50 protein-coding genes and 2 pseudogenes (1 of these 52 cut by a window edge) are annotated in these 57,550 nt (G+C 72.3%); 32 read left to right on the forward strand and 20 right to left on the reverse strand.

What is annotated here, in order from left to right; all coding sequences use genetic code 11:
• Positions 1-184 precede the first annotated feature (184 nt).
• Positions 185-1,231, forward strand: coding sequence for a DNA polymerase III subunit delta (gene holA, locus LEP48_RS16160; protein ID WP_225566608.1), 1,047 nt, complete (start codon positions 185-187; stop codon positions 1,229-1,231).
• Positions 1,232-1,346: 115 nt separating this feature from the next.
• Here the strand turns inward: holA and rpsT are convergent, their stop codons facing one another.
• The 3 genes from rpsT to LEP48_RS16175 form a co-directional block, all read right to left on the reverse strand.
• Positions 1,347-1,607 (reverse strand): 30S ribosomal protein S20, encoded by a 261-nt coding sequence (rpsT, locus tag LEP48_RS16165; protein WP_225566609.1) that lies wholly within the window; start codon positions 1,605-1,607, stop codon positions 1,347-1,349.
• A gap of 306 nt (positions 1,608-1,913) precedes the next feature.
• The gene (locus LEP48_RS16170; protein WP_225566610.1) at positions 1,914-2,522 is read right to left on the reverse strand and encodes a type II toxin-antitoxin system PemK/MazF family toxin; all 609 of its coding nucleotides are present in this window, start codon (positions 2,520-2,522) and stop codon (positions 1,914-1,916) included.
• A gap of 99 nt (positions 2,523-2,621) precedes the next feature.
• A complete protein-coding gene (locus LEP48_RS16175) occupies positions 2,622-3,428 on the reverse strand; it encodes a maleylpyruvate isomerase family mycothiol-dependent enzyme (protein ID WP_225566611.1) in 807 nt (268 codons plus the stop codon).
• A gap of 75 nt (positions 3,429-3,503) precedes the next feature.
• On the opposite strand from LEP48_RS16175, the gene lepA reads away from it, so the two are divergent.
• Both lepA and hemW read left to right on the forward strand, forming a co-directional pair.
• Positions 3,504-5,378, forward strand: a complete 1,875-nt coding sequence (gene lepA / locus LEP48_RS16180; RefSeq protein WP_304608348.1) for a translation elongation factor 4 — start codon at positions 3,504-3,506, stop codon at positions 5,376-5,378.
• On the forward strand, positions 5,378-6,679 hold the full coding sequence (gene hemW, locus LEP48_RS16185; protein WP_225566612.1) for a radical SAM family heme chaperone HemW: 1,302 nt from the start codon (positions 5,378-5,380) through the stop codon (positions 6,677-6,679). The genes lepA and hemW overlap by 1 nt, the downstream gene beginning before the upstream one ends.
• An 83-nt stretch (positions 6,680-6,762) precedes the next feature.
• Here hemW and LEP48_RS16190 read toward each other — a convergent pair whose 3' ends face one another.
• On the reverse strand, positions 6,763-7,281 hold the full coding sequence (locus tag LEP48_RS16190) for a DUF4870 domain-containing protein (protein WP_225566613.1): 519 nt from the start codon (positions 7,279-7,281) through the stop codon (positions 6,763-6,765).
• A 137-nt stretch (positions 7,282-7,418) separates the two neighbouring features.
• Here LEP48_RS16190 and LEP48_RS16195 point away from each other — a divergent pair, with 137 nt between their 5' ends.
• Together LEP48_RS16195 and LEP48_RS16200 are read left to right on the forward strand one after the other, a co-directional pair.
• Positions 7,419-8,264, forward strand: a complete 846-nt coding sequence (locus LEP48_RS16195) for a DUF2189 domain-containing protein (RefSeq protein ID WP_225566614.1) — start codon at positions 7,419-7,421, stop codon at positions 8,262-8,264.
• A gap of 32 nt (positions 8,265-8,296) precedes the next feature.
• Complete coding sequence (locus tag LEP48_RS16200) at positions 8,297-8,812, forward strand: DUF4282 domain-containing protein (RefSeq protein ID WP_225566615.1); 516 nt, start codon at positions 8,297-8,299, stop codon at positions 8,810-8,812.
• 32 nt (positions 8,813-8,844) lie between these two features.
• On the opposite strand, the gene LEP48_RS16205 is transcribed toward LEP48_RS16200, so the two are convergent.
• Both LEP48_RS16205 and LEP48_RS16210 read right to left on the reverse strand, forming a co-directional pair.
• Positions 8,845-9,708: a DUF3097 domain-containing protein gene (locus tag LEP48_RS16205; protein WP_225566616.1), complete on the reverse strand. Its 864-nt coding sequence runs from the start codon at positions 9,706-9,708 to the stop codon at positions 8,845-8,847.
• Positions 9,709-9,882: 174 nt separating this feature from the next.
• Positions 9,883-10,071 carry a hypothetical protein gene (locus tag LEP48_RS16210; RefSeq protein WP_225566617.1) on the reverse strand — a complete coding sequence of 63 codons (189 nt, stop codon included), beginning with the start codon at positions 10,069-10,071 and terminating at the stop codon, positions 9,883-9,885.
• A 245-nt stretch (positions 10,072-10,316) separates the two neighbouring features.
• On the opposite strand from LEP48_RS16210, the gene hrcA reads away from it, so the two are divergent.
• From hrcA to leuA, 11 genes are all read left to right on the forward strand, one after another.
• Positions 10,317-11,465 carry a heat-inducible transcriptional repressor HrcA gene (hrcA, locus tag LEP48_RS16215; RefSeq protein WP_225566618.1) on the forward strand — a complete coding sequence of 383 codons (1,149 nt, stop codon included), beginning with the start codon at positions 10,317-10,319 and terminating at the stop codon, positions 11,463-11,465.
• Positions 11,466-11,539: 74 nt separating this feature from the next.
• Positions 11,540-12,664 carry a molecular chaperone DnaJ gene (dnaJ, locus tag LEP48_RS16220; protein ID WP_225566619.1) on the forward strand — a complete coding sequence of 375 codons (1,125 nt, stop codon included), beginning with the start codon at positions 11,540-11,542 and terminating at the stop codon, positions 12,662-12,664.
• Between the two features lies 1 nt (position 12,665).
• A complete protein-coding gene (locus tag LEP48_RS16225; RefSeq protein WP_225566620.1) occupies positions 12,666-13,424 on the forward strand; it encodes a 16S rRNA (uracil(1498)-N(3))-methyltransferase in 759 nt (252 codons plus the stop codon).
• A gap of 20 nt (positions 13,425-13,444) precedes the next feature.
• Positions 13,445-13,807 carry a histidine triad nucleotide-binding protein gene (locus tag LEP48_RS16230; protein ID WP_225566621.1) on the forward strand — a complete coding sequence of 121 codons (363 nt, stop codon included), beginning with the start codon at positions 13,445-13,447 and terminating at the stop codon, positions 13,805-13,807.
• A 115-nt stretch (positions 13,808-13,922) separates the two neighbouring features.
• On the forward strand, positions 13,923-14,981 hold the full coding sequence (locus tag LEP48_RS16235) for a PhoH family protein (RefSeq protein WP_225566622.1): 1,059 nt from the start codon (positions 13,923-13,925) through the stop codon (positions 14,979-14,981).
• 7 nt (positions 14,982-14,988) lie between these two features.
• A complete protein-coding gene (gene ybeY / locus LEP48_RS16240) occupies positions 14,989-15,441 on the forward strand; it encodes an rRNA maturation RNase YbeY (protein ID WP_225566623.1) in 453 nt (150 codons plus the stop codon).
• An 8-nt stretch (positions 15,442-15,449) separates the two neighbouring features.
• Positions 15,450-16,790: a hemolysin family protein gene (locus tag LEP48_RS16245; protein WP_225566624.1), complete on the forward strand. Its 1,341-nt coding sequence runs from the start codon at positions 15,450-15,452 to the stop codon at positions 16,788-16,790.
• Positions 16,787-17,773, forward strand: coding sequence for a GTPase Era (era, locus tag LEP48_RS16250; RefSeq protein WP_225566625.1), 987 nt, complete (start codon positions 16,787-16,789; stop codon positions 17,771-17,773). Before LEP48_RS16245 ends, era begins: the two co-directional genes overlap by 4 nt.
• A 73-nt stretch (positions 17,774-17,846) precedes the next feature.
• Complete coding sequence (locus tag LEP48_RS16255) at positions 17,847-19,457, forward strand: alpha/beta hydrolase family protein (protein WP_225566626.1); 1,611 nt, start codon at positions 17,847-17,849, stop codon at positions 19,455-19,457.
• A 146-nt stretch (positions 19,458-19,603) separates the two neighbouring features.
• Positions 19,604-21,376: a DUF7937 domain-containing protein gene (locus LEP48_RS16260; RefSeq protein WP_225566627.1), complete on the forward strand. Its 1,773-nt coding sequence runs from the start codon at positions 19,604-19,606 to the stop codon at positions 21,374-21,376.
• A gap of 229 nt (positions 21,377-21,605) precedes the next feature.
• Positions 21,606-23,378, forward strand: coding sequence for a 2-isopropylmalate synthase (gene leuA / locus LEP48_RS16265; RefSeq protein WP_225566628.1), 1,773 nt, complete (start codon positions 21,606-21,608; stop codon positions 23,376-23,378).
• Positions 23,379-23,411: 33 nt separating this feature from the next.
• On the opposite strand, the gene LEP48_RS16270 is transcribed toward leuA, so the two are convergent.
• Entirely contained in the window at positions 23,412-24,017 is a 606-nt protein-coding gene (locus tag LEP48_RS16270; RefSeq protein WP_225566629.1) for a prepilin peptidase, read from the reverse strand.
• A 4-nt stretch (positions 24,018-24,021) separates the two neighbouring features.
• Entirely contained in the window at positions 24,022-25,659 is a 1,638-nt protein-coding gene (locus LEP48_RS16275; protein ID WP_225566630.1) for a serine/threonine-protein kinase, read from the reverse strand.
• A 109-nt stretch (positions 25,660-25,768) separates the two neighbouring features.
• On the opposite strand from LEP48_RS16275, the gene recO reads away from it, so the two are divergent.
• The 3 genes from recO to LEP48_RS16290 all read left to right on the forward strand — a co-directional run bounded on the left by recO (position 25,769) and on the right by LEP48_RS16290 (position 28,802).
• Positions 25,769-26,503 carry a DNA repair protein RecO gene (recO, locus tag LEP48_RS16280; protein ID WP_225566631.1) on the forward strand — a complete coding sequence of 245 codons (735 nt, stop codon included), beginning with the start codon at positions 25,769-25,771 and terminating at the stop codon, positions 26,501-26,503.
• On the forward strand, positions 26,503-27,306 hold the full coding sequence (locus tag LEP48_RS16285; RefSeq protein WP_225566632.1) for an isoprenyl transferase: 804 nt from the start codon (positions 26,503-26,505) through the stop codon (positions 27,304-27,306). Before recO ends, LEP48_RS16285 begins: the two co-directional genes overlap by 1 nt.
• A gap of 134 nt (positions 27,307-27,440) precedes the next feature.
• Positions 27,441-28,802: an enterochelin esterase domain-containing protein gene (locus LEP48_RS16290; protein WP_225566633.1), complete on the forward strand. Its 1,362-nt coding sequence runs from the start codon at positions 27,441-27,443 to the stop codon at positions 28,800-28,802.
• A gap of 10 nt (positions 28,803-28,812) precedes the next feature.
• Here the strand turns inward: LEP48_RS16290 and LEP48_RS16295 are convergent, their stop codons facing one another.
• The 6 genes from LEP48_RS16295 to LEP48_RS16320 are packed head-to-tail and all read right to left on the reverse strand — an operon-like array spanning position 28,813 to position 33,422.
• The gene (locus LEP48_RS16295; protein WP_225566634.1) at positions 28,813-29,634 is read right to left on the reverse strand and encodes an ABC transporter ATP-binding protein; all 822 of its coding nucleotides are present in this window, start codon (positions 29,632-29,634) and stop codon (positions 28,813-28,815) included.
• Positions 29,635-29,675: 41 nt separating this feature from the next.
• A complete protein-coding gene (locus tag LEP48_RS16300) occupies positions 29,676-30,227 on the reverse strand; it encodes a DedA family protein (protein WP_225566635.1) in 552 nt (183 codons plus the stop codon).
• A gap of 51 nt (positions 30,228-30,278) precedes the next feature.
• Positions 30,279-30,653 carry a Fur family transcriptional regulator gene (locus LEP48_RS16305; RefSeq protein ID WP_225566680.1) on the reverse strand — a complete coding sequence of 125 codons (375 nt, stop codon included), beginning with the start codon at positions 30,651-30,653 and terminating at the stop codon, positions 30,279-30,281.
• Positions 30,654-30,682: 29 nt separating this feature from the next.
• Positions 30,683-31,588 carry a metal ABC transporter permease gene (locus LEP48_RS16310; RefSeq protein WP_225566681.1) on the reverse strand — a complete coding sequence of 302 codons (906 nt, stop codon included), beginning with the start codon at positions 31,586-31,588 and terminating at the stop codon, positions 30,683-30,685.
• A gap of 14 nt (positions 31,589-31,602) precedes the next feature.
• Entirely contained in the window at positions 31,603-32,460 is an 858-nt protein-coding gene (locus tag LEP48_RS16315) for a metal ABC transporter ATP-binding protein (RefSeq protein WP_225566636.1), read from the reverse strand.
• Positions 32,457-33,422, reverse strand: coding sequence for a metal ABC transporter solute-binding protein, Zn/Mn family (locus LEP48_RS16320; RefSeq protein WP_225566637.1), 966 nt, complete (start codon positions 33,420-33,422; stop codon positions 32,457-32,459). The genes LEP48_RS16315 and LEP48_RS16320 overlap by 4 nt, the downstream gene beginning before the upstream one ends.
• Before the next feature lie 329 nt (positions 33,423-33,751).
• Here LEP48_RS16320 and LEP48_RS18630 point away from each other — a divergent pair, with 329 nt between their 5' ends.
• From LEP48_RS18630 to LEP48_RS16345, 3 genes are all read left to right on the forward strand, one after another.
• Positions 33,752-36,544 carry a LamG domain-containing protein gene (locus LEP48_RS18630; protein WP_308010048.1) on the forward strand — a complete coding sequence of 931 codons (2,793 nt, stop codon included), beginning with the start codon at positions 33,752-33,754 and terminating at the stop codon, positions 36,542-36,544.
• A 101-nt stretch (positions 36,545-36,645) separates the two neighbouring features.
• Positions 36,646-43,425, forward strand: coding sequence for a polymorphic toxin-type HINT domain-containing protein (locus tag LEP48_RS16340; RefSeq protein ID WP_225566639.1), 6,780 nt, complete (start codon positions 36,646-36,648; stop codon positions 43,423-43,425).
• Positions 43,422-43,898, forward strand: coding sequence for a hypothetical protein (locus tag LEP48_RS16345; RefSeq protein WP_225566640.1), 477 nt, complete (start codon positions 43,422-43,424; stop codon positions 43,896-43,898). The genes LEP48_RS16340 and LEP48_RS16345 overlap by 4 nt, the downstream gene beginning before the upstream one ends.
• Before the next feature lie 35 nt (positions 43,899-43,933).
• Here the strand turns inward: LEP48_RS16345 and LEP48_RS18955 are convergent.
• Positions 43,934-44,957, reverse strand: a pseudogene (locus LEP48_RS18955) (IS30 family transposase).
• A gap of 117 nt (positions 44,958-45,074) precedes the next feature.
• Between LEP48_RS18955 and LEP48_RS16360 the strand changes: the two are divergent.
• The 3 genes from LEP48_RS16360 to LEP48_RS16370 are packed head-to-tail and all read left to right on the forward strand — an operon-like array spanning position 45,075 to position 46,700.
• Entirely contained in the window at positions 45,075-45,272 is a 198-nt protein-coding gene (locus tag LEP48_RS16360; RefSeq protein WP_225566642.1) for a hypothetical protein, read from the forward strand.
• Positions 45,273-45,318: 46 nt separating this feature from the next.
• Positions 45,319-46,305, forward strand: coding sequence for a polymorphic toxin-type HINT domain-containing protein (locus LEP48_RS16365; RefSeq protein ID WP_225566643.1), 987 nt, complete (start codon positions 45,319-45,321; stop codon positions 46,303-46,305).
• Between the two features lie 5 nt (positions 46,306-46,310).
• Positions 46,311-46,700 carry a hypothetical protein gene (locus LEP48_RS16370; RefSeq protein ID WP_225566644.1) on the forward strand — a complete coding sequence of 130 codons (390 nt, stop codon included), beginning with the start codon at positions 46,311-46,313 and terminating at the stop codon, positions 46,698-46,700.
• A 101-nt stretch (positions 46,701-46,801) separates the two neighbouring features.
• On the opposite strand, the gene LEP48_RS16375 is transcribed toward LEP48_RS16370, so the two are convergent.
• A complete protein-coding gene (locus LEP48_RS16375; RefSeq protein WP_225566645.1) occupies positions 46,802-47,065 on the reverse strand; it encodes a hypothetical protein in 264 nt (87 codons plus the stop codon).
• Between the two features lie 60 nt (positions 47,066-47,125).
• On the opposite strand from LEP48_RS16375, the gene LEP48_RS16380 reads away from it, so the two are divergent.
• Both LEP48_RS16380 and LEP48_RS16385 read left to right on the forward strand, forming a co-directional pair.
• On the forward strand, positions 47,126-47,434 hold the full coding sequence (locus LEP48_RS16380) for an integrase core domain-containing protein (protein WP_422723849.1): 309 nt from the start codon (positions 47,126-47,128) through the stop codon (positions 47,432-47,434).
• A 43-nt stretch (positions 47,435-47,477) separates the two neighbouring features.
• A pseudogene (locus LEP48_RS16385) lies at positions 47,478-47,690 on the forward strand (ISAs1-like element ISMul1 family transposase); the annotation flags it as partial.
• Between the two features lie 145 nt (positions 47,691-47,835).
• Here LEP48_RS16385 and LEP48_RS16390 read toward each other — a convergent pair.
• Positions 47,836-49,089: an RNA polymerase sigma factor gene (locus LEP48_RS16390; RefSeq protein ID WP_225566646.1), complete on the reverse strand. Its 1,254-nt coding sequence runs from the start codon at positions 49,087-49,089 to the stop codon at positions 47,836-47,838.
• A gap of 16 nt (positions 49,090-49,105) precedes the next feature.
• Complete coding sequence (locus LEP48_RS16395) at positions 49,106-49,492, reverse strand: YciI family protein (RefSeq protein ID WP_225566647.1); 387 nt, start codon at positions 49,490-49,492, stop codon at positions 49,106-49,108.
• Positions 49,493-49,688: 196 nt separating this feature from the next.
• Between LEP48_RS16395 and LEP48_RS16400 the strand changes: the two genes are divergently transcribed.
• Positions 49,689-51,074 (forward strand): glycine--tRNA ligase, encoded by a 1,386-nt coding sequence (locus LEP48_RS16400; RefSeq protein WP_225566648.1) that lies wholly within the window; start codon positions 49,689-49,691, stop codon positions 51,072-51,074.
• 119 nt (positions 51,075-51,193) lie between these two features.
• On the opposite strand, the gene LEP48_RS16405 is transcribed toward LEP48_RS16400, so the two are convergent.
• Positions 51,194-51,343, reverse strand: coding sequence for a hypothetical protein (locus LEP48_RS16405; RefSeq protein WP_225566649.1), 150 nt, complete (start codon positions 51,341-51,343; stop codon positions 51,194-51,196).
• Between the two features lie 115 nt (positions 51,344-51,458).
• A complete protein-coding gene (locus LEP48_RS16410) occupies positions 51,459-52,409 on the reverse strand; it encodes a LysR substrate-binding domain-containing protein (protein WP_225566650.1) in 951 nt (316 codons plus the stop codon).
• A gap of 134 nt (positions 52,410-52,543) precedes the next feature.
• Between LEP48_RS16410 and LEP48_RS16415 the strand changes: the two genes are divergently transcribed.
• From LEP48_RS16415 to dusB, 4 genes are all read left to right on the forward strand, one after another.
• Positions 52,544-53,755: an NAD(P)/FAD-dependent oxidoreductase gene (locus tag LEP48_RS16415; protein WP_225566651.1), complete on the forward strand. Its 1,212-nt coding sequence runs from the start codon at positions 52,544-52,546 to the stop codon at positions 53,753-53,755.
• A gap of 28 nt (positions 53,756-53,783) precedes the next feature.
• Positions 53,784-55,142, forward strand: a complete 1,359-nt coding sequence (gene hglS, locus LEP48_RS16420; protein ID WP_225566652.1) for a 2-oxoadipate dioxygenase/decarboxylase — start codon at positions 53,784-53,786, stop codon at positions 55,140-55,142.
• Complete coding sequence (amaB, locus tag LEP48_RS16425; RefSeq protein ID WP_225566653.1) at positions 55,139-56,698, forward strand: L-piperidine-6-carboxylate dehydrogenase; 1,560 nt, start codon at positions 55,139-55,141, stop codon at positions 56,696-56,698. The genes hglS and amaB overlap by 4 nt, the downstream gene beginning before the upstream one ends.
• 137 nt (positions 56,699-56,835) lie before the next feature.
• A protein-coding gene (gene dusB / locus LEP48_RS16430) for a tRNA dihydrouridine synthase DusB (RefSeq protein WP_225566654.1) crosses the window boundary here: on the forward strand, positions 56,836-57,550 show its 5' portion. 506 nt of this gene lie beyond the right edge of the window; only the first 715 of its 1,221 coding nucleotides appear in the window; it begins with the start codon at positions 56,836-56,838; its stop codon lies off the right edge, out of view.

Genomic DNA, 57,550 nt, shown 5'->3' on the forward strand with positions numbered 1-57,550 from the left:
CCCCCCCCCCCCGCCCCCCCCCGGGGGGGGGGGGGGGGGGGGGGGCCCCCCCCCCCCCGCCGCACGAACCTGAGGAGTCTCGGGATCCCACGGGACCACGCTCTCGTTCACCGCCACCCGCGGCACGGAGCCGGCGACGAGCGCCCCGCTCCGGAGCGTGGGTGGTTCGTGGCACCCTTGGCGGGTGCCTCCCGCCGCCCCCTCCCGCTCCGCGCGCACGTCCCGGTCCGCCGCGTCGTCACGCTCCGGCAAGCCGTCCGCGAACAGCCGTCCGTGGCACGAGCCCACCCTCGCGCCGGTGCTGCTCGTGCGCGGTCCGGAGGGGCTGCTGGCAGAGCGCGCCGTCGACGGCGTCGTCCGCCTGGCGCGTGAGCGCGACCCGGAGACCGAGAAGACGGAGCTCGACGGATCCCTCTACGCGGGCGGGCAGCTCGCCGTCGCCGCGAGCCCGTCCCTGTTCGGCGAGCCGAGCGTCGTGGTGGTGCGCGCGGCCGAGGCCGCGACCGAGGACCTCGTGGCCGACGTGGTCGCGTACGTCGCCGCGCCCGACCCGGAGACCGTCGTCGTGGTGGTGCACGGTGGCGGGCAGCGGGGCAAGAAGATGCTCGACGCGATCCTGGCCAGCGGCGCTCCGGTGCTCGAGTGCGACGCGATCAGCAAGGACGCGGACAAGGTGCAGTTCGTCGGGGCCGAGTTCCGGGCGGCCCGGCGCCGTGCCGACGCGGACGCGGTCCGGTCCCTCGTCGACGCGCTGGGTACCGACCTGCGCGAGCTCGCGTCGGCGTGCGCGCAGCTCGTCGCCGACACCTCGGGCACGATCAGCACGGCCGTCGTCGACCGCTACTACGGCGGCCGGGTCGAGGCCACGGGCTTCAAGGTCGCGGACGCCGCGGTGGCCGGCGACGCCGGGGGAGCGGTGGCGCTCCTGCGGCACGCGCTGGCCACGGGCGCCGACCCGGTGCCGATCGTCGCCGCGCTGGCGCTGCGGCTGCGCACCCTCGCGCGGGTCGCGGCCATCCGCGGCGGGAGCGTGACCGCCCGCCAGCTCGGGCTGCAGGACTGGCAGGTGCGCAACGCCCAGCGGGACCTGTCGCGCTGGACCCCGGAGGGGCTCGCCGAGGCGATCACCGCCGTCGCGCAGGCAGATGCCGACGTCAAGGGCGGCGGGCGCGACCCGGTCTACGCCGTCGAGCGGGCCGTCCTGACCATCGCGGCGTCCCGGCGCCGATAGGTCGCACCCGAGGGGCCCGGCCCGGGTCGTGGGGACGGAACGCGCGACGCCCCTCCACGCAGGGCGTGGAGGGGCGTCGTTCCCTCGGCAGACGGATCTACCTCGGTGGGAAAGCTCAGAGCGCGTCGATGGCCTTGGCCAGCGCGGACTTGCGGTTGGCAGCCTGGTTGGTGTGGATGACACCCTTCGAGACGGCCTTGTCGAGCTTGCGCGAAGCGGCCTGCAGCGCGGTGGTCGCGGCCTCCTTGTCGCTCGCGGCGACGGCCTCGCGCACCTTGCGCACGTAGGTCTTCAGCTCCGACTTGACGGACTTGTTGCGAAGGCGGGCCTTCTCGTTCGTCTTGTTGCGCTTGATCTGGGACTTGATGTTTGCCACGTGTGGACTTCCTGGTGTGTTCGCCTGCCGGCGAGCGGATAGGTCGTAGAGGGCGGTCGCAGATCCGGGACTGGGGTGGGGAACCCGTGGTGAGGAACTGCGACGGTGCCCGCCGACCTGGGCGGACACGCAAACATCAACGATAGCAGAGCGACCCTCGCGGCCGAGATCCCCGACGACGGCCCACCGTGTGAGATGCGTGACCGCCCCGCGCGCTAGATCCTGGGGTCCGTCGTCCCGGACAGGTGCCGCCCACGGTGCACGGCTCGTGACCTGCGCCGGGACCCCGCGACCGCACGGGACCCGTCAGCGGAGGGACCTCGCCTTGACCATCGCCGCGGCGACGCGGTCGAACGTCCGACGGTCCATGACGGCGCCCTCGCGCCGGACCTTCGCGGGGTCGACGCGGATCACCCGGTTGATGCGCACCTCGCTCGCCCGGCCGCGGGAGTCCCACGGCCCGGTGCCGATGTCCATCCAGAGGCGGCCGTACCGGGCCTCCTGCGCGGCGTCCTGGTCGTGGTCCTTGCTGGTGAGCTGCAGGGCGAGCAGCCAGGGGCCGTCGTGCCCGACGAGCAGCACCGGACGGTCCTTGCCCTGGGAGTGGTCCTCCTCGTACGGCACCCAGGTCCACACGATCTCGCCGGGGTCCGGGTCGCCGTCGAGCCGCGGCGCGTACGCCGGCGTGACCGTGCCGCGGAAGTCACCCGGGTAGGTGGCGGAGGTTGCGGGCCTCGTCGTGCGGGCCGTGGGCGCGGGCCGCCGGGTCGGCTGGGGGGCGGGCTTCGTCGTGCCGCGCGTCGCCGGCGCCTGCGGTGTCCCGGGGGTGGAAGCGCGGGTCCGGGAGCGGGGCGTGCGCCGCGACGTCGTCGAACGCAGCACGTCCACCAGCAGGTTCAGCCATCTGTTCGCCACGCCGCACAGCCTACGGCGCACCGCGAACGGTCCGGCGCGAGCGGCTCCGCGCGGCTCCGCGAGCGGCTCCGACGCGGCGATGCCGCGGCGCGGCGCCGCTCAGGGCACCAGCGGCCCGGCGAGGGCGCGTTCGGCTGCGGCGGCGTCGCCGGTGACGACGGCACCGGCCTCGGCCGGCTCCAGGCGTCCCCAGAGCAGCAGTGCGAGGCCGTGCGCGGGCGCGGTCAGGGTGGCGGCCGGCGCGGGGCCTTCGCCGAGCGTCCACGACCACCCCAGGTCGGCCGCCACGACGCGCAGGGGGACGGTCAGCGGCGCCGTCCGGCCGAGCCGCACCTGCCGGGGCGCGAACATCGTGACGACCTCGTCGACGCAGTCCGCCCACACCTCGGGAGCGACGCCGACCCCGAGCCGTGCCGCGAGCGCGGCGGGCCCCGAGCCCAGGCGGGCGGCGTGCAGGTCGTGCAGGTGCACGAGCGTCTCGTGCACCTGGCGTCGCCACCAGAACGACGCCGGCCCGACGCCGAGGAGCGTCCGGGCCTGCTGGTCCGGCCCGGCCGTGGCCAAGGTGGTGCGCAGGTCGCCGGCGTGCCGCCGGTAGAGCGCGGCGAGGCCCGCCGGGCCGCCCTCGGGCTCGGGGAGCTCCTCCGAGCGCGAGGGGTCGCCCACGGCCATGCCCGCGGCCCAGTGGTGCACCCCGGCGAGGTGCGTCACGAGCTCGCGCACGCGCCAGTCCCCGCACGCCGGGACGCGGGCGTCCGGGGCCGCGCCAGGCACGGCGGCGGCGAACGCCTCCTGGAGGCGGGCGAGCAGCGCCGGAAGGTCGGGCTCGGGACCGCCGTCGGTGCGGCGGCCGCTGCGCGGATCGACGACCGGCCGCGGCCGCGGTGTGATGCGCTCGGCAGGCATGGCGCCGATGCTAGTCATGGGACAATGACCAGGCCCTCATCCCCACCCGAGACACCCTGACGGAGCGAGATCGCTTTGCCCATCCCCGGACCTGCGCTCAGCGCGCGAATCCAGCCGAGCTCCACGCCGTCCGAGCTGATCCGCAACTTCTGCATCATCGCGCACATCGACCACGGCAAGTCGACGCTCGCGGACCGCATGCTGCAGCTCACCGGCGTGGTCGAGCCCCGTGCCATGCGCGCCCAGTACCTCGACCGGATGGACATCGAGCGCGAGCGCGGCATCACGATCAAGTCGCAGGCCGTGCGCATGCCGTGGCAGCTCGACGACGAGCCGTACGCGCTCAACATGATCGACACGCCCGGGCACGTCGACTTCACCTACGAGGTCTCCCGGTCCCTCGCCGCGTGCGAGGGCGCCGTGCTGCTGGTGGACGCCGCCCAGGGCATCGAGGCCCAGACCCTCGCCAACCTGTACCTGGCGATGGAGAACGAGCTCGAGATCATCCCGGTGCTCAACAAGATCGACCTGCCAGCCGCGCAGCCGGAGAAGTACGCGGAGGAGATCGCCGGCCTGGTCGGGGGCGACCCGGCCGACGTGCTCAAGGTGAGCGGCAAGACGGGCGCGGGTGTCGAGGCGCTGCTCGACCGCATCGTGCGGCGCGTGCCGGCGCCGAGCGGGGACCACGACGCGGAGTCCCGCGCCATGATCTTCGACTCGGTCTACGACACCTACCGGGGCGTCGTCACGTACGTCCGCGTGATCGACGGCTACCTCAGCCCGCGCGAGCGCATCGCCATGATGTCGACGCGCGCCACGCACGAGCTGCTGGAGATCGGCGTGATCTCCCCAGAGCCGATCCCCACCAAGGGCCTCGGCCCGGGCGAGGTCGGCTACCTCATCACCGGCGTGAAGGACGTGCGCCAGTCGAAGGTCGGCGACACGGTGACCAGCGCCACCAGGCCGGCCGCCGAGGCCCTCGGCGGCTACGACGACCCGAAGCCGATGGTGTTCTCCGGGCTCTACCCCGTCGACGGGTCCGACTACCCGACGCTGCGCGACGCGCTGGACAAGCTCAAGCTCAACGACGCCGCGCTCAACTACGAGCCGGAGACGTCGGTGGCGCTCGGCTTCGGCTTCCGCGTCGGGTTCCTCGGGCTGCTGCACCTGGAGATCGTGCGCGAGCGCCTCGAGCGGGAGTTCGACCTCGACCTCATCTCGACCGCGCCGAACGTCGTCTACGACGTCACGCTCGACGACGGCACCCCCGTCAAGGTGACGAACCCGTCGGAGTTCCCGGGCGGCAAGATCAAGGAGGTCCGCGAGCCCGTGGTGCGCGCGACCATCCTCGCGCCGAGCGAGTTCGTCGGCACCGTCATGGGCCTGTGCAACGACCGCCGCGGTCAGATGAACGGCATGGACTACCTCTCGGAGGACCGTGTCGAGCTGCGCTTCACGCTGCCGCTGGCGGAGATCGTCTTCGACTTCTTCGACCACCTCAAATCCCGCACCCGCGGGTACGCGTCCCTCGACTACGAGCCCGAGGGCGACCAGGCGGCGGACCTCGTCAAGGTCGACATCCTGCTCCAGGGCGACCAGGTCGACGCGTTCAGTGCCATCGTGCACAAGGAGAAGGCGTACGACTACGGCGTCATGATGACGGCGAAGCTCAAGGAGATCATTCCTCGGCAGCAGTTCGAGGTGCCGATCCAGGCGGCCGTCGGTGCGCGCGTCATCGCGCGGGAGACGGTGCGCGCCATGCGCAAGGACGTGCTCGCCAAGTGCTACGGCGGCGACATCAGCCGTAAGCGCAAGCTGCTGGAGAAGCAGAAGGAGGGCAAGAAGCGCATGAAGAACATCGGGTCCGTCGAGGTCCCGAAGGACGCCTTCATCGCCGCGCTCTCCTCCGACGGCGTCGGCGGCAAGGAGACGAAGGACAAGAAGAAGTAGTGCCTGCCCTGCCCGACGGCGTCCCGGTGCCCGGCGACGGCGCGCTGCCGTCGTGGGTGTCGGGCGCGCCCGACCGCCCGTTCGGCGTCTACGTCCACGTCCCGTTCTGCTCGGTGCGTTGTGGCTACTGCGACTTCAACACCTACACCGCGGCCGAGCTGGGCGGCGGGGCGTCCCAGGTCGAGTACGCGACGACGGCGCTGGGCGAGGTCGACCTGGCCGCGCGGGTGCTGCGCGACGCCGGCCGGGCCTCCGCGCCGGTGTCCACGGTGTTCTTCGGTGGCGGGACGCCGACCATGCTTCCGGCCGCCGACCTGGTGCGCGTGCTGGGCGGCATCCGCGAGGCGTGGGGGCTGGCCGACGACGCCGAGGTGACCACCGAGGCGAACCCCGACTCGGTGACCCCCGAGTCGCTACGCCTGCTCGCCGACGGCGGCTTCACGCGTGTCTCGTTCGGCATGCAGTCCGCCGTGCCGCACGTGCTCGCCACGCTGGAGCGCACGCACGACCCGCGCCGGATCCCCGACGTCGTGGCCTGGGCGCGCGACGCCGGCCTCGACGTGTCGCTGGATCTCATCTACGGCACGCCGGGGGAGTCGCTGGACGACTGGCGGGCTTCCGTCGAGGCGGCACTGGCCACGGGCGTCGACCACGTGTCCGCGTACGCGCTCGTCGTCGAGCCGGGCACGAAGATGCACGCCCAGGTGCGCCGTGGCCTGGTCACGCTGCCCGACGAGGACGACCAGGCCGCGAAGTACGAGCTGGCCGACGACCTGCTCACCGCCGCCGGGCTCGGCTGGTACGAGGTGAGCAACTGGGCGCGCACGCCGGAGCACGCCTGTCGGCACAACCTCGCGTACTGGCGCGGGGACGACTGGTGGGGCATCGGCCCCGGCGCGCACTCCTACGTCTCTGCCGCTCCAGCGGCCGAGCCGGGCGGACCCACGACCCCCGCGGCGACGACCGACGGGACGACGTCCGACGACACCCCCGCCGGCGTGCGCTGGTGGAACGTCAAGCACCCGCGGCGCTACGCGGCGCTGCTGGCCGACGGGAAGTCTCCGGGGGCGGGCCGTGAGCTGCTCACCGCCTCCGAGGCGCACCTCGAGCGCGTCATGCTCGGGGTGCGGCTGCGCGAGGGCCTGGACCTGGCGGTCCTGGACGACGCCGGCCGGCACGCCGTCGCCGGGCTGGTGGCCCAGGGCCTGCTCGACGGCGTGGCCGCCGTGCGCGGCCGGGCGGTGCTCACCCGCCGGGGCCGGCTGCTGGCAGACGCCGTCGTGCGCACTCTCACCACCTGAGCGTGGCGAGCTGAGTGGTGTCGTGAGCACAAGACACGCCCTGCGCGCACGGCGTCGCAGGGCGTGTCTCGTGCTCACACGCGTCAGGAGATGAAGCGGATGGTCAGCGGGTAGCGGTACCACTCGTGGCGGTTGGCGGCCACGGCGGCGAGGATGCCGAACACGATGGACATCACCCAGATGGCGGTAGCCGTGAAGAAGCCGATGACGACGAACATCAGGACGATGCTCACGACGTAGCCGATGAGCAGGGTGATCTGGAAGTTCAGGGCCTCCTTGGCCTGGTCGGCCACGTAGGCGCTGCGCTCGCGCAGCACGAGCCACACGACGAGCGGCGCGAGGAAGCCGAGCACGCCGGCGCTCACGAGCGCGCCGACGGGCGCGCCCAGGTGCGCGACGATCGCCCACATGCGCTCGTCGGCGGGCGCGAGCGGCTGTGCGCCGTAGGCCTGCGGGTACGGCTGCTGGCCGCCGGGCGGCGGCGGGTAGGGCGGCTGGCCACCGCTCGGCGGCTGCTCACCGTACGGGGGCTGTCCACCGTGCGGCGGCTGCTCACCGTACGGGGGCTGCTGGGGCGGGGTTCCCTCCGGAGGCTGGCTCATACCCCCCATCTTTGCGCATCTCGGGAGGCCCCGGCACCCGGCGTGTGCGCTGGCGCCGCGCCCGGCCGGGCGGGACAGTGGGACCGGCAGCGCCGTCCGCGGTCGCACGGGCGGCCCCGGGGCGCAGGGAGGAACCGATGACTGAACCCACCGGCGACCCGGACCGCGAGCCCGACCCCCGCCAGCCCCCGGCATACGGCCAGTACGCGGCGGGCGGGCCGCCGCCCGCGAGCCCGCCCGTGCCGCCGGACGCCCTGCGTCCCGGCGGCTGGTCCGGCGGCTCCGGGAGGCCGGGCGGCGGGGTCTCGGTGGGTCAGGCGTTCTCCTGGGCCTGGTCCAGCTTCGCGCGCAGCGCGGGTCCGTGGATCGGTGCGACCGTCGTCGTGGGTGCCATCGCGCTCGCGGCGGCGGTGCTGCTCACCCCGGACTTCCGCGCGATCGTGGAGAACTACGACGAACCGAACGCGATCACCGAGGCCGTGACGGCGGGCGCGTCGGTGCTCGACGTCCTGCTCGGTGCGCTGCTCGCCGTCGTGGAGATCGTCGTCGGGTCGCTGCTCGCTCACGGGGCGCTCGTGGCCACCCGGCGCGGGCGGGCCGTGTTCGGCGACTTCTTCGCGGTGCGCAACCTCGGCGGGATCGTCGTGCTCGGGCTGATCAACGGCGCGCTGACCTTCGTGCTCGCGTTCATCCCGTTCCTGGGCGGCCTGCTCCGGCTCGTCATCGGGTTCTTCCTGGCTGCGTCGCTCTTCTTCGCCATCGACCGGGGGCAGGACGCCCTCGCGGCCATCCGTTCCAGCGTCGCGCTGGTGAGCCGGAACCCGGGCGTCGTGCTGCTGACGCTCGTCGTGGCGATCGCGCTGCTGTTCGTCGGCGCGCTGCTGCTCGTCGTCGGGACGCTGGTCACGGTGCCCCTCGCGATCCTTACGGGCGCGTTCGTCTACCGCCGCCTCGTCGGCGAGCAGCCGGTGGCTCCCGTCTGAACCGTCCGCAGCACCGTCTCGAGGAGGACCCGATGAGCGTGAACCCGCCGAGCATGCCCGACGACCACCCCGGCCGGTACGGGGACCAGCCACCTCGCGGCGGACCCCCGCCCCACGGTGGCCAGCCCCCGTACGGCGACGAGCCGTACGGCCAGTCGTACCCGCCGCCGGGCCAGCAGATGCCCGACCCGGGCCTGTATCCGGGCAACGAGTACCCGCCGGACCGGTCGGCGCGGCCCCTGGCGCACGAGGCGGGCGCGGGCTCGTTCTTCGGCGCGCTCTTCGACTACTCGTTCACCCGCTACATCACGCCCACGATCGTCAAGGCCGTCTACGTCATCGTGACGGTGCTGGTGGCGCTGGGCTGGCTCGGCGGCCTGGTCGCCGCGTTCCAGGGCGGGTGGCTGCCGGGCGTGCTGTTCCTGGCGTTCGGCTGGATCGTCGCGCTGGTCTACCTGGCGATCGCCAGGATCAGCCTCGAGTTCTTCGTCGCGGTGATCTCCGTGTCCCAGAAGGTCAACCGGTACGCCGAGCGCGACGGTCTCTGAGTCCGGGCCGGCTCAGGTCGGCTCAGGTCGGCTCAGGTCGTGACGAAGTCGATGAGCTCCTCGACCCGGCCCAGCAGGGCCGGGTCGAGGTCGCGGTAGTCGCGCACGCGGGCCAGGATGCGCTGCCAGGCGAGGCCCACGTCGTGCGCGGACGACGCCGGCCAGCCCAGCTCGCGCAGGATCCCGCGCTTCCACTCGGTGCCGCGCTCGATCGTCGGCCACGACGCCAGGCCGAGGCGCTCGGCCTTCACGGCCTGCCAGACGTCGACGTAGGGGTGCCCGAGCACGAGCACGGTGCCGCCGGGCACGGTGCGCAACGCCTCGTCCGCGATCCGGCGTTCCTTGGAGCCCGGCACGAGGTGGTCGACGAGGACCCCGACGCGCCGTTCCGTGGTGGGCGCGAACCCGGCCAGCGCCTCCGCGAGGTTGTCGACACCGTCGAGCAGCTCCACGACGACCCCCTCGACGCGCAGGTCGTCGCCCCAGACCTTCTCCACGAGCTCGGCGTCGTGCTTGCCCTCGACCCAGATGCGGCTGCCGCGTGCCACGCGGGCCCGCTGCCCGTGCACGGCGACGGAGCCCGAGGCGGTACGGGTCGGCGCTGCGGGGGCGCGGGTGGTCACGGGGGCCGTCAGCTCGACGGGCCGGCCGTCCATCCAGAACCCCGGGCCGAGCGGGAAGGTGCGGGTGCGCCCGCGGCGGTCCTCCAGGACGACCACGTGCATGCCGCCCGACTTCTCGACCCGCACCACCGCGCCGACCCAGCCGCTGGTGACCTCCTCGACGACGAGGCCGGGGCTGGCCGGGCAGGGGACGGAGACCGGCCGGCGACGGTGGTGGGCCGAGCCGGTGGAGCCGGAGGAGGACAGGACGTCGGAGCCGTAGCGGTCGTGCACGACGGCGAGCCTACGGTCGGGCCGTGCGCGTGGCCGTCCCGACACGCTGCCGGCCGACCGGTGCCGCGCCGCTGCGACCGGAGCTGCGCCGGCGTGGCGCCGGCGCCCATGACCCGGGCCGGGCCAGGACGGCGGCCTCCGTGCGCTCGCGTCGGATCGCTCACGTGGCGTCGCTCACGCCGTGCGGTGCCGGGCGGGCGACGATGCCGCGGGTGCCACGCGCGGCGCGCGGCGTGCACGACGCACGACGGCGGGCCGCGCGAGCAGCTCGAGCAGCGCCTTCTCCCGGCGGCGACCCTCGGTGGCGCGGGCGACCTCCGCCTCGTGGGCGAGGTAGTACATCCCGTACAGCGTGCCGTCCATGACGGTCCTCCTGATCTCTGCGACGGCCCGGTCGACCGCCGCACCACCAGGTTCGTCCCCTGAGGTAGGCGCCCGGATCGGGCACCTGCCGGATCTTCGGCCCGTGCCCGGGGCCCCCGCCGCCCTGGGTACCTCAGAGGCCGGTCACGGCGCGGGGCGCGCCCGCTCGGTCGGAGGGGCCGCGTAGGATGGCACTCTGGATGTGAGAGTGCTAAAGGGCTGGACGAGTGCTCGAAGGAGGCCGTGTGAGCGAGGAACGTCGCCTGGCCGTGCTGCGCGCGATCGTGGAGGACTACGTCCACACGCGTGAGCCGGTGGGGTCCCGCGTGCTCACCGAGCGGCACGGGCTCGGGGTCTCGCCCGCCACCATCCGCAACGACATGGCCGCCCTCGAGGACGCCGGCTACATCGCGCAGCCCCACACCTCGGCCGGGCGGGTCCCGACGGACAAGGGTTACCGCCTCTTCGTCGACCGGCTCGCGGAGGTCCGCCCGCTCACCACGCCCCAGCGGCGGGCGATCGAGACGTTCCTGTCCGAGGCGGTCGACCTCGACGACGTCCTCGGCCGGGCGGGGCGGCTCATCGCCCAGCTCACCGGTCAGGTCGCTGTGGTGCAGTACCCCTCGCTGCGGCTGTCCGGGCTGCGGCACCTGGAGCTCGTCCCCGTCGGGGGGCGCCGGCTGCTGGTCGTCGTCATCACGGACACGGGGCGGGTCGAGCAGCGTTACCTGGACGTGGTCGGCCGGCCCGGGCAGGGGGCCGCGGTCACGGCCGTCGAGACGGACGCCGGGGCGCTGCCCGGTGGCGGGTGCGACGAGCCGGTGCTCGACGAGGGCTCGCTCGGCGAGCTGCGGGCCCGGCTCAACGCCGCGGCCGCCGGCAAGCGGCTCTCGGAGCTGCCTGCCGCGTTCGTCCGGGTCGTGGGCGACCTCGCACCCGACCTGGCGCCGCTCGCGCGGGGCGTGGCCGACCTCGTGGTCGACACCCTGGGTGCCGAGCGGGAGGAACGCATCGTCCTGGCGGGCACCGCCAACCTGGCACGCGCCGAGATGCGGTTCGAGCAGGGGCTGAGCCCGGTGCTCGAGGCGCTCGAGGAGCAGGTGGTGCTGCTGGGGCTGCTCACCGAGATGTTCGCGGACCCCCGGGGCCCCCGCAGCGACGGGGAGTCCGAGACCGAGACGTCGTGGGGCGAGAGCGGCGTCGGGGTGCGCATCGGGCACGAGAGCCGTCTCGACGGCCTCACCGAGGCGTCCGTCGTCGCGTCCGGCTACGGCTCCGACGGCGACACGGTCGCGTTCCTCGGCTCGATCGGCCCCACCCGGATGGACTATCCCGGCACGATCGCGTCCGTCCGGGCGGTGGCCCGCTACCTGTCCCGGGTGCTGCCCAACTAGCCTCACGAGCCTGGCGTGCCACCGACCCGGCTCCTGTCCGCCCCCACCACGAACCCCGTCACCGAAAGAGACCTGTGACCGACTACTACGAGATCCTCGGCGTCCCGCGCGACGCCTCGGCCGAGCAGATCAAGAAGGCGTACCGCAAGCTCGCCCGCGAGCTGCACCCCGACGTCGCCGGCGAGGCGGGCGAGGAACGGTTCAAAGAGGTCGCCCGCGCGTACGAGGTGCTCTCCCACCCGGACAAGCGCCAGCAGTACGACCTCGGCGTCGACCCGACCGCCCCCGGCGGCGGCGCGGGCGGCGGCTTCGGCAACGGCTTCGGCTTCCAGGACATCTTCGAGACCTTCTTCGGCGGCGGGGGCCAGCCGTCCGGCCCGGTGCCCCGTGCGCGCCGCGGCCAGGACGCGCTCGTGCGCCTCGACGTCGAGCTCTCCGAGGCCACGTTCGGCGCCAAGCGCGAGCTGCAGGTCGACACGGCCGTGGTGTGCGGCACGTGCAGCGGCGGAGGTTGCCGCCCCGGCACGGACCTCAAGACGTGCGAGGTGTGCCATGGTCGCGGCAACGTGCAGCGTGTCGCGCGGTCGTTCCTCGGCCAGGTGATGACCACCGCGCCGTGCGCCGCCTGCCAGGGGTTCGGCACCGTGATCCCCGAGCCGTGCCCGGACTGCTCCGGCGAGGGTCGCGTCCGTTCGCGCCGCACCCTGACGGTCAACGTGCCCGCCGGTGTCGACACCGGGACCCGCATCAAGCTCACCTCGCAGGGCGAGGTCGGCCCCGGCGGCGGCCCGGCCGGCGACCTGTACGTCGAGATCCGGGAGAAGCCCCACGAGGTGTTCGTGCGCCGCGGGGACGACCTGCACTGCACGCTCCCGGTGCCGATGACGGCGGCCGCCCTCGGCACCGTCCTCGACCTGGAGACGCTCGACGGCGCCCAGGAGATCGACCTGCGGCCCGGCACGCAGCCGGGGCAGGTCATCACCCTCAAGGGCCTCGGCGTCGGCCACCTGCACGCGGGTGGTCGCGGCGACCTCAATGTGCACGTCGAGGTCCAGGTGCCCACGGCGCTGGACGACGAGCAGACCGAGCTCCTGCGCTCGCTGGCCACGCTCCGCGGCGAGGAGCGGCCCGAGCCCCGGCTCGCGGCGGCCCACCCGGGCGTCTTCTCGCGCCTGCGCGACAAGCTCAGCGGCAAGTGACGTGAGCGCACCCGTCTTCCTCGCCGAGGGGGGTGACCTCGGGGCGCTCGCGGCCGGTGACGTGTACGAGCTCGACGGCGCCGAGGGGCGCCACGCCGGCGTCGTGCAGCGCCGGGGCCCGGGGGAGCAGATCGACGTGGTCGACGGCGCGGGCACCCGGCTGCGCTGCCTGGTCGACTCCGTCGACGGGCCGCATCTGCGGCTGCGGGTCGCGGACGTCGTCGTCGAGCCGGCGCCGCAGGTCGTGCTGACGCTGGTCCAGGCCCTGGCCAAGGGCGACCGCGACGAGCTCGCGGTCGAGGCTGCCGTCGAGGTGGGCGTCGACGCGGTGGTGCCGTGGCAGGCCGACCGCTCGGTCGTCGTCTGGCGTGGGCAGCGCGCGGCGAAGTCGCGGGCGAAGTGGGTGGCCACCGTCCGCTCGGCCACCAAGCAGGCGCGCCGGGCGTGCCTGCCTGCCGTCGACGAGCCGGTCACCAGCAGGCAGCTCGCGGGACGCGTCCGGGACGTCGCCGCGGCCGGGGGCACCGTCGTCGTCCTCCACGAGGACGCGACGACGCCGCTGGCGCAGGTCCGGCTCCCGGAAGCCGGGGAGCTGCTCGTGGTCGTCGGTCCGGAGGGCGGGATCGGCGACGGCGAGCTCGAGCAGCTCACCGGGGCGGGTGCCGTCGCCGCGCGGCTCGGCCCGCACGTGCTGCGCACGTCCACGGCGGGGCCGGTGGCGGTGGCGCTGCTGAGCCAGCGGCTCGGGCGCTGGGCGTGACGCGGCGGTAGCGTGCGTCCATGACCAGTGCCGAGAGCGTCTCCGAGCCCGACTGCCTCTTCTGCAAGATCGTCGCCGGGCAGCTGCCCGCCGACATGGTCGTGAGCACCGACCGGGTCGTCGCCTTCCGCGACATCGACCCGAAGGCCCCGGTGCACGTCCTGGTGGTGCCGCGCGACCACCACGGCGACGTGTCCGTGCTCGCGAGCTCGGACCCCGCGCTGCTCTCCGAGATGGTCGCGGTCGCGGACCGTGTCGCGGGCGAGCTCGCGGACGGGCAGTACCGGATGATCTTCAACTCCGGCCCCCGGGCCGGGCAGTCCGTGTTCCACGTGCACGGTCACGTGCTGGCCGGCGCATCATTGGGGTGGAGCCCGGCCTGAGGGCGTCGATAGACTGGGTGCCCCGGGCGGTCCTCCGCCCGGGGCACCACGGTCCGGCCCGCCTCGGGCCCGACGACGACCCTGCGCGAAGGAGTTCCGCGGCGCGAGCCGGCTCATGACATCCACACCCCACGTCTCGCCCCGCCCGGACCACCACGGCGAGCACACGAGCGAGCACCGGATCGTCGTGCCGACGCACGTGCCCATGGTCGCCCTCCTCGGCAGTGGGGACTCCGTGCTGCGCGCGGTCGAGGACGGCTTCCGTGACGTCGACGTGCACGCCCGCGGCAACGAGATCGTCGTCCGGGGCCCGGCCGGGCAGGTCGCCCTCGTCTCCCGCCTGCTCGACGAGCTCGTCGAGGTGGTCGAGGCGGGCACCGTGCTCACGCCCGACGTCGTGACGCGGTCGGTGCGCATGCTCACCGCGGACACCCAGCAGCGGCCCGCCGAGGTGCTGACGTTCAACATCCTGTCCAGCCGCGGGCGCACGATCCGGCCCAAGACGCTCGGGCAGAAGCGCTACGTCGAGGCGATCGACGCCAGCACGATCACGTTCGGCATCGGCCCCGCGGGCACGGGCAAGACGTACCTGGCCATGGCCAAGGCCGTGCAGGCGCTGCAGTCCAAGCGGGTGAACCGGATCATCCTGACCCGCCCGGCGGTCGAGGCGGGGGAGCGACTGGGCTACCTGCCGGGCTCGTTGAGCGAGAAGATCGACCCGTACCTGCGGCCGCTGTACGACGCGCTGCACGACATGGTCGACCCGGACTCGATCCCCAAGCTCATCGAGGCGGGGACGATCGAGGTGGCGCCGCTGGCCTTCATGCGCGGCCGAAGCCTGAACGACTCGTTCATCATTCTCGACGAGGCGCAGAACACCTCCGCCGAGCAGATGAAGATGTTCCTGACCCGCCTGGGCTTCGGCTCGACCATGGTCATCACCGGCGACGCGACCCAGGTCGACCTGCCCGGGGGGACGACGTCGGGCCTGCGGGTCGTGGAGGACATCCTCACCGGCGTCGACGACGTCGAGTTCTGCCGGCTCACGTCGTCCGACGTGGTGCGGCACCGCCTGGTGGGGGACATCATCGACGCCTACGCGCGCTGGGACGTGGCCACGGCCCGCCCGGAGCCGCGCGGGAGGCAGCAGCACGAACGAGGAGCACGCAGGTGATCGCGCGATGAGCATCGAGGTCAACAACGAGTCCGGTGCCGAGGTGGACGAGGCGGAGTTCGCCGCGCTCGGCCGCTTCGTGCTGGACTCGATGCACGTGCACCCGCTCAGCGAGCTCTCCATCCTGTTCGTGGACACGGACGCCATGTCCCAGCTGCACGTGCAGTGGATGGACGAGCCCGGCCCGACGGACGTGCTCTCCTTCCCGATGGACGAGCTGCGGCCGGGGCGCGAGGGCGAGCAGACGCCGCCCGGCACGCTCGGCGACGTCGTCCTCTGCCCGGAGGTCGCGGCGGAGCAGGCGGTGGTGGCCGGCCACTCCACGGTCGAGGAGCTCCTGCTGCTGACCACGCACGGCATCCTGCACCTGCTCGGCTACGACCATGCCGAGCCCGAGGAGGAGAAGGAGATGTTCGCCCTGCAGCGACGCCTCCTGCTCACGTTCCTCGCCGGCAGGTGACCGGGACGATGGACGCGCCGGACCTGCTCCTGGTCCTGGTGACCGTGGTCGGGCTCGCCCTGGCGGGCACGCTGTCCGCGGGCGAGGCGGCGATCCTGCGGGTGACCCGGGCCTCGATCGCGGACGCCGTCATCGAGGCGGAGACGGACACCGAGCTCACCGACACGGCGCGGACCACCCGGCTGGGCCGGCTGCGCGCGGTGCAGCTCCTGGTGGGCGACCCGCCGGCCGCCGTCGCGACGTTCGCGCTGGTGCGGCTTCTGGCCGAGACGGTCGCGCTCGCCGCGCTGACGCTGCTCCTCGTGGACTGGCTCGACGGCTGGTGGCAGGCGCTGCTCGTCGCGGCCGTCATCGGGCTGGTCGCGGGCGTCGTCTTCGTCCGGTACAGCCCGCGTGCGCTCGGGCTGCGCAGCCCGCTGGCCGTGCTGCTCGCCCTGTCCGGGCCGCTGTCGCGGGTGCACCGCAGCGCGGCCTGGCTCACCGAGCGCACCGCCGAGCGGGACGCGGAGCCGCCGCCGAGCGAGGACGTGCTGCGCGAGGTCGCCGAGCGCGTGCGGGACAACGCGGCCATCGAGGACTCCGAGCGGGAGCTCCTGCGGTCCGTCGTCGAGCTGGGCGGCACCCTGACCCGCGAGGTCATGGTGCCGCGCACGGACATGGTCACGACCACGGCGGACACGCCGCTGCGCAAGGTCATGCGGCTGTTCCTGCGGTCCGGTTACTCGCGGGTGCCGGTGACCGGGAGCGACGTCGACGACCTCGTCGGGGTGGTGTACCTCAAGGACGTGGCACGGGTCATGGAGGCCGACGCCGGCGCCGACTCCCGCCTGGCCGCGGAGCTCGCGCGCCCCGCGGTCTTCGTCCCGGAGTCCAAGCCCGCCGACGACCTGCTGCGCGAGATGCAGGCGTCGCACTCGCACATCGCCGTCGTCGTGGACGAGTACGGCGGCATCGCGGGGCTCGTGACCGTGGAGGACGTCATCGAGGAGCTCGTGGGCGAGCTGACGGACGAGCACGACATCGTCGGCCAGGACGAGCCGGAGGACCTCGGCGGCGGCGTGTTCCGGGTCCCGGCCCGGATGCCCGTGGACGAGCTCGGCGAACTGTTCGACCTGCGGCTCGACGACGACGACGTGGACACGGCGGGCGGGCTGCTCGCCAAGACGCTCGGCAAGGTGCCGCTCACCGGCGCCGGGGCCGACGTCGGCGGGCTGCACCTCGAGGCCGACCAGGTCGAGGGCCGCCGCAAGAAGCTCGCGACCCTGCTCGTCCGCCGGACCGGCCAGGGCGAGCACCCAGCAGCGGGCGACGCCGTCGTACCGCCAGACCAGAAGGAAGCACACGCATGACCCCGAACCCGTCCCGCTCCGACACCCCCACCGACGCGGGGAGCCGGGAGCACCGCTCCGGGTTCGCCTGCCTCGTCGGGCGGCCGAACGTCGGCAAGTCCACCCTGACGAACGCGCTCGTGGGGGAGAAGGTCGCGATCATGTCGGCGCGCCCCCAGACCACGCGGCACACCATCCGCGGCATCGTGCACCGCCCGGACGCCCAGCTCGTGCTGGTGGACACCCCGGGGCTGCACCGGCCGCGCACCCTGCTGGGGCAGCGGCTGAACGACCTCGTGGCCGAGACGTTGGCCGAGGTCGACGTCGTCGCGTTCTGCCTGCCCGCCGACCAGAAGATCGGCCCGGGCGACAAGTTCATCGCCGAGCGGCTCGCCCCGTTGATGGGCGGGCGCCGCGCGACGCCGGTCGTCGCCGTCGTCACCAAGGCCGACCTCGTGGACCGGAGGCGGCTGGCCGAGCACCTCATGGCCGTCGACCAGCTGGCCCGGTCCATGGACCGTGAGTGGTCCGACATCGTGCCCGTGTCCGCCAAGGACGGGTACCAGGTGGACGAGCTCACCGACGTGCTGGTGTCCCACCTGCCCGCGGGGCCGGAGCTCTACCCGGGCGGGGAGCTGACGGACGAGCCCGAGCAGGTCATGGTCGCCGAGCTGGTGCGCGAGGCGGCGCTGGAGGGCGTGCGCGACGAGCTGCCGCACTCGCTCGCGGTCGTGGTCGACGAGATCGTCGAGCGCGAGGGGTCCGGCGACCCGGCCAAGGGGCGGCCGCCGCTGCTCGACGTGCGCGTCAACCTCTTCGTGGAGCGCGAGAGCCAGAAGGCGATCGTCATCGGACGCGGCGGGTCCCGGCTGCGTGAGGTCGGGACGAACGCCCGGCGCGGCATCGAGAAGCTGCTCGGCACCCGCGTGTACCTGGACCTGCACGTGAAGGTGGCCAAGGACTGGCAGCGCGACCCCAAGCAGCTCCAGCGCCTCGGGTTCTGAGGCAGCCGGTACCTGGGGTTCCCGGTTCCTGAGACTCCCGGTCGCGCGCTCGTGCGCCGGGTAGCATCGCCCCGTGTTCCGGACGATCGCGACGAGTGCAGCCATCCTGGTGTTCCTGGCGCTCGTCGGCGCGGTCGCGGGGCCGCGGTGGGACCCGGTCCCGGTGTCGGACCACCTGGTCCCGGCGACGTCGGACACCACGATCCAGGGCGTCGACCCGGAGATCGCCGACCGGATCGGCGACGTCGGGCAGTTCGAGGTGCTCGAGACGCCGGTGACGATCCCGCTCGACGGCGTCGAGGTCGGCGGCCTCCTGCGCCAGCCGCTCGACGAGGCGGGCGAGGTGCTCGCGGACCGGCCGGGCGTCGTCTACGTGCACGGCGCGGGCACCGGCAAGTCCACGGAGGCGTTCACCGAGTCCGCGACGGCGCTGGCCAGCGCGGGCGTCGTCACCCTCGTCCCGGACAAGCGCCTGGACACCTACACCACCCGGGACCGCGACTACGTCGCGATGGCCGCGGACTACGAGCACTCGGTCGAGCTGCTGCGCACCACCGAGGGCGTCGACCCGGAGCGGGTGGGGGCGTACGGGGAGTCCGAGGGCACCTGGATCGTGCCGGTCATGCAGGCGAAGGACCCGGACCTGGCGTTCACCGTGCTCGTCTCCGCGCCCGTGGTGCCGCCGCGGGTGCAGGCAGCGTTCGCCGTGGACAACTACCTGCGCAACACGGGCGTTCCCGAGCAGGTGTTCCGTGCCATCCCGCGGGCCGTGGGCATGCAGCTTCCCGGCGGCGGCTTCGAGTACGTCGACTTCGACGTGCGACCCTGGCTCGAGCAGCAGACCGCCCCGGTGCTGGTCGTGTATGGCACGGCCGACCCGTCGATGCCGATCGAGCAGGGTGCGCGCCAGATCATCGCGGACACGTCCGTCTCCGGCGACGACGCCCCGGTGACCGTCCGCTTCTACGCCGGCGCGAACCACGGTATCCACGTCGTGCTCGACGGCGGCATGGCGCTGCACCCCGACTTCGGCCGTGACGTCTCGACCTGGGTGCAGGGGCTGCCGGGCACCGCGGACGCGGCGCCGCGGATCGCGGGCGACACACCGGGCCAGCTCTACCTGGCCCTGCCGGTGCCGCAGCCGTTCTGGTGGGGCAACGGGGACATCGTGGTGGGCGGCGTGCTCATGGGCGCCGGCCTGATCGTGCTCGGGCCGCTCGTGTGGGTCGTGCACGCGGGGGTGCGTCGCACCGTCCGGCGACGCGCGGCCGTGCCGGCACCGCGGCTCGCCCGCGGCCTCGGGTCGGCGGTCGCGGGGCTGGGCGCGGGGTCCGTCGCCACGATGGTCGCGCTCGTGGTGTACCTGCTGGCCGTCGCACGGCTGGCGCTCGACTACCAGCGCGACGACCTCGTCGTCCAGGGCGGCTGGGTGGGCGTCCGCCTGCTCGGCGTGGCGACGGCGGTCGCCGCCGCGCTCGTGCTGCGCCGCGTCACGGACGTGCGCGCGGCGCGACGGGCGGTGCCTGCGGGAGCGGAGGCGGCGGGTGCGGCAGCGGCCGAGGCGCAGGACGTCGCCGTCGCGCGGGGCTGGCCCGCGCACCTGACGCTGTGGTGCGTGCTCGTGGGATCCGTCGTGCTGCTGTTCACCCTCGCCTACTGGGGCGTGTACCAGCTCGGCATCTGATCGACCGCCGGCCCGCCGTCCGGCGGCCGGCCCGGCGCGCGAGTGACCGACTCGCGCGTGCCCTGCCTGTCGTCGGACGACCGCGTCAGGTAGAAACGAAGCGGGCCCCTCCCGGCTCGCTGCACCTTCCCAAGGAGACCTCACGCATGACCGACAACGCCGCCCCCGACGCACCGCGCTCGCCGTTCCACGGCGTCGCGTCCCGGGAGGTCGTGCGCGACGTCGTGGCCGCTGCCGCCCTGCTGGTCGCGCTGCCGATGCCGTGGGACGTCACCCACCGTGGCAGCGACCGGCTCGAGATCGTGCTGGTGACGGTGCTCTCGCTGCTCACGCTCGCCATCCCGTACGTGCGCCGCGCCGGCGTGGGCGCGCCGTCCTGGGACACCGTGACGACGCCGCGCGCCCGCCTGCTGGGCAACCTGCCCTACCTCGTGGTGGCGGTGCTCTACCTCGTGCTGGACGCCGTGCGCCCGGACGCCGGCGAGGGCGCGGTGGGCGCCGGCCTGGTGCTCGGCCTCGCGGGGGTGCTCCTCGCGATCGCCCCGACCTGGGAGCGGACTCTGCCCGTGGTGGCGGCCCTGGTGGCGCTGGGCGCGCTGGCCACGCCCGTCGCCTCGCTCGTGGCCGGGGCCGCGTGGCCCGCGACCGTGGTCGCGGTGCTCAACGCGGCGCTGGTCATCGGGGTCCTGTGGCTCACGGTCGTGGCCTACATGCGCGGTGAGCTCACGGCCGGCCTCCTGCTGCTCGCCGTGGGCGGGGCGATCGCGATCGAGCTCGTCCTCTTCGCCGGAGGTTCCGAGAGCCCCTGGTTCGAGAGCCTGCACGGCCAGCGTCTCGGCCTCCTGCTCCTGCCCGTCCTCGCGGCGTGCGCGGCCCGGGGCGTGCTCGACGCCGCGGCGGCGACCACCTCCGAGACGGCCGCGGAGCACGCGGCCCGCTGGGTGCGGATCGCGGTGCGCTCGTTCGACCTGGTGATGCTCGTCGCGGGGTTCGTGGCCCTGGTCGCGCTGGTGCGCCTGGTGGGCGACCGGGGGGACACCGTGCCCCTCGTGCTGCGCCTGGTCGTCGGCGCGCTGATGGTGGGCGTGGCGCTGGCCGCGCGCCGTGCGCTCGTGCGCGACCCGCGCCAGGGGCACACGACGGCCGTGGGCGCCGCGTGCGTGCTCGTGGTGCTCGGCCTGGTGATCGTCGTGGCGCGGGCCGGACTGGGCACCCAGTCGAACGTGGAGGAGCTGCTCGCGACCTTCGGCCTGCCCGGTATCGTGCTGGTCGCGCTTCTCGTTCCCGCGTCCGTGCGGGACCTGGTGAGCGCGTCGGAGCCGGCACCCGGGACCGGCACCGGGCACGAGCGGGGTCACGACGCCGGGCACCATGCCCGGCGTGACGGCGGCGACGACGGTGCGCAGGGCGGGGTGGCAGACGGGCCGCGCACCGCCGCGCAGCCCGCCGTGCGTCCGGCGGCGCAGCCGACGGCCCACCGCCCGTCCCCGCCGGACTCCCGGCCCGGGAGCCGCCAGCCGGGTGGGCCGGCCCCGCAGCAGCCGTGGGGGACGGCGCCGGTGGACGCCACGCAGCAGCTCCAGCCGGTCCGCGACGTCGACCCGCCGGCTTCCCGGGCGTCGTGGGAGACCGCGGTGCAGCCCCCCGTGCAGTCGCCCGCGCAGCAGCCGGTGCAGCAGCCCGTGCACGAGCCCACCCAGGTGCTGCCACCCGTCGCCGACGTCTCGGGATCGCCGTGGTCCGCGGCGCAGGCGATGGACCCGGGCACGTCGCTGGCGGACCTCGCCCGCATCGTGCAGGAGGCCCCGCACCTGCGCGCCTATGTGGCGTCGAACCCCTCGACGTACCCGGCGCTGCTCGACTGGCTCGGTGCGCTCGGCGACCCCGCGGTCGACGCCGCGCTGCGCTCCCGACGGTGACGCCGGGCGCTGCCGACCGGATCCCGGACGTCCCTCGCGACGGTGAGATCTCGGTGTACCGTGACAGGGTGCAGCACGCGGTGACCCTTCTTCTTCGGTGCCGCGGCGGGGCCCCCTAGCAGGCCGCATCCCCGTCGCGGAGGCTCTGGCACGCCGGCCGACAGGTCATGACCGACGACCCGAACCGGGGGAGTCGGCCACCGAGCCCCACCCGAAGGACGCACTCACCATGAACAGCACCTCCGCCACCGGAATCGCCGGCGCCAACCCGCAGCGCCCGTCCGGGATGCCGTACACGCGATACGTCCCCTTCCACGAGCAGATCCAGGTGGACCTGCCTGACCGCACCTGGCCGGACCAGCGGATCTCGAAGGCGCCGCGCTGGTGCGCCGTCGACCTGCGCGACGGGAACCAGGCGCTCATCGAGCCGATGGACGCGGACCGCAAGCTCCGCATGTTCGACCTGCTCGTCGCGATGGGCTACAAGGAGATCGAGGTCGGCTTCCCGTCGGCGTCGCAGACGGACTACGACTTCGTCCGCATGCTCATCGAGACGGACCGGATCCCGGACGACGTCGTCATCCAGGTGCTGACGCAGTGCCGCGACCACCTCATCGAGCGCACGTACGACGCGATCCGCGGCGCCAAGCAGGCGATCGTGCACCTGTACAACTCGACGTCGATCCTGCAGCGCGAGGTCGTGTTCCGCACCGACATGGACGGCATCGTCGACATCGCGCTCCAGGGCGCACGGCTGTGCCGCAAGCTCGAGGAGACGGTCCCCGAGACGACGGTCTACTACGAGTACTCGCCCGAGTCGTACACCGGCACGGAGCTCGAGTTCGCCGTGCGCATCTGCAACGAGGTGCTGGAGGTGCTGGAGCCCACGGCGGCGCGGCCGGTGATCGTGAACCTGCCGGCCACGGTCGAGATGGCCACTCCCAACGTGTACGCCGACTCGATCGAGTGGATGAGCCGCCACCTCGCGTACCGCGAGAACGTGGTGCTGTCCCTGCACCCCCACAACGACCGCGGCACCGCCGTCGCCGCGGCCGAGCTGGGCTACCAGGCCGGCGCGGACCGCATCGAGGGCTGCCTGTTCGGCAACGGCGAGCGCACCGGCAACGTCGACCTGGTCACGCTCGGCATGAACCTGTTCGGCCAGGGCATCGACCCGCAGATCGACTTCTCCGACATCGACGCGATCCGCCGCACCGTGGAGCACTGCAACCAGCTCCCCGTGCACGAGCGGCACCCGTACGTGGGCGACCTCGTCTTCACGGCGTTCTCGGGCTCGCACCAGGACGCCATCAAGAAGGGCTTCGAGCACATGGCCGGCCGGGCGGCGTCCGAGGGCAAGGACGTCGACCAGCTCACCTGGGGCGTGCCGTACCTGCCGATCGACCCGAAGGACGTGGGCCGGTCGTACGAGGCCGTGATCCGGGTCAACTCGCAGTCGGGCAAGGGAGGGGTGGCGTACCTGCTGTCGACCGAGCACTCGCTGGACCTGCCGCGCCGCCTGCAGATCGAGTTCTCCGGCGTGGTGCAGCGCTTCACCGACGCCGAGGGCAGCGAGGTCACCGGCGCCGACATCTGGCGGATGTTCAGCGACGAGTACCTGCCCGCCGAGGCCAGCGACGTCGACGGGCTGCGCCCCTGGGGGCGTCTGCGCCTGCGCGAGACGCGCACCAAGGCGGCCGCGGACGGCGAGACGGCCCTGTCGGTCGACGTCGTGGACCAGGGTGCCGACCTGACGCTCGAGGGCACCGGCAACGGCCCGCTCGCCGCGTTCGTGGACGCTGTCGCCCACGTCGGCGTCGACGTGCGGGTGCTCGACTACGCGGAGCACGCCCTGTCCGAGGGCGGCGACGCCAGCGCCGCGGCCTACGTCGAGTGCCAGGTGGGCGACGACGTGCTGTGGGGGGTCGGCATCGACTCCTCGATCACCACGGCCTCGCTCAAGGCGATCGTCTCGGCCGTGAACCGGGCCGCCCGCGCCTGAGCGCCGGAACGGCTCGTCGCCGGGAGCCCCGCGCTACCCGGCGACGAGCCGTGCTCCGCTGATGGCGGCGGCCGCGCCCACGAGCATGAACGGCCCGAACGGGATCGCGGTGCGTCGCGAGACCCGGCGGGCGACGAGCAGGGCGGCCGCGACGAGCCCTCCGACGAGGAAGGGCAGCAGGACCACGGCCCAGAACGTCGGCCAGCCGTACCAGGCGCCGACCAGGCCGAGCAGCACGGCGAGCTTGACGTCGCCGCGCCCCATCCCGGTCGGCTGGACCAGGTGCAGCACCAGGTAGGCCCCGCCCAGGGCGAGCCCGCCGGCCACGGCCCGCAGCGCGGCGTCCCACGCGCCGCTGCCCGCGGCGGCGAGCGCCAGGAGCGTGGCGACGACACCCGTCGTCGGGTAGGTCAGGGCGTCCGGCAGGCGGTGCGTGCGGGCGTCCACGACACCGAGCGCCGCGCCGGAGGCCGCTGCGACGACGAGGGCCGGGGTGGACCAGCCGGGGCCGCTGGCCCAGACCGCCCAGCCGACGGCGGCGACCGCCGTCCACGCGATCACGCGGCGGTACGGGGCGATCTCCGCGCGCGCTCGGTCCAGCAGCACGGGGCGGGACGGCGCGGCCGGCTTCGGTGACACCGGGTCAGTCGATCCGGGTGAACGACGCGGAGTACGCCTCGGCGTCCTGCTCGAGCGTGGTGTCGTCACAGGTGTAGGTCACGGCGCCGCCGGGGACCGACGGCGGCTGGTAGGTCTCCGTCAGGCCCGCCAGCTCCCGCGCGACCGACGCCCGCGACTGGTCGACGGCGGGGAACCGCAGGGAGCCGTCCCGGGACGTGACCGTGTACGTCGTCGTGCCGCTCCACGTGTCGACGAGCTCACCGGCGGAGGTGGTTCCCCGGACGGGGGCGGCGTCGTCGTACGTGACGACCTCCGTCCCGTCGGCACGGAACTCGAGGACGCGGCCGTCCCAGCCGGTCACGGGCACCGCCTCGCCGAGCAGGTTCCACGTGTCCGTCATGGCGGACTGCTCCCACCGGCCGAGGAGGCACGGGTCGACCCCGGCGTGCTCCGGGGTCTGCTCCGCCTGCGAGGTCGGCGCGGTCGTTGCCTCGTCGGTGGTTCCGTCGGTGGTTCCGTCGGTGGTTCCGTCGTGACCCGACGCGGCGGTGGAGGGGGACGCCGCTGCGCGTGGTCTGCCGCCCGGGTCGCCGTCCCCGCGCAGCGCGAGAGCGGTGCCGATGCCGGCGGCGGCCAGGACGAGGACGGCCGCGAGCGATCCCACGACGACCCTGCGCCGTCGGCGTCCGGAGGGTGCCGCGATCTCAGGCGCGTCGTCCTGCACGTCGTCCTGCGCTGGGTCGGTCGCGGCCCGTGCCGGCGGTCGGGGGGTCACGGTGTCGGGCGGGTCGTCGGGGACGCCGGGGTCGGGGACGCCGGGGTCGCGGAGCTCGGCGTCCAGGATCGCGTCCAGCGTCGGCCGGCCCGCCGGGTCCTTGGACAGGCACGCGCGGACGAACGACGCCAGGTACGCGGGGCAGCCGTCGAGCCGGGGCTCCTCGTGCACGACGCGGTAGTACAGGACGTCGGGCCTGCCCTCCCCGAACGGCCGGCGGCCCGTCGCGGCGAAGAACGCCACGGCCCCGAGCGCCCACACGTCGGTGGCGGGCGACGTCTCGTCGCCGCGGGCCTGCTCGGGGGCCATGAACACCGGCGTGCCGAGCTGCGCGCCGGTGGCCGTCAACGACGTCGCGTCCTCGGCGAGGGCGATGCCCAGGTCGATCACGCAGGGACCGTCGGGCCCGAGCAGCACGTTCGCCGGCTTGAGGTCGCGGTGGACCAGGCCGACGCGGTGCACCGCCTGCAGCGCCTCGGCGAGCCGGGCGACGAGCGTGCGGACGTCGTCGGGACCCAGCGGTCCGCCGGAGGTCACCGCCCGCTCGAGCGTGGGCCCCGGGACGTACTCGGTGGCGAGCCACGGCGCGTCGGCGTCCAGGTCGGCGTCGATGAGCGCCGCGGTGAATCGGCCGCGCACCTTGAGCCCCGCGGCGAGCTCGCGCCGGAACCGCGCCCGGAACTCCGGGTCCTGCGCGAACTCCGGGCGGACCACCTTGACCGCCAGCCGGCGGCCGCTGCGCATCTCGCCGAGGTAGACCACGCCCATGCCGCCGCGGCCGATCCGGCCGAGCAGCCGGTGCCCGCCCAGGTCCCGGGGGTCGCCCGGCTCGAGCGGCGTGACGCCGTCGGGCAGCGACGCATGGTCCGGGGTGCGGAAGGACAACGGAGCTCCTGGTCGGGCGGGCGTTCGGGGCGGGCGTCCTGGCGGGTCTTCGGGCGGGCGGGCGATCAGCGGGACACAGTCTGTCAGGGATACCTGGGACACTGTGCGGGTGCCCCTGTACCGAGACGACGCGATCGTGCTGCGCACCCACAAGCTGGGCGAGGCCGACCGGATCGTCACGTTCCTCACCCGCGAGCACGGCAAGGTGCGCGGCGTGGGGAGGGGCGTGCGCCGCACGTCGTCGCGCTTCGGGGCACGGCTGGAGCCGTTCATGATGGTCGACGTCCAGCTCCACACCGGGCGCTCCCTGGACACGGTGACGCAGGTCGAGACGATCGGGCCGTACGCGCGCGCCATCTGCGAGGACTACACCCTGTACACGTCCGGTGCGGCGATGCTCGAGGCGGCCGACCGGCTGGTCGCGGCCGAGCACGAGCCCGCCGTGCAGCAGTACTGGCTGCTGGCGGGCGCGCTGCGGGCGCTCGCGGAGCGCGCCCACGCGCCGGGCCTCGTGCTCGACTCCTACCTGCTGCGCGCGCTCGCCGTCGCCGGGTGGGCGCCGTCGTTCACCGAGTGCGCCCGCTGCGGCGAGCCGGGGCCCCACCACGCGTTCTCCGTGGCCCAGGGTGGCGCCGTCTGCACCCGCTGCCGCCCGCCTGGCGCCACCGCCCCGGCCGCCGAGACGTTCCTGCTGCTCGGGGCTCTGCTCGGCGGAGACTGGGACACGGCGGACGCCGCCCAGGTGCGGCACCGCACGGAGGCGTCCGGGCTCGTGGCCGCCTACTCGCAGTTCTACCTGGAACGCACGCTGCGCTCCCTGCGCATGATCGAGAGAGAGTCCTGATGCCCCCTCGTGCACGACGCGAGTACGCCGACCCGTACCCGCACCCCTCGGGGGCGACCGCCCCGAAGATCCCCGCGCAGTTCGTGCCGAACCACGTCGCGATCGTCATGGACGGCAACGGGCGATGGGCCAACGCCCGCGGTCTGCCGCGGGTCGAGGGGCACAAGCAGGGGGAAAGGTCCCTGCTCGACGTCGTGGCGGGCGCGGTGGAGATCGGCGTCAAGCACATCTCCGCGTACGCGTTCAGCACGGAGAACTGGAAGCGTTCGCCCGACGAGGTGAAGTTCCTCATGAACTTCAACCGTGACGTCATCGCGCGACGCCGGGACGAGATGTCGTCCTGGGGGGTGCGGATCCGCTGGGCGGGCCGCACCCCGCGCCTGTGGGGCTCGGTGATCCGCGAGCTCCAGGTGGCCGAGGAGATGACCCGTGAGAACGACCGCTGCACCCTGACCATGTGCGTCAACTACGGGGGCCGCGCCGAGATCGCGGACGCCGCGGCGGCCATCGCCCGCGAGGTCGCCGCGGGCAGGCTCAACCCCGCCCGGGTGACCGAGAAGACGATCCAGCGCTACCTCGACGAGCCCGACCTGCCCGACGTCGACCTGTTCCTGCGTTCCTCAGGCGAGCAGCGCACGTCCAACTTTATGATCTGGCAGGCGGCCTACGCGGAGATGGTCTTCCTGCCGGAGCCGTGGCCGGACGTCGACCGGCGCCACTTGTGGCGGGCGGTCGAGGAGTTCGCCCGGCGCGACCGACGATACGGAGGGGCGGTGGACGCTGTCGCAGAAGGGGGTGTGTGAGAGCTTTCAGCAGGGGGTGTGTGAGAGCTTTCGACAGGGGGCGTGTGAGAGCTTTCGGCAGGGGGCGTGTACGAGCTTTCGGCGCGCCTTCGTGCGCCCTCAGACAGCCCACGGTCGCACTCCCGCAGGAGCCCGTGCCGCGCACGACGAGCCCGGCGCCCGTGCCGCGCACGACCAGCCCGGCGCTCGCAGACCTCGTCGCGGACCCGGCGCCCGAGCGGCGCGCCGCCCTGTGGCGGCGGGTCGCGCAGGAGGGGACGCCGCTGGTCGAGGAGGTGCCCGGCAGCCCAGACGAGCGGATCTACACGTTCCTGCACCGGGACTTCGGGGGCGCGCGGCGCGTCTTCCTGGACGTCCAGCAGCTCGTCGACGCGACCACGTACACCGGTGCGTTGATGGAGCAGGTCCCGGGCACCACCCTGTGGTCGTTGAGCCTGCGGATGCCTGCCGCGTGGCGCGCCACCTACGCCCTCGCCGTGGACGACGGGCATGGCCCGACGGCGTCCCGGAGCGTCGCGGCCGACGTCGAGCTCCGGCGTGAGCAGGCCAAGGCGGCGCTCGCGCCCGACCTGCACGCCGCCGTCGACGACTGGTGCGACCTGTTGCTGCGCAGCGAGCCCGACGCGCTCGCCCGTGAGCACGCGCTGCTCGGAGACGACTCTGTCGCGTCCGGGCCGCACGCGCCCGCCCTGCCCCCCGGGGTGGTCGGCGTGCGGGTGGGGGAGCAGCTCGCGCCGGGGCCGCGCGGCAGCACGATGCGCGCCACGGGCTTCGGGGAGCGTTCCGAGGGCACGGCGGGGCGCCGGGCCTGGTGGCACGTGCCACCCGTGACGCCCGGCCCCGACGGGTGGGACGTGCTGGTCCTGCTCGACGGCGACGCGTGGATCGGCGCCGGGCTGCGTGCCCTGGACGCCGCGTTCGCTGCCGGCGTGATCCGGCCGGCGGTGGTGCTGCTCGTCGGCTGCGGCAACGCCGAGCGCCGGACCGCCGACCTCTCGTGCTCGCGCGATTACGTGGCCGAGCTGGGACGCCTGCTGGCCGAGGCCGACGGCGAGCTCCTGGGCGGCCCGGTCACCACCGACCCGGCGCGGACGACGGTCGCGGGGCACGGCCTCGGCGGCCTCACCGCGCTGTGGGCGCAGTGCGTGGCGCCGCACCGCTTCGGGGCGTCGGTGTACAAGTCGGCCACCTGGTGGTGGCCCGGCGCTGTCCCCGTGCCCGACGGCGAGGCGCCGGAGGCCGTGTCGGGGCACGCCGCGCAGGACGACGAGTGGCTGCGGCGCGCCGTCGGGGCCGCCGCCGAGGAGCCCGGCTGGCGGCTGGGGCGCGTGCACCTGGAGGTGGGCACCGGGGAAGCGGCGCTGCGTGGGCCGACCCGCCGGATGCGCGATGCCCTCGACGGGCGCTGCGCCCGGCTCACCTACCGCGAGCTCCCCGGCGGGCAGGACCCGGCCTGCTGGGCGGTGCAGCTCCTGTCGGTGCTGGCGGACGGTTAACTTGGTCCGTTCACAGCGGGGCGACGTGCCGGCGCCCGATCGGTACCACGAGCGGGGTGCCGGAGACGGGGTCGGGCACGACCCTGGCCTCCAGCGCGAACGCTTCGCGCACCACGGACTCCGTGAGCACCTCGCGAGGGTCGCCCTGCGCGATGATCTGCCCGGACCGCATCACGACCAGGTGGTCCGCGTACCGCGCGGCGAGGTTGAGCTCGTGCAGCACCATGACCACGGTCGTGCCGTGCGTCTGGTTGAGCTCGGCGAGCAGGTCGAGGAGCTCCACCTGGTGGGCCAGGTCGAGGTAGGTCGTGGGCTCGTCGAGAAGCACCGTCTCGGTCTCCTGGGCCAGCACCATCGCGATCCAGACGCGCTGCCGCTGGCCGCCGGAGAGCTCTGCCACCGGTCGGTCGGCGAGACCGGTGACGCCGGTGACCTCCATGGCGCGCAGCACGACGGCGTCGTCGTCCGTGGTGTGCCGTCCGAACCAGCCCTGGTGCGGGTAGCGGCCCCGGGCGACGAGCTCCGCCACGCGGACGCCGTCGGGGGCGACCGACGACTGGGGCAGCATGCCGACGCTGCGTGCGAGCTCCTTGCGGGACATGGTGGCCACGTCCTGGTCCCCGAGGGTGACGTGCCCGGCGTCGAGAGCGTGGAGGCGGGCCAGACCGCGCAGCAGCGTCGACTTGCCGCACGCGTTCGGGCCGACGATGGCCGTGACCCGGCCGGCCGGCAGCTCCAGGTCCAGTCCCTCGATGACCTGCCGCCCGTCGTACCCGAGGCTGACGCCGTGTGCGCGGAGCGCGGCGGGGGCGTCGCCGGCGGAGGTAAGCACAGCCTCAGTCTGGCACAGGCGGTCGCCTGCCCCGGGCGGGCTCAGGCCTCGCCGTCGGCCAGCGAGCGACGCGTCCGGCGCACGACGATCCAGGCGACGAGCGCGGCGACTCCGACGCCGAGCAGGACCAGCGCGACCGGGTGGCTCAGTCCCAGCAGGATGGCCCCGTTGACGACTGCCGAGCCGACCGTCGTCCAGATCGCGGCCCAGGCGAGGCAGCCGAGCACCAGCGCGACGAGGTAGCGCGGGTAGGGCATGCGCAGGTACCCGGCGGAGAGGTTGATCACCGTCTGGATGCCGACGGTGAGGAAGGACAGCGTGACCGCGGGCGGCCCCCAGCGGTGCACGCGCTCGATCGCGGCGGTGGCGCGCGGGCTCGCCAGGAGCTGCGCGAACCGGCCCTGCGACAGGCCGCGTGCGACTCCCCGGCCTGCCCAGTACGTGGCCTGCGCCCGGATCATGACGATCCCGAACGCCGCGAGGTAGACCACCCAGAACGGCACACCGGCGATGGTGAAGACTCCCGCGCCCGGGGTGGCGGAGGCGTGGGCGGTGCCGGCCGTGTCGATCAGCGCGGGGTTCAGGAGCGTCACGCAGCCATCATCCCCTGGTAGGCATCTGACGTCGGTGTCGATTCCGTCACATCATCGGCGGCACTGCACGCAGGTGCCCCACAGCTCGACGGTGTGGTCGATGTCGGCGAAGCCGTGTGCCGCGCCGACGCTCGCCGCCCACGCCTCCACGCTGGGCCCGTCGATCTCGACCGCACGGCCGCAGACCCGGCACACCAGGTGGTGGTGGTGCTCGCTGCGCTCGCAGCGGCGGTAGAGGTTCTCGCCGTCCTCGCCGCGCAGCACGTCGACGTCGCCGCTGTCGGCCATGGTCTGCAGGGTGCGGTAGACGGTGGCCAGGCCGACGGCGTCCCCGCGGGTGCGGAGCCGCTCGTGCAGCTGCTGGGCGCTGCAGAACTCGTCGGTGTCCCCGAGGGCCCCGGCGACGGCGGCCCGCTGGCGGGTCATGCGGACCGCCGTCCGCGGCGTCGTGTCGTTCACGGCGTGCACTCCTCCTCGCGGCCTGCGGCGACGGCGACGTCGTCGGGGATGTCGGGGTGGGGGTCGGCCCCCGGGCGGCGGCGGGCCAGCAGCGGGTGCAGCGCGGCCGTGACGGCGTACACGCCGATCGCGAGGACCACGATGAGCGCGCCGGGGGACACGTTGTGCCAGTAGGTGATCGACAGCCCGACCAGGCAGACGGCGACGCCGACGACCGACGCGACGAGCATCGTGCGGCGGAACGAGTGCGTCACGAGCTGGCCGATGGCGACCGGCACGATCATCAGCGCGGACACGAGCAGCAGCCCGACCACACGCATCGCGACCGTCACCGTCAGCGCGGCGAGGACGGCGACCGCCATGTTCAACGCCCAGACCGGCAACCCGGAGGAGATGGCGAACTCCTCGTCGTGGCTGACGGAGAACAGCGCCGGGCGAAGGCCGATGCCGATGAGCAGGATCAGCCCGCACAGCACGACCGTGACCCACACGTCGCCCGTGGTGACGGTGGAGATGGAGCCGAAAAGGTAGGCCATGAGGCTGCCCGAGGAGCCGCCGGCGAGCCCGATGAGCAGCACGCCGCCCGCGATGCCGCCGTAGAACAGGATGGCGAGCGCGAGGTCGCCGGAGGTGCGGCCGCGGCGCCGGACCACCTCGATGAGCACGGAGCCGGCGACGGCGGCCACGACGGCGCCCGGCACCGCCAGCGCGTCGTCGGGCACGAGGCCCATGGCCGCGCCCACGAGCCAGCCGAGCGCCACCCCCGTGAGGGCCACGTGACCGATGCCGTCGCCGAGCAGGGCGAGCCGGCGCTGCACCAGGTAGGTGCCCACGACGGGCGCGCTCACCCCCACGAGCAGCGCGGCGACGAGCGCCCGCTGCATGAACGGGTCGGTGACCATCTCCCACAGGCCGTTCACGGTGCCACCTCGTCCGTCGTCGTGCTCATGCCTGCCTCGAACGGGCCCTCGGCCAGGCCCATGTCACCTTCCCCGCGTTCCGAGCGCGGGGCGGCGTGCGGGTGCACGTGCTCGTGCTCGGCCTCCTCGTGCCCGGGCCGCGGGCGGGGCGGTGCGCCGTCGTGCACCACCCGGCCGTGCCGCAGCACCACCGCGCGCTGCACCAGGGGCGCGAGCTCGCCCAGCTCGTGCAGCACCACGAGCACCGTCGTGCCGTCGGCCACCAGCCGCGCCATCGTGGCGGCGAAGGCCTCCTGGCTGGGCCGGTCGACGCCGGCGACCGGCTCGTCCAGCACCAGCAGGTCCGGACGGCGCACCAGCGCGCGGGCGATGAGCACGCGCTGCTGCTGCCCGCCGGAGAGCTGCTGGGTCGCCGTCCGACGACGGTCCGCCAGGTCGACGAGCTCGAGGGCCTCGTGGGCCCGGTCGCGCCAGCCCCGGGGCAGCCGCAGGCGGCGCCCGTGCAGCAGGCCGGAGGCCACGACCTCCTCGGCGGTCGACGGCACGCCCGCGGCGGCGCTGACGCGCTGCGGCACGTAGCCCACCCGGCCCCACGGGACGCCGTCGCCCAGCGGGCGGCCGAACAGCCGCACCTCGCCCGACGTGGGGGGCAGGACGCCGACGAGCGTGCGCACGAGCGTGGACTTGCCGGAGCCGTTCGCGCCGAGCAGAGCCACCACCTCGCCGGCGGCGACCCTCAGGTCGACGCCGCGCAGCACCGGGCTGGCGCCCAGGCGCACGTGCACGTCCGCGGCCTCGACGGGCGGCGCCCCGGCGGACCGGCGCTCTGCGGGTGTCTCCGTGAGTGTCGTCATGAGCAGCGGAGCCCTCCGGTGAGCGCGGTGAGGTTGTCCTGCATCACCGACGCGTAGTCGGCGCCGCCGGCGAGCTCGTCGTCGGACAGTCCCTCGAGCGGGTTGAGAACGGCGGTGGTGACGCCGAGGTCGCTCGCCAGCGTCTGGGCGACCTTGGGGCTGGTGAGCGTCTCGGTGAAGATCGTGCTGACGTCGTTGGCCGTGACGACCTCACCGACCTCGCGCAGCCGCGCGGGGGACGGCTCGGCCTCCGGGTCGAGGCCGACGATACCGATCTGCGTCAGGTCGTAACGCTCCGCGAGATAGCCGAAGGCCTCGTGGGATGTCACCAGCACGCGGGTCTCGCACTGCTGCAGGCCGGTCGAGAACCGGCCGTCCAGGTCCTCGAGCTGGGCGGTGAGGGCGGCCGCGCCCTGGGCGTAGGCGTCCGCGTTCGCCGGGTCGGCGTCGGTCAGGGCCTGCGCGACGGCGTCCGCCACCGGCACGAGACGCATCGGGTCCAGCCAGAAGTGCGGGTCGAGCGCGCCGTGGTCGTGGCCGTCCCCCTCCTCGGCGTGCTCGTCGTGGCCCTCCTCGGGCTCCTCCCCGGACGTGCCGGGGCGGGACTCGAGGGTGGCGACCTCGGCGGCGTCGACGACGTGCTCCGGCGCCTGGGCCGAGACAGCCTCGTCGACGGCGGGCTGGAACCCGGACTGGAAGACGACCAGGTTGGCCGCACCGATCTCCCGCACCTGGGCGGGGGAGAGCTCCAGGTCGTGCGGTTCGGCGGCCGGTGGCGTGAGGTTCGAGACCGACACGAGGTCACCGCCCACCTGTTGGGTCACGAACTGCAGGGGGTAGAACGACGCCAGCACCTCGAGCGTGCCGTCCTCGCCGCCCCCGTCGTCGGCGGCGCAGCCCGCCAGCACGGCGGGCAGGGCGAGCAAGGGCAGAGCGGCGAGGGCCGCGCGTCGGCGAAGCATGAGAACGATTCTCAGTCGTGATGAGAACGGTTGTCAACTCGACGCCCCTGGCGGGCAGTGTCTGAAATATCCATTTCTTTCACCCGCTGGTGCGCGTGCCGTGGGCAATCTTCACCGCTAGGTTTTGGGTCGTTCACAGTCGAATATCAGGGATGGTGCCTTCGGTGCGGTTTGGACGGATCGTCGCGTCAAGTGGTCTTCTGGCGCTGGTCATGTCAGGCATCGTCCCGGTATCGGCGGGGGCCGACGGCGTTCCTGCGGTGGAGTGCGTGCCGTAGGCGGCGGATCCGGCGCTGGCGGCGCAGATCGCGGTGGCGTGCGGCACGGAGGTGGAGCTGACGTCGGCGCGGTCGGCGTGGGACACGGTGTTCGTGACGCCGGCGGGCGAGACCCGGGTGGAGATGTCGGCGGCCGCGGTGCGTACGGATGTGAACGGGTCGTGGGAGCCGGTCGACACGACGTTGTCGGTGGGGCAGGCGGGGGTCGTGGCGGCGGCGCCGGCGTTGCCGGTCGTGTTCTCGGACGGTACGGCGGGGATGCCGTTGGCGACGATCGAGCGGGACGGGCACGTGTTGGAGTTCGACGTGCCGTTCGACCTGACGGTGCCGCAGGTCGACGGGGACCGGGTGACGTACCCGCAGGTGTTGCCCGGGGTGGACCTGATCGCGTCGATCGATGCGGACGGTACGGGGTTCTCGGAGGTGTTGCGGGTGGCCTCGCCGGAGGCGGCGGCGAACCCGGCGTTGGCGCAGCTGGCCTTTGACGTGCAGGTCTCTGAAGGGCTGACGGTCTCGGAGTCCGGGGGTGGGTTCGTCGCCGTGGACGGGGCGGGCGAGGCGGTGTTCTCCAGTCCGACGCCGTTGATGTGGGACTCGGGCTCGATCGGTGACGCTGCGGCTGGCGTGGAGGGTTCGTCGTCGGTGCGCTCGTTCGCTGCTGCCGGGGAAGCTGTCGGCGATGTCGTGGACGGGGACTCGGGCGAGCCGGTGGTGGGTGACCCGGTCGCGGCGCCGGCGCTGGACAGTGCGGTCGCGGTGCTGCCGGCACGGGTGGCTGCCGATGGGGGCGACTCGAGCGTGGTGTCGTTGACGCCGGACGCGGGCATGCTCGCGGACGAGGCGACGAGCTGGCCGGTGTTCATCGACCCGTCGGTGTCGGGGTCGCGCAACGAGTGGACCGCGATCCGGTCGGGGATGTCCTCGGACTACAAGTTCTCCGGGGACCAGGGCCTGGGGATGTGTGACGTGTCGGTCGCGTCCTCGTGCGGGCAGGACTTCGTCAGCCGGCTGGTGTGGGAGTTCCGGGGGAAGGACCTGAGCACGATCTCGGGGGTGGCGTCGGGGGACATCACCTCGGCCACGTTCTCGGCGTACGGGGCGCATTCGTACAACTGCACGGCGTATGGGGTGCGGGCGTACAACGTGGAGAACATCGCTGAGGGCACGACGTGGTCGTCGAACTCGGGGTGGACGGACGCGAACCTGCAGTCGACTCAGGACGTGGCGCACAAGTCGGGCTGTGACGACGGCCCGCGGCGGGTCTCGTGGGACGTGGAGCAGGCGGCCCAGGAGGCCGCGTCGGCGAACCACTCCTACATCACGATCGGGCTCAAGGCCGCGACCGAGACCACGATGGCGCGCTGGAAGCGGTATCGCAACGACGCGAAGCTGTCGGTGTCGTACAACCAGGCGCCGAAGACGCCGTGGGACCTGGACATCGTGCCGAACGGCGGTACGGCGGTGAAGTGCGGTGCCAGCGCGTGGATGCGGGACGCCACGCCGCAACTGCGTGCGAGGATTGGTGACCCGGACGGCGATCGGGTTTATCACAACTTCAACGTGTACAGGTCGAGCGGAGCGATGCATTACAACGGTCCGTTCAGTGCAGCATCGTATGCGAATGGTTCGCTGGTGTCGCGAACCGTGCCGTCCTCAGATGCGCTGACGACGGGATCGTATGAGTTCCGGGTACAGGCGAAAGACACGGGGGGCCGTGCGGGCCCGGGGGCAGGGTGCACGTTCAACGTCGATGTGACGCCGCCGAACACGCCGACCGTGTCCCCGGTCGCGGGTCAACCTGCGGTGTACACCACGGGGGTCGAGACCGGTGGCATCGGTGTGGTGGGGAAGTTCGCCGTCGGGAACAACGGCTCGAGCGACGTGACGCACTTCTTGTACTCCTGGAACGATGCCAACGCGGTCACGACGGAGTTGTCGGGGTCTTCGGGAACGATCACGTTCGACCCGCGTGCTCCGGGCCCACACACGTTGCGGGTCCAGGCGGTCGATCGGGCGGGGAACGCGAGCGAGGTGCGGGCGTACACGGTCGATGTGGCGCCCCCGCGTGAGGATGCCGCGTGGGAGCTGAACGAGCGATCGGGCACCGTGGGCGCGGACTTCCTTGGGCGCCAGGATCTGCAGATCGCAAGCACGTCCATGTGGACCGACGGCCCATTCCTGGATCGGCTGCCCGGAAATAGTGCCCTGCTGTTCGACGATGCGGCGGATACGGCAGCGACGTTGGGGCCGGTGGTACGAACGGACGACAGTTTCGTGGTCTCGGCGCACGTGCGGCTGGACTCGCTGGGTTCGTATGCGGCGGCGTTGAGCCAGGACGGGGTCGAGTCGAACGGGTTCTGGCTCGGGTATGCGCCGCCCAACCGCTGTGCGACGAGCACGGGCGACGGGTGCTGGATCTTCTCGATGCGTCCTGAAGACGGTGCGAGTGGACCGATCGCGACCTCAGAGCTGGCCGTGGTCGAGGGCAAGTGGGTCTATCTCGTGGGTTCCTACGACAAGGTGGCGGGGCAGATGAAGCTGACGGTCTGCGATCCGCTGCCGGTGGACGACGATCCGTTCGACGGGGTGGATCCGGACCCGGTGGAGTCGGCGACGGCGGCCCTGGGATCCTCCTGGTTCGCGGATGGTCCTCTTCAGGTCGGCCGCGTGAAGTCGTCCGGCAAGTACACCAGCCCGTGGCGGGGGGCTGTGGACAACGTGCGCGTGTACGACGGTCAGCTGCTCGACGCGGACGACGCGAAGATCTGGCGGGTGTGCACGGGCGCGCCGATGTTCTCCACGGTTCCGGGTGGGGACCTGAACGACCCGACGGAGAAGAACTGATGCGCGCCAAAGTGAGACTCGGTCAGGGTTCGAGCGGGTTCACGCTGACGAGGGGACCAGGGATGACGTCGAGGTTGCGACGATCCACGGGTGGTGTGGTTGTGGCAGCCTTGATCGCGACGTTGTTGACGGCGCCACCGGCCGGCGCCGCTGATGACGGGCTCACGGCCGCCGAGCTGGCGCAGCGCGAGTCGTGGAGCGACGCGGAGCGGACCGAGCACGGCGAACAGCTGCTGCCGGAGTTCGACGATCTGGCGCGTGTCCCGTCGACGACTTCGGAGGGGTCGGCCGCCAAGGCGCCCCCGATGCCCGCGGCCAGCCGGGCGGATGTGGCCTGGCCCAGTGCCGGTGTCACCGAGCTGAACGCGGAGCCCAAGCCGACCAGCGACCAGATCGGTGGGCTGGAGGTGTCCGTCCGCGAAGCGTCCAACAGCACCGGACGAACTTCTTCGGAACGCTCGGTGGAACGCGATGACACGCAGATCGAGACGTCGTCTCGGGTGCGGGTCGAGGTCTTCGACCAGGACACGACGCGTGCTGCAGGCATCACGGGGCTGCTGTTACGGGTAAGCGGACCCGAGAGTGCCGGCGATGCCGGCGGCGGTGGCGAGGTCGCCAACGCAGCGAAGACTTCGTCCACCTCGGCCGCTTCGGACGCCGAGGAGGCTCTGGCGCCGGTGGGTGACGTCGAGGTGAGCATCGACTACGGGCAGTTCGCCGATGCGTTCGGTGGCGGCTGGTCGGACCGACTGCGCCTGGTGGAGCTGCCGCAGTGCGCGCTGACGACGCCGAAAGACGCGGATTGCGCGAGGGGGACGCCGGTGGCGACCCAGAGCAACGACGTGCAGACGCAGACGGTGACGGCGACGCTCGGGTCGTCGTCGGGGGCGATGGTGATGGCACTGTCTGCGGACACGTCGGGTTCGTCGGGGGACTGGGCGGCGACGTCGTTGTCGCCGTCGGCGGCGTGGAACGTGTCGGGGAACACGGGTGATTTCACGTGGTCGTATCCGATGCGGGTGCCGCCGGCGCCGGCGGGTCCGGAGCCTGAGCTGGCGTTGGGGTATTCGTCGGGGGCGTTGGACGGCCGGGTGGCGTCGACGAACAACCAGTCGTCGTGGATCGGGGACGGGTGGAACCTGTGGCCCGGATACATCGAGCGGCGGTATGTGGGGTGTGTCCAGGACGACGGCGCTAAGGATGGTGATGCGGCGAACAATGCGTCGCATCCCAGCGGTGACCTGTGCTGGGACACGGACAACGCGTCGATGGTGTTCGGTGGGTCCGCGGTCGAGCTGATCAAGGACGCCTCGACGGGTCAGTGGTGGCCCAAGGACGATGACGCGACGCGGGTCCAGCGGCTCACGGGCGGGCAGAACGCCGATGACGACGGGGAGTACTGGAAGGTCACCACGAGTGACGGCACCCAGTACTTCTTCGGGCGCGGGCAGCGCTCGGCGGCAGACACCACCAAGTTGAACTCGGCGTGGACGGTGCCGGTGTTCGGCAACCATGCGGGTGAGCCGTGCCACGCGTCGGCGTTCGAGGATTCCTCCTGCGTGCAGGCGTGGCGGTGGAACCTGGAGTATGTGGTCGACACCTCGGGCAACACGTTGACGTACACCTATGGTGCGGAGACGAACCGGTACGGACGCGACAACAACACAGACTCCGTGTCGTACACCCGCGGCGGATACCTGAAGTCGATCGAGTACGGGCAGCGCAAGGGCGCCGAGACGGATTCCCCGGCTCCGGCACGGGTCGACTTCACGGTGGCTGAGCGCTGCCTGAAGACGTCGACGCAGGATTGCGCGTCGTTGACCGACTCGTCGGCGTCGGCATGGCCGGACGTGCCCGCGGACCTGATCTGCTCCTCGACCAGCTCGTGCCCGGACGCGACGTCGCCGGCGTTCTTCACCCGCAAGAGGTTGACGACGGTCACGACGAAGGTCCTCACGTCTGGTTCGTATCAGGCGGTCGATGCGTGGGCGTTGACGCACACGTTCCCCGACCCGGGCGACGCTGAGGACCCGGTGCTGTGGTTGGACAAGGTGACGCACTCGGGCAAGGTCGGTGGCACGACGGCGCTGCCCGCGGTGGACTTCGGTGGTGAGCAGATGGCGAACCGGGTCTCCCAGACGGCGACGATGCTGCCGATGAACCGGTACCGGATGACGACGATCAGGTCGGAGTCCGGCGCGCTCACGACGGTGACGTACTCCGGGCATGACTGCTCGCCGTCGGATCTGCCGGCCGATCCGGCGTCGAACACGCGCCGCTGCTTCCCGGTGCGGTGGACGCCGGAGGGCGCCACGGAGCCCATCACGGAGTACTTCCACAAGTATGTGGTGACGGGGATGGTCGACGACCCGCGTGGGTCCCTGCCCACGCAGGTGGTGACGACATATGACTATGTCGGTGGGGCTGCGTGGCGCTACGACGACAACCCGTTGGTCGAGAAGAAGGACCGCACCTGGGGTCAGTTCCGCGGGTACGCGACGGTCGACGTGACCCAGGGTGATGTCGGCAGCTCGACGCCGGGACGTACGAGGTACCGGTACTTCCGCGGGATGGACGCCAACCGCACGGCCTCGGGTGGTACGGCGGACGTCGAGGTGGACGGGATCACGGATCATGACCAGTTCGCGGGGATGGTGCGCCAGGAGACTACCTACGACGGTGTCGGGTCCACCGTGGTGGGTACGGTGACGAGCACGCCGTGGCGCTCGGGGGTCAAGGCCACCGGCGCCGACGGGCGCAAGGCCTACCAGGCGGCGATCAAGACGACGCTGACCACCACGACCGCGCCGGAACTCGCGGGTGACAAGCGGCAGACGTCGGTCACGAACACGTTCGACGCCTACGGGCAGATCGTCAAGGTCGACGACCAGGGCGACCTGGCCGTGAGCGGCGACGAGCGGTGCACGACCCGGACCTTGAAGCACAACGCGAGTGCGAACATCATGGGGGCCATGGTGCGTGAGGAGGTGCTCTCTGTCGGCTGCGGCGATGACGTGGGTCGTCCCGCGGACGTGGTCTCCGACACCAGGAACCTCTTCGACGGGCAGGCCTACGGGGTCGCGCCGACCAGGGGTCTGGTGACCCGTACCGAGGTGCTCAAGGAGCACCAGGACGGCGTGCCGGTCTATGTCCCGGCGTCGCGGACCACGTATGACGACCTGGGGCGTACCACGTCGGTGACCGACGTGCTGGGGCGCAAGTCCACCACCGCGTACATCCCGGCCACCGGTGGCCCGGTGACCGGTACCAAGACCACCACGCCGGACCCCGACGGGTCCGGGGCGGCGACCCCGCTGGTGACCACGACCACCCTGAACCCGGCCTGGGGTGTGCCGGTGAGGGTGACCGATCCCAACGGGAAGGTCACCGAGGCCACCTACGACGCGCTGGGCCGGTTGGCCAAGGTGTGGAAGCCGGGCCGGGCCAAGGCCAGCGAGACCGCGCACGTGCAGTACACGTACACGGTGCGCTCGACCGGGCACAACGCCGTGACGACCAAGACCCTGGACGCGAACAACGCGTATCGCACCTCGGTGAGCATCTACGACGGGCTGCTGCGCGCGCGCCAGACTCAGGCCGACGGAGCGAACCGTGACGTCGGCGGCCGGATGGTGGCCGACACCCTGTACGACTCGCGGGGTCTGGTGGCCTACGACGTCGCCCCATGGGCCACCGATGGGGCCCCGGCCACCACGGCGGTGACCCCGGACTCGGCGGTGCCCACCCGCACCCGATTCGACCATGACGGCGCCGGGCGGGTCGTGGCGCAGGTGCTTGAGGTCAACGAGAAGGAGAGGTGGCGCACCACCACCAGGTACGGCGGTGACCGCGTGGTCGTGGACCCGCCGGCCGGGGGCACGCCGACCACGACGATCAGCGATGCCCGGGGCCGGACCACCACGCTGCGCCAGTACCTCGGTGCCTCCCCGTCCGGCGCGCACCAGGACACCACCTACGCCTACGACAAGGCGGGGAATCTGGCGAAGGTCACCGATCCTGCCGGGAACGACTGGACATACTCCTACGACCTGCTGGGCAGGCTGGTCTCGTCCACCGACCCGGACAAGGGCACCACCACCTCGACGTTCGACGACGCCGGTCAGGCCCTGACCACCACCGATGCCCGCGGCAAGACCCTTGCCTACACCTATGACGCGTTGGGACGGGCGACCGAACGGCGTTCCGGCTCAGCGACCGGGACCCTCCTGGCCTCCTGGGAGTACGACACGGTGGCCAAGGGGCAGGTGTCCTCCTCCACGCGGTACGCGGGGGCGAACCAGTACGTGACTGCGGTCACGGGGTATGACGACGCGTATCACGCCACGGGACAGAAGGTCACGCTCCCGACAGCGGAAGGTGAGCTCGCGGGTTCCTACTCCGCGAGCTTCCACTACACGGACTCTGGTGCCTATCGGGGGGCGGCGCTGCCTGCTCTGGGCAACCTGCCCGCGGAGAATGTCGTGACCTACTTCGACGCCGCGGGAATGCCGCAACGATTGTCCAGCGGCGGCGGCGTCGGGGTATATGTGGCCACGACCCGGTATACCTCGACGGGTCAGGTCGAGGCGATGGACCTGGGTAGCACGCGCTCCTACGTGGTCACGAACACCTGGGACCCGGGCACCCGGCGCCTGATGGGGATCAGCCTGGACCAAGAGGGTGTCTCCGGCACGGACCTGGCAGCGGCCTACACCTATGACGATGCGGGGAACGTCACCAAGATCGACAACAACCCGACCGCCGCGGACGCGCCGGCACGGGACACCCAGTGCTTCACGAACGACGGGTTGGGCAGGCTGACGTCGGCCTGGACCCCGGCGGACGCGTCCTGCACCACCGCTAAGACCGTGCCCGGGTTGGGTGGCCCGGCCACCTACTGGACCGACTACACCTACGACCCGGTCGGCAACCGCACCAGCGTCACCGAACACACCACCTCGGGCACCAGCACGGCCTCGTACACCTACCCGGCCCCGGGCGAGGAGCAACCGCACGCGGTCTCTGAGGTCACCGACGGCTCGACGGTCTCGAGCTACGCCTACGACGCGTCGGGCAACACCACCACCCGCACCCCGTCAGACGGCACGACCCAGGCGTTGACGTGGGACGCGGAGGGCGAGCTCGCCCAGGTCACCCAGGACGGTGAAGCGGACGCAACCTTCGTCTACACCGCCGACGGCGACCGCCTCATCCGCAAGCAAGACGGTACGACCACGGTCTACCTGCCCGGCGGGCAGGAACTCACCCTGACCGCAGACGGGACCACAAAAGCCACCCGGTACTACACGTGGGCCGGGCAGACCATCGCGGTGCGCACCGGAGCGGGCTTCGACGACGTCTCAACCCTGGTCAACGACCACCACGGCACCGCGGGCCTGTCCATCACGAACGTGACCGCGACCATCACCCACCGGTACCAGGACCCGTTCGCCAACACCCGCGGCACCACACCCGCCGCCTGGTCCGGAGACCACGGATTCCTCGACAAGCCCACCGACACCACCGGCCTGACCGCGATCGGCGCCCGCTACTACGACCCCACCATCGGCCGGTTCACCAGCGTGGACCCGATCATGGACCTCGCCGACCCCCAGCAATGGCACGGATACGCCTACGCCAACAACAACCCCGTCACCCTCTCCGACCCGACCGGCCTGCTGCCCATCGGTGCCGGACACGTCGGCTACAACCCGCAGACCCATCCCCACGGAGGAGACCCTTGCGCTGGCGCCGGGGCTAGCGGCGGCCCCAACTGTAAACCGAAGCCACGCGTGAAACTGTCGGATGACGAGCCACAACCCGAGCCGTCGCCGTCTCCGCAGGCTCCCCCAGCCCCGCCACCCGCCGGGTCGGGAGGGACATCAGGGGCGGACATCAGCCTCGAGGACGTCGGACACATCGCCCTGGATATGGCGGGACTGGTGCCCGCGTTCGGAATTTTTCCCGACCTCGCCAACTGCGCCTGGTACGCCGGAGCCGGCAGTTGGGGCAACGCCGGATGGTCATGCGGTGCAGCCATACCGCTCATCGGCCTGGCCGTCACCCCTATCAAATGGATCGTCAAGGGAGCGGACGCAGCAACAACTGCCGCAAACACCGCAGCTAAAGCTTGCTCGTTCGAAGGCTCGACGCTCGTTCTGATGGCCGACAGGTCGAAGAAGCAGATCGAGGACATCGAGGTTGGCGACGAGGTCATCGCCTCAGACCCGGAGACCGGCGAGCAGGAGGCCCGGAAGGTCACGCACGTCTTCGTCCACGACGACACCGTCACCGACCTCGCTTTGGACGACGGGACCGTGCTCGGCACGACCGTGGACCACCCATTCTGGTCCGTCACCGACGGCCGGTTCGAGCGAGCCGACCAGCTCAGCACGGGCGAACGCGTCCTGACGGCCGACGGGCGCACGCTCACTGTTGACGAGTGGCGTGGCTCGACGTCCCGGGTGGCACCGGCCTACAACCTCGAGGTTGACGGCATCCACACCTACCACGTTGGCTCGGTCGCGGTCTTGGTGCACAACGCGTGCCTGCCTGCGCTGCGGAACTGGCAGAGCCAGCGGCTCCAGTTTGGCAACTCGACGTTCCAGCTCGACAAGAGCGGTCTCACTCATGTGCTGGAGCGGCATCACCCCACCTACTGGGACGGGTCGGTGAAGGCAAGGCAGTCATTCTTCGATGAGTCGATGTCGATCGACGACGTTCAGGCCGCGATCGGAGATGTAGCTCGCCAGAACCGTGAGCAGTTGGCGCGAATCGGGGCGGGCACGGGACAGGTCCAGGGAAGCGTGAACGGCGTCGACTACGTCCTTGGCGTCTCCCGAGGTCGAATCGGCCAGTTCTACCCGGGAGTGCTGCCATGAGCCGTGTTGAGGTCACCAGTTACGTGAAGGTGAACGGCGAGTTCGCTGTGATAAGCGCCGCGGCGGGCCACGACGGAGATTGTGAGTATGTCCCGGGAGCGATCAGCCTGGTCGTGGATGGGGTGGAAGTGCTGGGCCTGGATCTCTGGGACGACATCAACTGGCTATGGCCGCTGGTGATCCAAGTGTTGAACGAGTGCCGCCAAGCGGGCTCAGGTAAGCGGCACTTCCCTGATCAGCCCATTGCAATCGTGGCTGAAGTGGCGCCATGGGGCGGGAACACTTTGCTGACTGTGACTACTGCCGACCGGTCGGTCCATCGGACTGCGGTGGCGCCGAGTCACGAACTGTTCAAGGTGATTGCCAAGGCAGGTGGTGAGTTCTTCCGCGAACTCGGCCGCCTCTGCGGGCCGGGCTCGGTGGCAACGGAGGAAGAGGCCGTCCTGAACGAATGGCTGCGCTCGACGAGGTGAGCGCAGCTGCCTCTTGGCGGCTAATGGGGGCGGTGTCAATTGGTCGTAGCAACGGCCTCGTCGAGGAGTAGCTTCTCGAACGCTTCGCGTGGGGTGAGGAAGCCGAGGGTCGCGCGGGGTCGTTCGTTGAGTTCTTCGGCGATCGCGTCGAGGTAGGGCTGGTGGTCGGTGATCTCGGTGCCCTTGGGCAGGTACTCGCGGATCAGCCCGTTCGTGTTCTCGTTGGAGGGCCGCTGCCACGGCGAGCGGGGGTCGGCGAAGTAGACCGGCATTCTCGTGGCCAGGGTGAGGGCGGCGTGGCGGGCCATCTCGGTGCCCTGGTCCCAGGTCAGCGACTTGCGTACCAGGGCGGGTAGCTCGTTGAACTCCTCGATCAGCACGTCCGCGAGCCCGTCGGAGTTCTTGACCTGCGGCAACGCCTTGATCGTCACGAACCGGGTAGTGCGCTCGACCAGGGTCGCCGCGGCGCTCTTGCCGCCCTTGCCGATGATCAGGTCGCCCTCCCAGTGCCCGGGCAACCCTGCGCCCGGCCGCCTCGGGGTCGCGGTCGTCGATCGAGACCATCGCGACGATCCGCGCGCTGCGTTCACCAGCCGCCTTGCGGGGCCGGCGAAGGGTGCGCTTGGAACGCAGCATGATCCCCGCGGCGGCGAGCTCACCCTTGGGCAGGGCGTACACGTACTGGTAGATCGCCTCGTGGCTGACCGTGCGGCCCCGGGCGTCGGGCGAGTGCTTCATCGTCGCAACGCTCGCGTCCGTGGCCTCCCGGCGCAACCGTCCCGCGATCTGGCGCGGCGTGCGCGAGCGTCTCAGGTCCGCACGCACCCGCGCCGCCAGCACCGGATCGGCTCCGACCTTGCGCACCTTGGGCCGCATGCGGGACCGCTCGGCACGCGCGTCCGCGGTGACCGGCTTGTACGTCCCGTCCGAGAGCCGGTGCCGTCTCAACTCACGCGAGACCACCGACGCCGACCGGCCGATCGCCCGCCCGATCCGCCGCGGACCCCAGCCCGCCTTGAAGCCGGTGGCGATCTCCACCCGATCCGAGAACGACAACATCACCCGTGCGCCCACCCAGCAACCCTCCAGTCAGACCCCCGCTGACCAGGAGTGTTGCTTGCACCGTATGACACCGCCCTACATCCAGCGTCAGATCGCAGGGGGAGCATGGGAGTAATGGAAGTCAAGATCGATGGTGATGACTACACGATTACTCTTTCTCGTTTCGAGTTTCTTCTTCTGGCAGGAGCACTTGATGAACATCTCCTCCTTCGGGGCGATCGGTTCGACGTGCATGGCTACAGCCACGACGAAGCGGAGGCATTTGCCAATGAGCTGGCAAATCTCACTCGCGCTGCCAGGGAAGAGGCTTGACGCGACGCGGAGCCTGTGACCGCCGGGCGCTGGCACACTCACCGTCATGACCACCACGACTCGCACGGCCAGGCCGCGCTGGGTGCTGGCCGTCTGGACGGCGCTGATGGTTGTGGCGGCTCTTTTTCTAGCCGCCGGGACCGCATCGGCGGCCACCGGTCCTGCAGCCGAAAACCGCGTCCGGGCTTCGGCCTCCGCGGCGCAGACTCTCGACCGGCCTCCGCAGGATGTTTCCGCAGATCAGCGGCTAGGAAATACCTTCCCGCAGCCCGGAATCGTGGTGGCTACCGGTGTTGCCACAAAGACGGGATGTAAGGGCGGAGCCTGCGGCATCCCTGGGGGCACTTGCTTCGTGGCGGGGACACTGATCCTCACGGAGGACGGCCGCAATCCGATCGAGGAGATCGAGGTCGGTGAAAAGGTCTGGGCCAAGGACCTCGCGACGGGTGAGGCCGTGCTGCGGGTCGTGGACAAGACGTTCGTGCGGCACACAGCGGAGCTCGTCCACCTGACGGTCGACGGCGACACGATCACGACGACGGCGGAACACCCGTTCTGGGTCGACGGCCGCGGCTGGGTGAACGCGGGCGACCTCAAGCCCGGGGACGTACTCGTCACCCCGGACGGCGTGGCCACGCTCGATCGGAAGCTGGTCGAGCAGCGCCCGGAGACGGTCTGCAACTTCCGCGTCACAGGTCTGCACAACTACTACGCCCTCGACGGCGACACGCCGGTTCTGGTGCACAACGCGAACTACTTGAACACTACGGAGAGCGCGGGAAGCCTAGGAGGCAAGTACACCCCGGGCCAGCAGACGCGCGACCCGAGTTCGCAGTGGTACCACGAGTACCTCAGCAACGACGAATTGCTGGACTCGATCAACCGCGCGGGTGATGGCGACGGGATTCTGGTCTCGCAAAACGGGACGATCCTTGGCGGTCACCATCGGTGGGATGAGTTGCTGACGAGGATCGACGATGGCCGGATCGACGCGGATACCCCGATCCGCATCGACATCTTCCAGGGAGATTGATCGCGATGCCCATGGTGCATTCGACAGATGCCGACTTCAAGGTGTCCCGGATCGACCTCGGGACTCTGGTCGACTTCCAGCGGCAGGCCGAGGAACACGGCTGGGCGACGCGGTGGACGGCTGTGGATGCGCTGCGCACTCAGGTCGCAGAGGGCAGCATTCTCCTTCAGCCGCTTCTGCGCGAAGAGCGCGCTGGTGTGCTTCGGGCCTACAGATGCCTTGTATTGTTCTCGGCAGCCGATGGTCCTGTTGCTGGCGGAGTGGCGACGATCGACCTCTCACCCGAGGCGTACTCGGAGCTTGATCGGATCGATCACGATCCCGAGGTTCGCTCGGCGCTTGCACGGGTCTTCGCGCTCGCATCGGGCGGGATCGCCATGGTCTCCAAGAGCTGATACGTGGCTCATCGCAGACGAGGGTGTAGCCGCGGTCTGATGTGATGTCTCAGGTCATCGTGGACAGACGTGTCTCGGGACATCGTTGACAGAGTCATGTCTTAGGACTTCGTGGACGCTTGGGCCTCGTTCGGGCCGTGCCAGCCGCGGCGCTGGGTCGGTTTGGGGTAGGTCGCGATCGTCGTTCCGGCCTGGTCGGTGATGGTCACGGTCGCCGCGTCCCAGGTGATATTGACATGTTCGCCGTGTCGCTTGTAGCCGGCGTAGAACTTGCTGGCGAGGACGCCGACGTAGCCGCCCTTGGAGACGGTGCGCTGGGCGGTGCCGGTGATGCCGGCCGAGGGGTTCTGGCCGGCGGTCTTCATCGGCGTGCCCTGACGTGCTCTGCGCGGCCCGTAATAGATGCCGGTGTTCGCATCACAATTATGCACACGGACCGAGGCTGCCAATACACATCGGACGAATACGCACGATATGCTAGAACGGTCGGCGTCCTCCGCTCGGTCGGTCGAACCGGTATTTGCTACGACAACGCCTGGGCGGAATCGTTCAACGGCACCTTGAAGAACGAGCGCGTTCACCGGACCGCCTACCCGACACGCGACGCTGCACGATCCGACATCACCCGCTACATCGAACTAAGGTACAACACCAGAAGGCGTCACTCCGCCCTCGGCTACCGCACCCCGGACCAGGCCGAGAAAGAGTGGTACGCCGTCCGATCCGCCGCATAACAAGAATCGGGAATCAACCGTCCGAATTTCTTAGGGCCGCTCATGGGGCATCGAGAACGGGCTGCACCACGTGCGCGACCTCGCCTTCGACGAGGACCGACACACCGCCCACACCGGGCACGGACCCGTCAACCTCGCCTGCCTACGCAACACCGCGATCACGCTGCACCGACACGCCGGAGCACGGCGGATCCGCCCCGCGCTACGCGCCACCGCCCGCCGAACCCGACGCCTGACCGACCTACTGCCCGCCTGAGATCAACTTTGAAACCGCCCTGGGAAGGTGGTGCCCCCAAAAGGCGGTTCGAAGCGATCGCGGTGATGGCCAGTGAAGGGCTTGTGGTCCAACCCGCGGCGCGGGTACTGGGAAGGTCCAGGTGTGGCACGGCTTCCCGCTGTGCTCAAGCGTCCGGTGATCGGGAACGGCGGCACTCGAGATGGCTGCGCTCGGCTGTGTCGTGAGTCAGTGCGATGGCGCGGTCGAACGCCAAGCCGGCCTCGCCCCCGCGGCCGAGCCGGGTGAGGAGCTCGGCGCGCGTCGCCCAGGCGGGCTGGAAGCGTGCCACCGCGGGGTTGCGTGTGCCGAGCTCGTCGAGGAGTGCCAGCCCTGCGGCGGCGCCGTCGGTCTCCGCGACGACGGCTGCGAGCGCCACCGCGCCGCCAAGTGATGGCGCCACCTGTTGCAACGTCTCGTGCAGCGGGCGCAGGGTCGCCCAGTCGGGTGGTTCGTCGCGCCGTCGGGCGCAGTGCACCGCCTGGACGGCCGCCTCGAGCTGGAACCTGCCGAGCGACCGCTCGGCGTGCGCCGCACGCAGGTGCGCGTGCGCCCGGGCGATCTGGTCGCCGTCCCACCGGGCGGGGTCCTGTTGTCCCAGCGGGACGTACCGTCCGCCGTCGTCGGTGCGTGACGGCGTGCGTGCGGACGACAGGAGCACGAGCGCGGCGAGCCCGCGCGCCTCGGGATCGCGGGGGGCGAGCTGGGCCAGGACCTCGGCGAGGCGGAGGGCTTCGGGTGGGAGCCGGCGAAGTTCGGTCGGGCTGGTCGACCACTCGATGACGTAGGCGCCGTAGACCGCCTCCAGCACGTGGGCCATGCGGTCGGGCAGGTGGGAGCGGTCGGGCAGCTCGAAGCGGATCCCGGCCGTCTTGACGCGGTGCTTCGCCCGGACGAGCCGGGTCGCCATGGTCGCCGTGGGCACCGTGAACGCGGCGGCGATCTGCGCAGCGGTGCATCCGAGGGCGGTGTTGAGCATGAGGGGCGTGCGGTCCGCCGGCGCGATCGCGGGATGGGCACAGACCAGCAGGAGCTCGAGGCGGCGGTCGCCGATGGCGTCGGGGTCGACGTCGTCCAGGTGCACCGGCGCGTGGTGGTCGGCGACGAACGGTGCCAGGGGAGTGGTCCGGCGCGCCTCGGCGGACCGCCATCGGTCGCGCTGCCGGTTGCGTGCCACGGTGAGCAGCCACGCGTCGGGTCTCGCGGGGACGCCGGCGTCGGGCCAGGCCACCAGTGCCCGTTCGAGCGCGTCGCCGAGCGCGTCCTCGGCGGCCTGGAGGTCGCCGTCGGCCGACGCGAGCAGCGCGACGAGGCGGCCGTAGCTGTCGCGGGCAGCGGCGGCCGCCGCGTCGTACGCGGGGCGCGGGGTCGGTCCGGGCACGGTCCGAGGCCGCGGCCTATGCGGCCGGGCCGGCCTGCGTCCAGGCGCCGTCGATGAGCGATGTCGCCACCGGCCGTACCTCGACGGAGCCGTACGTGGCACCGGGGCAGCGTTCCGCCCAAGAGATGGCGGCGTCGACGTCGGGCACGTCGACGACGAAGATGCCGGCCAGAGCCTCCTTCGTCTCGGCGAACGGCCCGTCCTGGATCTGGGTGGTGCCGGTACGGCGCGTGACGGTGGTCGCCGCGGGGGAGAACTGCAGGACCTCCCCGGACACGAGCACCCCGGCCCGGGCCAGAGCGTCGCCGTACTCCCCGAAGAGGCGTTCCATCTCCGCGATGCCCTCGGCCGGCAGGTCCCCGGGGGCTGGCTCGTCGTTGTGCAGCAGCAGTGCGTAGCGCATCGTGGCTCTCCTTCGTCGTGTCCAGTGTTGGCCACCCGGCGGGCGAGTGGTACCCGTATGACGATCGAGCTGCCTCCAGATCGTCACCGCCGCCCGACTGGGGTGACAGGTAGGCTGGGCCGCTGACGCCGACCGGCGTCTCCCTCCCTTTGCTCCGTAGGAAGCCACCTGCGGGGCCGACACCCAGGAGTGATCCGTGGCAGCACCGTCCGCCAAGCTCGACGCCGTCGTCTCCCTCGCCAAGCGGCGAGGTTTTGTGTTCCAGTCCGGCGAGATCTACGGCGGTACCCGCTCCGCGTGGGACTACGGACCGCTGGGTACCGAGCTCAAGGAGAACATCAAGCGGCAGTGGTGGAAGGCCATGACGCGTCGTGACGACATCGTCGGCCTCGACTCCGCCGTCATCCTCCCCACCCCGGTGTGGCACGCGTCGGGTCATCTCGGCGCGTTCAACGACCCGCTGACGGAGTGCCTGAGCTGCCACAAGCGGTTCCGCGAGGACCACATGATCGAGGAGTTCGAGGAGAAGAAGGGCCGCGCCCCCGAGGGTGGCCTCGCCGAGATCGCCTGCCCGAACTGCGGCACGCGCGGTCAGTGGACCGAGCCGCGCGACTTCAACATGATGCTCAAGACGTACCTCGGCCCTGTCGAGGACGAGTCCGGTGTGCACTACCTGCGCCCGGAGACGGCGCAGGGCATCTTCGTGAACTACTCCAACGTCGCGGCGGCCGCGCGCAAGAAGCCGCCGTTCGGCATCGCGCAGATCGGCAAGTCGTTCCGCAACGAGATCACGCCGGGCAACTTCATCTTCCGCACGCGCGAGTTCGAGCAGATGGAGATGGAGTTCTTCGTCGAGCCGGGCACCGACGTCGAGTGGCACCAGTACTGGATCGACATGCGCATGGCCTGGTACACCGACCTCGGCGTCGACCCGGAGAACCTGCGCCTGTACGAGCACCCGGAAGAGAAGCTGTCGCACTACTCGACCCGCACCGTGGACATCGAGTACCGCTTCGGCTTCACCGGCGGCGAGTGGGGCGAGCTCGAGGGCATCGCCAACCGCACCGACTTCGACCTCAAGACCCACTCGGAGCACTCGGGCAAGGACCTCTCCCACTTCGACCAGGAGAAGAACGAGCGCTGGATCCCGTACGTCATCGAGCCGGCCGCGGGCCTGACCCGCTCGCTCATGGCGTTCCTGGTCGAGGCGTATTCCGAGGACGAGGCGCCCAACACCAAGGGTGGCGTCGACAAGCGCACCGTGCTGCGCCTGGACCCGCGCCTGGCGCCGGTCAAGGCGGCCGTCCTGCCGCTGAGCCGCAACGAGAAGCTCTCGCCGAAGGCGCGTGACCTCGCGGCCGAGCTGCGCAAGAACTGGAACGTCGACTTCGACGACGCCGGCGCCATCGGCCGCCGCTACCGCCGTCAGGACGAGATCGGCACCCCGTTCTGCATCACGGTCGACTTCGACACGCTCGACGACGACGCCGTGACCATCCGCCACCGTGACTCCATGACGCAGGAGCGCGTGTCCCTGGACAAGGTCACCGGCTACCTCGCGGGGCACCTCGTCGGCGCCTGACGCGCCCGCCCGAGCCACCGGGACGAGGCAATGACGAGGGCCCCGGACCGCCTTGTGCGGTCCGGGGCCCTCGCCATCCGTGTGCACCGCAGGCTATTTCGGCCGCGGTGGCGGCAAGGTCAGGTGCGACTGCGGCGAAGCAGTCCGAGGACGAGGCTGACGACGAGGACGACGACGCCGATCCAGATGAGGAACTGGCCGATCTCTGTGGCGAGCCCGAGGATGACGAGCACGACGCCGATCAGGATGAGGATGAGCCATGCGGGCATGGTGACCTCCTGTGTTTCACGCGGCGCCCGGTCGGCGCCGCCGTTTCTCAAACGTCTCACAACGGTGTGATTCACGCGACCGGGACGTTCGACCCCTGCCCGCGGACGCCGCTCCTCAGGGCGTCACGTGCGTGGTGTGCACCACACGCTCGATGACGTGCGCGACGACGTCCACGGCCGTGCGCCGCGGTGCGGAGGACGGCTCCAGCAGCACGATCTCGCGCTCCACCACGTCGCGCAGCGTGCTCGTGAACAGGTCGGTGCCGGGGCGAAGGCCGCGCATCACGGGTGTGGCGAGCGCGACACCGAGGCCCTGGGCCACCAGCGCGAGCGTGGTCGAGGTGTCGTTGACCTCGTGCGCCGCCCTTGGCTCGAACCCCGCCGCGCGGCACGCCCCGCGCACCGCCGCGCCGTAGTGGGTGCCCGCCGGCGGCAGGATCCACGACAGGTGGGCCACGTCGGCCAGGTGCAGCCGGTCGGGCAGGTCCGTCGTCGGCGACGACACCAGCGCGAAGCGTTCGGTGCGCAGTGGCCGCAGCACGGTGCCGGCCAGCCGCGGGATGGGTGCGCGCGGGTAGTCGAGCCCGAGCCCCAGGTCCACGTCGCCGCGCCGCACCGCGGCGGACACGTCGTCGACGGTGAGCTCGAACCCCTCGAGGGTCACGTGCGGGTACTGATGGGCCAGCTCGGCCACCAGCCTAGGCAGCAGGCTCGCGGCCACCGTCGCGAACGCGCCGAGCCGGACGGTGCCGGCAGCGTCACCCGTCGCGGCGCGGGCCGCGTCGACCGCGTGGCGCTGGGCGGCGATGAGGGCGTCGGCGCGCTCGGTCAGCGCCTCGCCCGCGTCGGTGAGGACGACCCCGCGGCCGTGCGCGCGCACCACCTCCGTGCCCAGTGCCCGCGAGAGGGCCGAGAGCTGGTGGGAGACGGCGCCGGTCGTGAAACCGAGGGAGGCGGCCGCCGACGTCATCGTGCCGTGCTCCGCGAGCGCCACGAGCGCCCGCAGGCCGGACCAGGGCAGGTCACGAGGCGGCAGGTCGCGCAGGTCTCCGGTCGTCGGGCTCATGCCACCCAGCCTACGACCGTTCAGAAGGTCTGGACGGAATCGGCGACGATTCTTCGATGGTGCTGGACACTCCCAGGGGCGACGATGGGCGCGGACGGGTCCGTCGTCGGGCCCGCGCGAGCGAAGGAGGTCGGGTGCCGTCCCAGGACCCTCGGGCCGTGCTGCCCCTGCCGGAGCACGCCGGCGTCGTCGTCGTCGGTGGCGGCGTGATGGGCGCGTCCGTGGCCTTCCACCTCGCCGAGGACGGCGCTGACGTGCTCCTCCTCGAGGGCGGTGACCTCGCGGGCGGCAGCTCCGGCAAGCCGATCGGCGGCGTGCGGGCGCAGTTCTCCGAGGCGGCCAACATCGAGCTCGGCCGTCGCAGCCTCGAGCTGTTCGAGGGCTTTTCCCGGCGTCCCGGCGCCGACATCGGCCTGCGCCAGCCCGGCTACCTCTTCGTGCTCCCCACCGACGACGACGTCGAGACCTTCGGGCGGTCCGTCGCCCTGCAGCGCGAGCACGGCGTCGACGCACGCCTGGTCGGCCTCGCCGAGGCGCGCCGGCTCAACCCCTACCTGGCGTCCACGGGCTACGCGGGCGCTGCCTACGCGCCGCGCGACGGATGGGCCCGGCCGGGCGTCGTCGTCGGCGGGTACGCGGGGGCGGCCGAGCGGCTCGGGGCGCGGGTGCGCACCGGCGCGAAGGTGACCGGCATCGAGCCGCTCGGCACCGACACGCTCGTCACCACCCGCCGAGGCCGGGTGCGCACCCGCGCCCTGGTGCTGTGCGCCGGCGCGTGGTCGCGCCCGCTCGGGGAGCTGGCCGGGGTCGACCTGCCGGTGGACCCCGTCAAGCGGCAGATCGCGTTCACCGCGCCCGTCCCGCGCCCCGCCGGGATCGGGCCCGCCGGGATCCCGTTCACCATCGACTTCGGCAGCACCTACTACCTGCACGACGCCGAGCGGCCGGGCACGCTGCTGCTCGGCGTCGCCGACCCCACGACGCCCGTCGCGTTCGACACCCGCTACGACCCCGCGTGGGAGGAGTTGCTGCGCGAGGTCGCAGCCCGCTGCACGCCCGCGCTCGCCGACGCACCGCTGGTCGGCGGCTGGGCGGGCCTGTACGAGATGACCCCCGACCACGACGCGCTCATCGGCGAGGCCCCGGCCGCGGGAGGGGCGCGCGTGCTGTACGCGTGCGGCTTCTCCGGGCACGGCTTCCTCCAGGCGCCGGCCGTGGGCGAGGCCGTCGCCGACCTGTACGCCGGGCGCGCCGGCACCCCGGCCGCGCGCGGCGTGGACGTCCGCGCGTTCGCCGCCGACCGCTTCGCGGTCGCCGCCGGACGCGCGGAGGTCAACATCATCTGAGTCCCCGCGACCCGAGGAGAACGAACCCGTGGACCCGTCCGTGAGCTTCTACGAGCCCTGGCAGCTGCGCGCAGCCTTCGCCCGGTCCCTGTCCGACATGTACGGGCGCGAGGTGCCCGCGTACACGACGCTGCTGGAGGTGTCGCACGAGGTCAACGCCGACGTCGTGCGTGCCCGCGGCGCCGACGCCGAGCGGCTCGGCTCCATCGACCGGGTCACCGCGGAGCGGCACGGCGCCATCCGCGTCGGCACGCCCGCCGAGATCTCCCAGGTGGCGCGGATCTTCGGCGCCATGGGCATGCACCCCGTCGGGTTCTACGACCTGCGCGACGCCTCCTCGTCGTCCGTGCCGGTCATCTCCACCGCGTTCCGGCCCGTCGACCGCGACGAGCTCGCGCGCAACCCCTTCCGCGTGTTCACCTCGATGCTCGTGCCGAGCGACCGGCGGTTCTTCAGCGCCGACCTGCAGGCGCGGCTCGAGCGGTTCCTCGGCGCCCGCACGCTGTTCGGTCCGGAGCTGCTGGCGCTCGCGGACCGCGCCGAGGCCGACGGCGGGCTGGCCGCCGCCGACGCCGAGACGTTCCTGCGCCTGGCGACCGCCGCGTTCGAGCTCGGCCGCGAGCCCGTCGACCAGGCGTGGTACCGGGAGCTGGAGGCCGTCTCGGCCGTGGCGGCCGACATCGGCGGCGTGCCCACCACGCACATCAACCACCTCACGCCGCGGGTGCTCGACATCGACGACCTGTACGCCCGGATGGAGGCGCGCGGCATCACGATGATCGACGCCATCCAGGGCCCGCCCCTGTGGGAGGGGCCCGACGTGCTGCTGCGGCAGACGTCGTTCCGCGCGCTCGCCGAGCCGCGCACCTTCCGCACGCCCGACGGCGAGGTCGTGCAGGACTCGCTGCGCGTGCGGTTCGGCGAGGTCGAGGCGCGTGGCATCGCGCTCACGCGGCCCGGCCGGGCCCGCTACGACGCCGCGATCACGCAGGGCGCCACCCCCGAGGTCTGGCGCGAGTCCTTCCCCGACACCGAGGCGGGCCTCGTCGAGCAAGGGCTGGCGTACTTCACCTACGAGGTGTCCGACGCCGGTGCGGGGCTCGCGGGGATCACCCGCGAGCCGGTCGTCTACGAGGACTTCCTGCCGCGCTCGGCCGCCGGCATCTTCCAGTCCAACCTCACGGAGGAAGGCACCAAGGACGCCAGCCAGTCCGGCGAGGACCGCGACGCCGACTGGTTGTCCGGCGCCGTCGGGCGCGACCTGCACGACCCGTTCGACCTCTACGCCGCGCAGGTCGCGGCGTCGCGCGACCGCGCGGCGTCCGACCTCGGCGTCGACCCCCACCAGCTCGAGAACGTCCCCACCGGCGAGGGAGCCCAGGCATGACCACCACCGACACCACCACCCCGCTCACCACCACCCCGCTCACCACCGAGCTGCGCACCGCCGCGGCGGCAGCGCTGGACCGCCTCGGCGTCGAGGTGCCCGCGGCACCCGACGGCGGCGGCCTGGCCGTCGTCTCGCCGCTGAGCGGCGAGGTCGTCGCCACCCTCCCGGAGGCCGGCGCGGCCGACGTCGACGCCGCGGTCACGGCCGCCGCGGAGGCCTTCCGCACGTGGCGCTCGGTGCCCGGCCCGGTGCGCGGCGCCGTCGTGAAGCGGCTCGGGGAGCTGCTCACCGAGCACAAGGCGGACCTCGCCGAGCTCGTCACGCTCGAGGCGGGCAAGATCACCTCCGAGGCGCTCGGCGAGGTGCAGGAGATGATCGACGTCTGCGACCTCGCCGTCGGCCTCTCGCGCACGCTCGGCGGGCGGACGATGCCGTCGGAGCGGCCCGGCCACCGGCTCATGGAGCAGTGGCACCCGCTCGGCGTGGTCGGCGTGGTCAGCGCGTTCAACTTCCCGGTCGCGGTGTGGTCGTGGAACACCGCCGTGGCTCTCGTGTGCGGGGACACCGTCGTGTGGAAGCCGAGCGAGAAGACGCCGCTGAGCGCGCTCGCGTCGAACGCGCTGCTGCAGCGCGCGCTCGTCGAGGCCGGCTTCCCCGAGGCCGTGAGCAGCGTCGTCATCGGTGGGCGCGACGCGGGGGAGGCGCTCGTGGCCGACCGCCGCGTCGCGCTGCTGTCCGCGACCGGCTCCGAACGGATGGGCCAGCAGGTGGCCCCCGCGGTCGCAGCGCGCGGCGGGCGCTACCTCCTGGAGCTCGGAGGCAACAACGCGGCCGTCGTCGCGCCGTCCGCGGACCTGGACCTGGCCGTGCGGGGCATCGTGTTCGCCGCCGTCGGCACGGCCGGGCAGCGGTGCACCTCCATGCGCCGGCTCATCGTGCACTCGTCGGTCGTCGACGACGTCGTCGCCCGCCTCGAGCGTGCGTACACCGGGCTGCCGATCGGTGACCCGCGGGCCGAGGGCACGCTCGTCGGACCGCTCACGGACGCCGCCTCCCGCGACCGCATGCTCGCCGCGCTCCAGGAGGCGCGGGCCGACGGCGGCACGGTCGTCGTCGGCGGCGGCGCGGTCGAGGTGGACGGCGCGCCCGGGGCCGCGTACGTGGCGCCCGCCGTCGTGCGCATGCCCGCGCAGACCGCCGTCGTGCAGCGCGAGACGTTCGCGCCGATCCTCTACGTGATGTCGTATGAGACGCTCGACGAGGCGATCGCGATGCACAACGACGTCCCGCAGGGGCTGAGCAGCGCCATCTTCACGCTCGACGGCCGGGAGGCCGAGACCTTCCTGTCCGAGGCGGGGTCCGACTGCGGCATCGTCAACGTCAACATCGGCACCTCCGGCGCGGAGATCGGCGGCGCGTTCGGCGGCGAGAAGTCCACGGGCGGCGGGCGCGAGTCCGGCTCCGACTCGTGGAAGCAGTACATGCGCCGCGCCACGAACACGGTGAACTACTCCACGGAGCTGCCCCTGGCGCAGGGCGTCACCTTCGGCTGACCTCGCCATGTGCTGTGAGCGGGCGTTTGGCCCGGTTCGCTCCGCGGAACCGGGCCGAACGCCCGCTCACACGCCCGGTGACGGCCCGGTGGCGGCGTGACGAAGACAACCGCAGCAGGGCTGCGACGTTTGCGACAATGGATGACGTGACCTCCACCCTCGAACCCGTCAGCACGCCGGCCGCCGCGGCGCGTGTGCTGCCGCCGCTGCAGATCGGTCCGATCACCGTGGACACCCCCGTGGTGCTCGCGCCGATGGCAGGCGTCACGAACCGGGCGTTCCGCACCCTGTGCCGCGAGGCGGGGGCGTCCCAGGGCTTCGACCCCGGCCTGTACGTGGCCGAGATGGTGACCAGCCGGGCCCTGGTCGAGCGCAACGCCGAGTCGCTGCGCATCGTCACGTTCGGCGCCGACGAGACACCGCGCTCGGCACAGGTGTACGGCGTCGACCCGGCGACCGTCGGCGAGGCGGTGCGGATCATCGCGTCCGAGGACCGCGCCGATCACGTCGACCTCAACTTCGGCTGCCCCGTGCCCAAGGTGACGCGCAAGGGCGGGGGCGCCGCGCTGCCCTGGAAGCGGCAGCTGTTCACCGACATCGTGCGCGCCGCCGTCGACGCCGCCGCGCCGCACGGCGTGCCCGTGACCGTGAAGATGCGCAAGGGCATCGACGACGACCACCTGACATACCTCGAGGCCGGCAGGATCGCGGAGTCCCTCGGGGTGGCGGCCGTCGCGCTGCACGCCCGCACGGCGGCCGAGCACTATTCCGGCACGGCGGACTGGACCGCGATCGCGCGGCTCAAGGAGGCCGTGCGGACGGTCCCGGTGCTCGGCAACGGCGACATCTGGG

The organism is Isoptericola luteus, assembly GCF_020297055.1.
Taxonomy (GTDB): domain Bacteria; phylum Actinomycetota; class Actinomycetes; order Actinomycetales; family Cellulomonadaceae; genus Isoptericola; species Isoptericola luteus.

Bases quoted from the DNA above. Each gene is read 5' to 3' on its own strand.
- era (WP_225566625.1), top strand. From the start codon at position 16,787: ATGACCCCGAACCCGTCCCGCTCCGACACCCCCACCGACGCGGGGAGC.
- amaB (WP_225566653.1), top strand. From the start codon at position 55,139: ATGACCACCACCGACACCACCACCCCGCTCACCACCACCCCGCTCACC.
- LEP48_RS16235 (WP_225566622.1), top strand. From the start codon at position 13,923: ATGACATCCACACCCCACGTCTCGCCCCGCCCGGACCACCACGGCGAG.
- LEP48_RS16200 (WP_225566615.1), top strand. From the start codon at position 8,297: ATGAGCGTGAACCCGCCGAGCATGCCCGACGACCACCCCGGCCGGTAC.
- LEP48_RS16365 (WP_225566643.1), top strand. From the start codon at position 45,319: ATGACCACCACGACTCGCACGGCCAGGCCGCGCTGGGTGCTGGCCGTC.
- LEP48_RS16380 (WP_422723849.1), top strand. From the start codon at position 47,126: ATGCACACGGACCGAGGCTGCCAATACACATCGGACGAATACGCACGA.
- LEP48_RS16195 (WP_225566614.1), top strand. From the start codon at position 7,419: ATGACTGAACCCACCGGCGACCCGGACCGCGAGCCCGACCCCCGCCAG.
- LEP48_RS16375 (WP_225566645.1), bottom strand. From the start codon at position 47,065: ATGAAGACCGCCGGCCAGAACCCCTCGGCCGGCATCACCGGCACCGCC.
- LEP48_RS16285 (WP_225566632.1), top strand. From the start codon at position 26,503: ATGCCCCCTCGTGCACGACGCGAGTACGCCGACCCGTACCCGCACCCC.
- LEP48_RS16190 (WP_225566613.1), bottom strand. From the start codon at position 7,281: ATGAGCCAGCCTCCGGAGGGAACCCCGCCCCAGCAGCCCCCGTACGGT.
- LEP48_RS16260 (WP_225566627.1), top strand. From the start codon at position 19,604: ATGACCGACAACGCCGCCCCCGACGCACCGCGCTCGCCGTTCCACGGC.
- LEP48_RS16230 (WP_225566621.1), top strand. From the start codon at position 13,445: ATGACCAGTGCCGAGAGCGTCTCCGAGCCCGACTGCCTCTTCTGCAAG.
- LEP48_RS16310 (WP_225566681.1), bottom strand. From the start codon at position 31,588: ATGGTCACCGACCCGTTCATGCAGCGGGCGCTCGTCGCCGCGCTGCTC.
- LEP48_RS16210 (WP_225566617.1), bottom strand. From the start codon at position 10,071: ATGGACGGCACGCTGTACGGGATGTACTACCTCGCCCACGAGGCGGAG.
- LEP48_RS16345 (WP_225566640.1), top strand. From the start codon at position 43,422: ATGAGCCGTGTTGAGGTCACCAGTTACGTGAAGGTGAACGGCGAGTTC.
- LEP48_RS16370 (WP_225566644.1), top strand. From the start codon at position 46,311: ATGCCCATGGTGCATTCGACAGATGCCGACTTCAAGGTGTCCCGGATC.
- LEP48_RS16320 (WP_225566637.1), bottom strand. From the start codon at position 33,422: ATGCTTCGCCGACGCGCGGCCCTCGCCGCTCTGCCCTTGCTCGCCCTG.
- LEP48_RS16305 (WP_225566680.1), bottom strand. From the start codon at position 30,653: ATGACCCGCCAGCGGGCCGCCGTCGCCGGGGCCCTCGGGGACACCGAC.
- LEP48_RS16245 (WP_225566624.1), top strand. From the start codon at position 15,450: ATGGACGCGCCGGACCTGCTCCTGGTCCTGGTGACCGTGGTCGGGCTC.
- LEP48_RS16410 (WP_225566650.1), bottom strand. From the start codon at position 52,409: ATGAGCCCGACGACCGGAGACCTGCGCGACCTGCCGCCTCGTGACCTG.
- LEP48_RS16175 (WP_225566611.1), bottom strand. From the start codon at position 3,428: ATGCCTGCCGAGCGCATCACACCGCGGCCGCGGCCGGTCGTCGATCCG.
- ybeY (WP_225566623.1), top strand. From the start codon at position 14,989: ATGAGCATCGAGGTCAACAACGAGTCCGGTGCCGAGGTGGACGAGGCG.
- LEP48_RS16405 (WP_225566649.1), bottom strand. From the start codon at position 51,343: ATGCCCGCATGGCTCATCCTCATCCTGATCGGCGTCGTGCTCGTCATC.
- LEP48_RS16315 (WP_225566636.1), bottom strand. From the start codon at position 32,460: ATGACGACACTCACGGAGACACCCGCAGAGCGCCGGTCCGCCGGGGCG.
- LEP48_RS16395 (WP_225566647.1), bottom strand. From the start codon at position 49,492: ATGCGCTACGCACTGCTGCTGCACAACGACGAGCCAGCCCCCGGGGAC.
- leuA (WP_225566628.1), top strand. From the start codon at position 21,606: ATGAACAGCACCTCCGCCACCGGAATCGCCGGCGCCAACCCGCAGCGC.
- LEP48_RS16360 (WP_225566642.1), top strand. From the start codon at position 45,075: ATGGAAGTCAAGATCGATGGTGATGACTACACGATTACTCTTTCTCGT.